Source organism: Paraburkholderia sp. J63 (genome assembly GCF_905220245.1).
GTDB lineage: Bacteria > Pseudomonadota > Gammaproteobacteria > Burkholderiales > Burkholderiaceae > Paraburkholderia.
In genome coordinates this window covers 57,672-115,342 of record NZ_CAJMZF010000003.1, presented here as the reverse complement: position 1 = coordinate 115,342, position 57,671 = coordinate 57,672, and the positions used below count along the sequence as shown (strand labels likewise).

At 65.8% G+C, this 57,671-nt stretch carries 45 protein-coding genes and 3 pseudogenes (2 of these 48 cut by a window edge); 33 read left to right on the top strand and 15 right to left on the bottom strand.

The window, feature by feature from the left end:
- The 6 genes from nirB to U5775_RS04755 form a co-directional block, all read right to left on the bottom strand.
- A protein-coding gene (nirB, locus tag U5775_RS04780; RefSeq protein WP_322057190.1) for a nitrite reductase large subunit NirB crosses the window boundary here: on the bottom strand, positions 1-2,359 show its 5' portion. Its footprint begins 248 nt before the window's first position; only the first 2,359 of its 2,607 coding nucleotides appear in the window; its start codon is at positions 2,357-2,359; its stop codon lies off the left edge, out of view.
- Positions 2,360-2,742: 383 nt separating this feature from the next.
- Positions 2,743-3,525 (bottom strand): alpha/beta hydrolase, encoded by a 783-nt coding sequence (locus tag U5775_RS04775; protein WP_322056968.1) that lies wholly within the window; start codon positions 3,523-3,525, stop codon positions 2,743-2,745.
- On the bottom strand, positions 3,522-4,301 hold the full coding sequence (locus tag U5775_RS04770; protein WP_322056967.1) for a glycosyltransferase family 2 protein: 780 nt from the start codon (positions 4,299-4,301) through the stop codon (positions 3,522-3,524). Before U5775_RS04770 ends, U5775_RS04775 begins: the two co-directional genes overlap by 4 nt.
- A gap of 138 nt (positions 4,302-4,439) precedes the next feature.
- Positions 4,440-5,741 carry an endoribonuclease L-PSP gene (locus U5775_RS04765; RefSeq protein WP_322056966.1) on the bottom strand — a complete coding sequence of 434 codons (1,302 nt, stop codon included), beginning with the start codon at positions 5,739-5,741 and terminating at the stop codon, positions 4,440-4,442.
- A gap of 47 nt (positions 5,742-5,788) precedes the next feature.
- Positions 5,789-6,505 (bottom strand): 3-oxoacyl-ACP reductase FabG, encoded by a 717-nt coding sequence (fabG, locus tag U5775_RS04760; protein ID WP_322056965.1) that lies wholly within the window; start codon positions 6,503-6,505, stop codon positions 5,789-5,791.
- 117 nt (positions 6,506-6,622) lie between these two features.
- Entirely contained in the window at positions 6,623-6,883 is a 261-nt protein-coding gene (locus U5775_RS04755) for a phosphopantetheine-binding protein (protein ID WP_322057189.1), read from the bottom strand.
- A 661-nt stretch (positions 6,884-7,544) separates the two neighbouring features.
- On the opposite strand from U5775_RS04755, the gene U5775_RS04750 reads away from it, so the two are divergent.
- From U5775_RS04750 to U5775_RS04680, 15 genes and pseudogenes are all read left to right on the top strand, one after another.
- Complete coding sequence (locus U5775_RS04750) at positions 7,545-8,285, top strand: hypothetical protein (protein WP_322056964.1); 741 nt, start codon at positions 7,545-7,547, stop codon at positions 8,283-8,285.
- Positions 8,286-8,345: 60 nt separating this feature from the next.
- Positions 8,346-10,271 carry an AMP-binding protein gene (locus tag U5775_RS04745; protein ID WP_322056963.1) on the top strand — a complete coding sequence of 642 codons (1,926 nt, stop codon included), beginning with the start codon at positions 8,346-8,348 and terminating at the stop codon, positions 10,269-10,271.
- Positions 10,268-11,174, top strand: a pseudogene (locus tag U5775_RS04740) (acyl-CoA synthetase); the annotation flags it as partial. The gene U5775_RS04745 and the pseudogene U5775_RS04740, both read left to right, overlap by 4 nt.
- A gap of 268 nt (positions 11,175-11,442) precedes the next feature.
- Positions 11,443-12,177 carry an outer membrane lipoprotein carrier protein LolA gene (locus tag U5775_RS04735; RefSeq protein WP_415913511.1) on the top strand — a complete coding sequence of 245 codons (735 nt, stop codon included), beginning with the start codon at positions 11,443-11,445 and terminating at the stop codon, positions 12,175-12,177.
- A 23-nt stretch (positions 12,178-12,200) separates the two neighbouring features.
- Complete coding sequence (locus U5775_RS04730) at positions 12,201-14,834, top strand: MMPL family transporter (RefSeq protein ID WP_322056961.1); 2,634 nt, start codon at positions 12,201-12,203, stop codon at positions 14,832-14,834.
- 76 nt (positions 14,835-14,910) lie between these two features.
- Positions 14,911-15,948, top strand: a complete 1,038-nt coding sequence (locus U5775_RS04725; protein WP_415913510.1) for a polysaccharide deacetylase family protein — start codon at positions 14,911-14,913, stop codon at positions 15,946-15,948.
- A 76-nt stretch (positions 15,949-16,024) separates the two neighbouring features.
- Entirely contained in the window at positions 16,025-17,248 is a 1,224-nt protein-coding gene (locus U5775_RS04720) for a beta-ketoacyl-[acyl-carrier-protein] synthase family protein (protein ID WP_322056960.1), read from the top strand.
- A gap of 6 nt (positions 17,249-17,254) precedes the next feature.
- Positions 17,255-18,100: a beta-ketoacyl synthase chain length factor gene (locus U5775_RS04715; RefSeq protein ID WP_322056959.1), complete on the top strand. Its 846-nt coding sequence runs from the start codon at positions 17,255-17,257 to the stop codon at positions 18,098-18,100.
- 41 nt (positions 18,101-18,141) lie between these two features.
- Positions 18,142-18,714, top strand: a complete 573-nt coding sequence (locus tag U5775_RS04710; RefSeq protein WP_322057188.1) for a hotdog family protein — start codon at positions 18,142-18,144, stop codon at positions 18,712-18,714.
- A complete protein-coding gene (locus U5775_RS04705) occupies positions 18,711-19,004 on the top strand; it encodes a hypothetical protein (protein WP_322056958.1) in 294 nt (97 codons plus the stop codon). Before U5775_RS04710 ends, U5775_RS04705 begins: the two co-directional genes overlap by 4 nt.
- A 225-nt stretch (positions 19,005-19,229) precedes the next feature.
- The gene (locus U5775_RS04700; protein ID WP_322056957.1) at positions 19,230-20,438 is read left to right on the top strand and encodes an ATP-binding protein; all 1,209 of its coding nucleotides are present in this window, start codon (positions 19,230-19,232) and stop codon (positions 20,436-20,438) included.
- On the top strand, positions 20,435-21,451 hold the full coding sequence (locus tag U5775_RS04695; protein WP_322056956.1) for a ParA family protein: 1,017 nt from the start codon (positions 20,435-20,437) through the stop codon (positions 21,449-21,451). Before U5775_RS04700 ends, U5775_RS04695 begins: the two co-directional genes overlap by 4 nt.
- A gap of 313 nt (positions 21,452-21,764) precedes the next feature.
- On the top strand, positions 21,765-22,367 hold the full coding sequence (locus U5775_RS04690) for a DUF2760 domain-containing protein (protein ID WP_322056955.1): 603 nt from the start codon (positions 21,765-21,767) through the stop codon (positions 22,365-22,367).
- Entirely contained in the window at positions 22,364-24,217 is a 1,854-nt protein-coding gene (locus tag U5775_RS04685; protein WP_322056954.1) for an Hsp70 family protein, read from the top strand. Before U5775_RS04690 ends, U5775_RS04685 begins: the two co-directional genes overlap by 4 nt.
- A 39-nt stretch (positions 24,218-24,256) precedes the next feature.
- Entirely contained in the window at positions 24,257-27,097 is a 2,841-nt protein-coding gene (locus U5775_RS04680; protein ID WP_322056953.1) for an Hsp70 family protein, read from the top strand.
- A gap of 34 nt (positions 27,098-27,131) precedes the next feature.
- Here the strand turns inward: U5775_RS04680 and U5775_RS04675 are convergent, their stop codons facing one another.
- The 4 genes and pseudogenes from U5775_RS04675 to U5775_RS04660 all read right to left on the bottom strand — a co-directional run bounded on the left by U5775_RS04675 (position 27,132) and on the right by U5775_RS04660 (position 30,453).
- Positions 27,132-27,611, bottom strand: a complete 480-nt coding sequence (locus U5775_RS04675) for a flavin reductase family protein (RefSeq protein ID WP_322056952.1) — start codon at positions 27,609-27,611, stop codon at positions 27,132-27,134.
- Positions 27,612-27,741: 130 nt separating this feature from the next.
- Positions 27,742-28,770: a methionine synthase gene (locus U5775_RS04670; protein WP_322056951.1), complete on the bottom strand. Its 1,029-nt coding sequence runs from the start codon at positions 28,768-28,770 to the stop codon at positions 27,742-27,744.
- A 26-nt stretch (positions 28,771-28,796) separates the two neighbouring features.
- Positions 28,797-29,780 (bottom strand): DUF1852 domain-containing protein, encoded by a 984-nt coding sequence (locus U5775_RS04665; RefSeq protein ID WP_322056950.1) that lies wholly within the window; start codon positions 29,778-29,780, stop codon positions 28,797-28,799.
- A 172-nt stretch (positions 29,781-29,952) separates the two neighbouring features.
- Positions 29,953-30,453, bottom strand: a pseudogene (locus U5775_RS04660) (epoxyqueuosine reductase QueH).
- On the opposite strand from U5775_RS04660, the pseudogene U5775_RS39405 reads away from it, so the two are divergent.
- The 3 genes and pseudogenes from U5775_RS39405 to U5775_RS04645 all read left to right on the top strand — a co-directional run.
- Positions 30,347-30,838, top strand: a pseudogene (locus U5775_RS39405) (hypothetical protein); the annotation flags it as partial. The pseudogenes U5775_RS04660 and U5775_RS39405 sit on opposite strands and share 107 nt — an antisense overlap.
- Positions 30,839-31,034: 196 nt before the next feature.
- Entirely contained in the window at positions 31,035-31,943 is a 909-nt protein-coding gene (locus U5775_RS04650; protein WP_322056948.1) for a LysR family transcriptional regulator, read from the top strand.
- Positions 31,944-31,976: 33 nt separating this feature from the next.
- Positions 31,977-32,285 (top strand): hypothetical protein, encoded by a 309-nt coding sequence (locus tag U5775_RS04645; protein ID WP_322056947.1) that lies wholly within the window; start codon positions 31,977-31,979, stop codon positions 32,283-32,285.
- 165 nt (positions 32,286-32,450) lie between these two features.
- Here U5775_RS04645 and argG read toward each other — a convergent pair whose 3' ends face one another.
- The 3 genes from argG to U5775_RS04630 all read right to left on the bottom strand — a co-directional run bounded on the left by argG (position 32,451) and on the right by U5775_RS04630 (position 36,094).
- Complete coding sequence (gene argG, locus U5775_RS04640; protein WP_322056946.1) at positions 32,451-33,788, bottom strand: argininosuccinate synthase; 1,338 nt, start codon at positions 33,786-33,788, stop codon at positions 32,451-32,453.
- Between the two features lie 197 nt (positions 33,789-33,985).
- A complete protein-coding gene (locus U5775_RS04635; RefSeq protein WP_322056945.1) occupies positions 33,986-34,891 on the bottom strand; it encodes a transporter in 906 nt (301 codons plus the stop codon).
- 279 nt (positions 34,892-35,170) lie between these two features.
- Entirely contained in the window at positions 35,171-36,094 is a 924-nt protein-coding gene (locus U5775_RS04630; RefSeq protein ID WP_322056944.1) for a LysR family transcriptional regulator, read from the bottom strand.
- Positions 36,095-36,213: 119 nt separating this feature from the next.
- Here U5775_RS04630 and U5775_RS04625 point away from each other — a divergent pair, with 119 nt between their 5' ends.
- From U5775_RS04625 to U5775_RS04605, 5 genes are all read left to right on the top strand, one after another.
- Entirely contained in the window at positions 36,214-37,098 is an 885-nt protein-coding gene (locus U5775_RS04625; protein WP_322056943.1) for an intradiol ring-cleavage dioxygenase, read from the top strand.
- Positions 37,095-37,400 carry a Dabb family protein gene (locus U5775_RS04620; RefSeq protein ID WP_322056942.1) on the top strand — a complete coding sequence of 102 codons (306 nt, stop codon included), beginning with the start codon at positions 37,095-37,097 and terminating at the stop codon, positions 37,398-37,400. The genes U5775_RS04625 and U5775_RS04620 overlap by 4 nt, the downstream gene beginning before the upstream one ends.
- 19 nt (positions 37,401-37,419) lie before the next feature.
- The gene (locus U5775_RS04615) at positions 37,420-38,481 is read left to right on the top strand and encodes a maleylacetate reductase (protein ID WP_322057187.1); all 1,062 of its coding nucleotides are present in this window, start codon (positions 37,420-37,422) and stop codon (positions 38,479-38,481) included.
- Positions 38,482-38,552: 71 nt separating this feature from the next.
- The gene (locus tag U5775_RS04610) at positions 38,553-40,220 is read left to right on the top strand and encodes a bifunctional 3-(3-hydroxy-phenyl)propionate/3-hydroxycinnamic acid hydroxylase (protein WP_322056941.1); all 1,668 of its coding nucleotides are present in this window, start codon (positions 38,553-38,555) and stop codon (positions 40,218-40,220) included.
- A gap of 14 nt (positions 40,221-40,234) precedes the next feature.
- Complete coding sequence (locus U5775_RS04605; protein WP_322056940.1) at positions 40,235-41,308, top strand: alpha/beta hydrolase family protein; 1,074 nt, start codon at positions 40,235-40,237, stop codon at positions 41,306-41,308.
- A 65-nt stretch (positions 41,309-41,373) separates the two neighbouring features.
- Here U5775_RS04605 and U5775_RS04600 read toward each other — a convergent pair whose 3' ends face one another.
- Entirely contained in the window at positions 41,374-42,768 is a 1,395-nt protein-coding gene (locus U5775_RS04600) for an MFS transporter (RefSeq protein ID WP_322056939.1), read from the bottom strand.
- Between the two features lie 620 nt (positions 42,769-43,388).
- On the opposite strand from U5775_RS04600, the gene U5775_RS04595 reads away from it, so the two are divergent.
- Entirely contained in the window at positions 43,389-43,862 is a 474-nt protein-coding gene (locus tag U5775_RS04595; protein ID WP_322056938.1) for a hypothetical protein, read from the top strand.
- Positions 43,863-44,135: 273 nt separating this feature from the next.
- Complete coding sequence (locus U5775_RS04590) at positions 44,136-47,414, top strand: hypothetical protein (protein ID WP_322056937.1); 3,279 nt, start codon at positions 44,136-44,138, stop codon at positions 47,412-47,414.
- A 54-nt stretch (positions 47,415-47,468) separates the two neighbouring features.
- On the opposite strand, the gene U5775_RS04585 is transcribed toward U5775_RS04590, so the two are convergent.
- Positions 47,469-48,251 carry an NAD(P)H-dependent oxidoreductase gene (locus U5775_RS04585; RefSeq protein WP_322056936.1) on the bottom strand — a complete coding sequence of 261 codons (783 nt, stop codon included), beginning with the start codon at positions 48,249-48,251 and terminating at the stop codon, positions 47,469-47,471.
- A gap of 99 nt (positions 48,252-48,350) precedes the next feature.
- Here U5775_RS04585 and U5775_RS04580 point away from each other — a divergent pair, with 99 nt between their 5' ends.
- The 8 genes from U5775_RS04580 to U5775_RS04545 form a co-directional block, all read left to right on the top strand.
- Positions 48,351-49,244, top strand: a complete 894-nt coding sequence (locus tag U5775_RS04580; protein ID WP_322056935.1) for a LysR family transcriptional regulator — start codon at positions 48,351-48,353, stop codon at positions 49,242-49,244.
- Between the two features lie 426 nt (positions 49,245-49,670).
- Positions 49,671-51,287: a peptide ABC transporter substrate-binding protein gene (locus U5775_RS04575; RefSeq protein WP_322056934.1), complete on the top strand. Its 1,617-nt coding sequence runs from the start codon at positions 49,671-49,673 to the stop codon at positions 51,285-51,287.
- Between the two features lie 9 nt (positions 51,288-51,296).
- On the top strand, positions 51,297-52,235 hold the full coding sequence (locus tag U5775_RS04570) for an ABC transporter permease subunit (RefSeq protein ID WP_322056933.1): 939 nt from the start codon (positions 51,297-51,299) through the stop codon (positions 52,233-52,235).
- 21 nt (positions 52,236-52,256) lie between these two features.
- The gene (locus tag U5775_RS04565; RefSeq protein WP_322056932.1) at positions 52,257-53,141 is read left to right on the top strand and encodes an ABC transporter permease; all 885 of its coding nucleotides are present in this window, start codon (positions 52,257-52,259) and stop codon (positions 53,139-53,141) included.
- A 1-nt stretch (position 53,142) separates the two neighbouring features.
- Positions 53,143-54,177, top strand: a complete 1,035-nt coding sequence (locus tag U5775_RS04560) for an ABC transporter ATP-binding protein (protein WP_322056931.1) — start codon at positions 53,143-53,145, stop codon at positions 54,175-54,177.
- Positions 54,174-55,196: an oligopeptide/dipeptide ABC transporter ATP-binding protein gene (locus U5775_RS04555; RefSeq protein ID WP_322056930.1), complete on the top strand. Its 1,023-nt coding sequence runs from the start codon at positions 54,174-54,176 to the stop codon at positions 55,194-55,196. The genes U5775_RS04560 and U5775_RS04555 overlap by 4 nt, the downstream gene beginning before the upstream one ends.
- 93 nt (positions 55,197-55,289) lie before the next feature.
- Positions 55,290-56,966 carry an OprD family outer membrane porin gene (locus U5775_RS04550; protein ID WP_322056929.1) on the top strand — a complete coding sequence of 559 codons (1,677 nt, stop codon included), beginning with the start codon at positions 55,290-55,292 and terminating at the stop codon, positions 56,964-56,966.
- A 201-nt stretch (positions 56,967-57,167) separates the two neighbouring features.
- Positions 57,168-57,671, top strand: the 5' end (the start) of a protein-coding gene (locus U5775_RS04545; protein WP_322056928.1) for a type VI secretion system Vgr family protein. The gene runs 2,058 nt beyond the window's last position; 504 of the gene's 2,562 nt are visible here — the first part of the coding sequence; its start codon is at positions 57,168-57,170; its stop codon lies off the right edge, out of view.

Here is a 57,671-nt window from a genome sequence, read left to right as displayed (position 1 = left end):
CGGTGGCGAGACCCAGCTTGTCGTGCACGACCACGTCGATCAGATAGTCGAGGCCGCCTTCGAGGTTGTCGCGCCACACGCTCGTGCGCTGCAGGCGTTCCGCCGTGCGCACGTAGAACATCAGGAAGCGGTCGATGTAGCGGATCAGCGTGGCGCGGTCGAGATCGGCCGCGAGCAGTTCGGCGTGGCGCGGTTTCATGCCGCCGTTGCCGCATACGTAGAGATTCCAGCCCCGCTCCGTGGCGATGATGCCGATGTCCTTGCCCTGCGCCTCCGCGCATTCGCGCGTGCAGCCCGAGACGCCGAACTTGATCTTGTGCGGCGCGCGCAGACCCTTGTAGCGGTTCTCCACATCGATCGCGAGCCCGACCGAATCGCCCACGCCGTAACGGCACCACGTCGAGCCCACGCACGACTTCACGGTGCGCACGGCCTTGCCATAGGCGTGCCCCGATTCGAAGCCCGCGTCGATCAGTTCCTCCCAGATGAACGGCAATTGCTCGACGCGCGCACCGAACAGGTCCACGCGCTGGCCGCCCGTGATCTTCGTATAGAGGCCGTATTTCTTCGCGACCATGCCCACGGCGATGAGGCCCTCGGGCGTGACCTCGCCGCCCGGCATGCGCGGCACGACCGAATAGGTACCGTCGCGCTGGATGTTGGCGAGGTAGTAGTCGTTCGAATCCTGGAGGCTCGCGTGCTCTTTCTTGAGCACGAACTCGTTCCAGCACGAAGCCAGAATGCCGGCCACCACGGGCTTGCAGATATCGCAGCCGAGCCCGTGGCCGTGCTGCGCGAGCAGCTCGCCGAAGGTCTTGATGTTCTCCACGCGCACGAGGTGATAGAGCTCCTGGCGCGAATACGGGAAATGCTCGCAGAGGTGATTGTTGACGGCCACGCCCTGGCGCTGCATTTCCGACTTCATGATCTGCGTGACGAGCGGCACGCAGCCGCCGCACGACGCGCCCGCGCAGGTGGCGGCCTTCATCGCGCCGATGCTCGTCGCGCCCTCGCGCACCGCCGCGCAGATCTGCGCCTTCGAGACGTTGTTGCACGAGCAGATCTGCGCGCCCTCGGGCAGCGCCTCCACGCCGAGCGCGGGCTTCGCGTTGCCGGCGGCTTGCGGGAGGATCAGGAATTCGGGCGCCTCCGGCAATTCGATGCGGTTGAGCATCATCTGCAACAGCGTGCCGTATTCGCCCGCGTCGCCCACCATCACGGCGCCTAGCAGATGCTTGCCGCATTCGGAGACCACGATCTTCTTGTAGACCTCGCGGCGTTCGTCGGCGAACCGGTACGCGCGGCTGCCCGGCGTCTTGCCGTGCGCGTCGCCGATGCTCGCCACGTCCACGCCCATCAGCTTGAGCTTGGTGCTCATGTCCGCACCCTCGAAGCGGGCCGCTTCTTCGTGCGCGGCGCACGCAAGCGTCTTCGCAACGACGCGCGCCATGTCGTAGCCCGGCGCTACGAGGCCGAAGATCTGGCCTTGCCAGAGCGCACATTCGCCGATGGCGTAGATGTCGGGGTCGCTCGTGCGGCAGGCGTCGTCGATGACGATGCCGCCGCGCGCGCCCACTTCGAGCCCGCACGCGCGCGCGATCTCGTCGCGCGGACGAATGCCGGCCGAGAACACGATCATGTCGGCTTCGAGGTGCGTGCCGTCGGCGAACACCATGCGGTTGGACGCGCCTTCGCCATCGACGATGGCCGTGGTGTTCTTCTGCGTATGCACCGTGACGCCCAGCGCTTCGATCTTTCCGCGCAGCATGCGGCCGCCGTCTTCGTCGACCTGCACGGCCATCAGGCGCGGCGCAAATTCGACCACGTGCGTGTCGAGCCCCAGATCGCGCAGCGATTTCGCGCATTCGAGCCCCAGCAGGCCGCCGCCCACCACCACGCCCGACTTCGCGCGGGCGCCGCGCGCGCGCATGGCTTCGAGATCCTCGATCGTGCGATAAACGAAGCAGTCCGTACGATCGTTGCCCGCGATGGACGGCACGAACGGCGACGAGCCCGTGGCGATCACGAGCTTGTCGTATGAAAGCGTCTCGCCGTTGGACACGCTCACGGTGCGCGCCGCGCGATCGATCGAGACGGCCTTCGCATCGAGCACGAGGCGCACGCGCTGGCGCACGTCGTCGCGCTCGAAAAAGCCCTCGCTCACGAGCGAGAGATCGTCGGCGGATTTGCCGGCGAAGAACTCGGAGAGATGCACGCGGTCGTAGGCGGGGCGCGGCTCTTCGCAGAGCACCGTCACGCGCACGCTCAGCACGTCGGGCGCGCTTTGCGCGGCATCGGCGAGCACGCACTCCAGAAATTTGTGGCCCACCATGCCGTGACCAATGACCACGATGTCCAGACCGTTCACTGCGAGCGTTGATTGCGTCATGCCTGTACACCCTCTGCCAAATAAAAAGGCGTCCCGCGAATCCAGCTCGCGAGGAGCCGGACTCGGGGGACGCCGTTGCCCTGAGATTCAATCGATTTGCACTGCGATGCGGCCGGATGGCCGGCCGCCGGATCGCCGTTGATCCTGTTCGCGGATCGTTATGCAATCACTGTGCCAATGACGCAGCGAAACGTCGGGAGCCTTATTGGGTGGGGGTTGCGCGAATTTTAGGGCGGCAGGGTCGAGGTGATGGGCCGACGCGTTGCGATGCAGCCGGGCACAAGTTTGGTGCTCCGCAGCACGTTCGCTGTGCGATTGCGGTGCGCCGCCGGTGCGCCCGGCGTTCGCCTTATTTATTTACCCAGCTTGAGCACATTCGAAATCGCCGCCGCCAAACCATCGGGATTATCGTAGGCAATCATATGTTCGGCGTTGGCAACGAGCTCGACCGTACAACCGGCCTGCTCGAATTTCGCGATCTCGTCGCGCGTTGCCGTCTGCGAAAGAATCACGCCTTTGATCGCATTCAGCCTGGCCAGATCGTCGAGCCAGGGGCTCGAATTATCGTCGATGGCCGAGCGCGCCCATTGATGGATGGCATGAGGCGAGGCTACCGAAAAAGGCCCCAGCCAGGCATCGTTACCGCCTTGAGCCTTCAATTGCGCGAGAAACTGCGAAAAGCCGCCGTTCACGAATTCCGCTTCGGTCTGCGAAGTAATCGCCGACAACATGGCGACACCGTAATCGGTCAGTCCAGGCTCGCAGAGAATGAGCGTGCCGACAGGAATCGGCAATTGCTGCGCCAGTTTCAGCACGATGAACGCGCCTGCGCTATGGCCGAACAGATTCACGTTCGAATAGCCCTGGCTGACAATGAAGTTCGACAGCACCGCCGCCTGAGCATCGGAAATGTATTTCCCGTCCTGCGGTTTAGCGCTAAAGCCCGAACCCATGAGATCGACCAGCAACGATCTGCATTTCGAATACGAGTCGGCGGTCACGACCGGCGGATAATCGCTGCTGGAAGCGCAGCCCAGGCCGTGAATATAGAGGAGCGGATTAAAGGCACCTGCGGAGGAATACAGGTCGAAGTAGCGAAGAATATTTTCTCGATCGTCAACGGCGAATGTATTCATATCCCATCCTCGCGCCCCAGCACACGCCTTGCGGCCAGCAACGGGAACCGCACGCCAAATCCGGCCACGAGCCGCAGATGCATCCACGAAAGCAGCAGGTTGTCGCGCGCGTAATTGAAATGCGAAACGCCGCCCTCATGCGCACGGAAATAGCGCACCGGCGCCTCGATCTGGATCGGCCGCACGCCGGCCCAGCACAGGCGCACAGCGGCCTCGGGATCGAAGTCGAAGCGGCGCATCCAGGACTGGCGATGCATGATCGCCCGGAGCGGCCCGATCGGATAGACGCGAAAGCCATAGAGCGAATCGCCAATGCCGGCCCACAGCGTCTCGATGTCCGCGAACAGGTTCGACAGGCGCCGCCCTTGCACGCGAATCTGCGGCGCGCTCGCATCGAATTTCGGCAGGCCCAGCACCATCGCGTCGGGCTGCGCCAGCGAGGCCTCCATGAAGCGCGGAATCAGTTCGGCGGGATGCTGGCCGTCGGAGTCCATCGTCAGCACGTGCGTGAAGCCGCGCGCCGCTGCGGCCTCGATGCCCGCGAGCACCGCCCCGCCCTTGCCGCGATTGGTGGGCAGCAAGATCACGTGCAGCCCCGGATCGTTCGCGGCCATTGCCTGCAGGCGCTCGGCGCTGCCGTCCGTGCTGCCGTCCACGACCACCCACACGGGGTTCCATTGCGCCCGTGCGGCGCGCACGGTTTCGTCGACCTTGAGGCCCGGGTTGTAGCTCGGGATCAGGACGAGGTGCGTGGACGAGGCGGTTGGCGTGGACATGGATGGAGCCGATTGCATGAAACGGGATACTGACAAAATTTTATGACTCGCCGACGACCCTGCACATGCCGTTTCGACATCGTGCCTGCGCGGCGGCGGCAATGACAACGTAACGCCTGTTTACAGCGCTCTCGCGCATCAAGCGAGGCTCGCGACGGCGTGACCCGCGCTCGCCTCGATCTCGATCAGCAGATCCGGGCGGCACACGTCGGCGTGGAGATAGAGCGCGAGCACCTCGGGGCCCGCGGCCTCGCGCAGCAGGCCGTCGATGGCGGCGAGCGCGGCCGCATCGGCGCCGTCGCGCACGTAGACCTTGAACGCGAGGTCCGCGAGCGCGAAGCGTCCGTGGCCTTGCCGCGCGGCCTCGTCGAGCACGGCGCCCAGATTCGCGAGCGTCTCGCGCGTTTGCGCGAGCACGTCTCCGGCGTGCACGGTGCGATGCCCGACGATGCTCGCCGTGCCCGAAATGAACAGCACCGGCGCAGCGCATGCCTCGGGTGCGCCCGGCCACACGGCCGCGCGCGCGAACGTCGGGGCGCGCGCGCCGTATTGCGCCGGGTAATGGAAGGCGCTGACCTGGCGTGGATTCTCGATGGCGTCGGCGCGCGTGCGGCTCGCGAGGAAATACACCGCGAGCGGTTCGCCGGGCACGCCCTGCGCCGATAGCGGCCCGACCGAGCCGAGCGCGCACGCGGCCGGCACGCTGCCCGTGAGCGCGCGGCGGCACGCTTCGAAAGCGTGCTGGCGTCCCGCATTGAACTGACGATAGCGCTCGTCGCCATGCTGCTCCACGTTGATCGCGGGCACGGTATTCCAGATGCGCAGCGGATGCGCCATGTCGAGCGCGTCGAGCAAGTCGAACAACAGGCGATAGGCCGCCTCGGTCGCGCGTTCGAGCGGCGCCTGCTGTTCGGTCGGCGCGGCGAAATCGGCTTCATTCAGCACGATGCTGCCGAACACGAGCCCCGCCGCCTCGCTATAGCGGTAATGCAATGCGCCGCGCCGCACGCTGCGCAGATCGTCGGCGGCGCATTGCCAGATTTCGTAGCAGGCGGCGTCGTGCTCCGCGGTATGCGTTCCCTGCGCGACTTGAGCGTGGGCGTGCCGCGGCGCGAGGCGCGTCATGTGCACCGGCGCGAGCGGCAAGTCGGGCGCGATTTCGGCGAGCAGCGGCCGGTGCGCGGCCGCGTCAACAGAGGTCAAACCAACGCAGGCCGCACCAAAGCACGCCGCGCCAATCGCGCCCGGAAACGCGCGTTCGAACGCCGCTGCGCCGCTTTCATCGCCGGCAGCGGACGCGCCGTTCAGCAACGCAGCGAGGCGCGCATGATCGATCTGCACGAGCCGCAGCGCGTGTTGCGGCGCGCGGCCCAGCGGCGCCACGGGCGCAGACGTCATCGATTGCGAACGCCAGCCGGCGTCGACAGTTTGCACAGACACTCGAAATTCCTCTGGAAGCCACCCTATACGCGGCAACAGCCGCGCGCCTACGCGAGCCCGCCGTTGATCGACAGAACTTGCCCGCTCACGTACGCGGCCGCATCGGACACGAGATACGCGACCATGCCCGCCACTTCCTCGGGCTGGCCGGCGCGTTGCGCGGGCACGAGCTGCTTGATGCGCTCGGCGGGAAACGCGCGCTCGGCCATGGCCGATGCGATGACGCCGGGCGCGATCGCGTTCACCGTGATGCCACGCGAGGCCACTTCGAGCGAGAGCGCCTTGGTCGCGCCGATCAAGCCCGCCTTCGCGGCCGAATAGTTGACCTGCCCGCGATTGCCCATGACGCCCGCGAGCGACGCGATATTGACGATGCGTCCGTGGCGCGTGCGGATCATCGGCAGCAGCAGCGGGTGCGTGACGTTGAAGAAGCCATTGAGCGAGACGTCGATCACGCTGCGCCACTGCTCGCGCGTCATGCCGGCGAGCGGCGCGTCGTTGTGAATGCCCGCGTTGTTCACGAGGATCTGCACCGGCGCGTCTTCGATCAGACGCTCGAGCGCGGCCTGGGCGGCATCGGCGTCGGTCACGTCGAAGGCGATCGCGTGCGCGGCGCCTCCCGCATCCGCGATGCGCCGCGCGACGTCCTCGGCCGCATCGAGATGGCGGTTCGCGTGCACCCACACTTCGTGGCCCGCCTCGGCCAGCGCCACGCAGATGGCTTGCCCGAGCGCGCCGCTGCCGCCTGTCACGAGCGCCCGCATCGGCTTTCTCCTTTCATTCGCGCTTTCCTCTCGCTTGATCGCGACGATTGGCGCGGCGCCGTCGCTATCGAAGCACGCCACGTCACGTCGGTCATCGCATCGCACCCCGCGCGCGCCTCAGCGCACGCGATGCGCTTCCACGTAGGCGGCCAGCGCGCCCAGTGTCGCGAAGATCTGTTCGTTATCCGGATTGTCGGAGCGCAGCTCGAAGCCGTACTTCTTCGAGATCAGCAGCGCGATCTCCAGAATGTCGATGGAGTCGAGTCCGAAGCCCTCGCCATAGAGGGGGGTATCGGCGCTCACGTCGTCGAGCGAGACGTCTTCGAGATTCAGTTCGCCGACGATCAGCGCGGCAAGCTCTTTTTCCAATGCGTTCATCATGCGTGCCTGGCAGGTGGCGCGAAGGCGGCGCGCGACCGGCGATATGGCGCACGCATCGCGCGTGTGCCCCGCCGTCCCTCCCGGCGCTTGGCCCCGCTGCCCCACCTGATTTTGGGGTTCGTTTAGTAAAAGTTACGCGGATTCTAGACGATGGGTATCGGTGCGTATACGGTGGCCGCGACCGAATGGTTACAAGGGGTCGGGCCCACGGCGCCCGTATTTCGGGACCCGAACGCGCGAGACGCTTGCACGGCATTGGGCCTGATGACTTCGAATGGCCTTCGAATGCCCGCCCAGTCCCGCCCGGTGGCATACAAACGGTTACAAACCGGCTGCGCGCCATTCCGGCGATGCTCCGTCGCCATCTTAAAATACGCCTGCGCAATTCCGCAGCCCGCCATTCGTATGACCTATGTCTTACGACAGGGGCCTGAAGCGGCGGCGCCGCGCCATGAAAGCCGCCTGAAAACTTCCCGGCCTTCCCGACCAACGGAGCCCAACTCGACGTGCCTTATCCGCCCATTCACCTTCGCCCTGTGCCGGACTGCGCTCCGGTACGATTGCCGGCCCGCTTCGCGGCCCACGGCACGACCGGCGCGCGGGGCGGGCAAGGTAGATGCGGGACAGACGGCATGTCTCGCTCGCCCGGAGGACTGCGATGAGCACGCTCGCCGGCTTCGCACGCGCGGCGCTGGTGGTCGCGGCAATCGTCGCGTACCAGTTGCTCGCCCATCACGCCGTGGCCACGCCCGGCGAACATGGCCTTGGACTCGCCATGGCGCTGGTGCCGCCGCTGGCCATCGCGCTGGCCGCGGCGGCGCGTTCGCCGCGCCGGGGCTGGCTGCTGCCGCTCTGGGCGCTCGCGGCCGGCGCGCTGTGGGCCGCGCGCACGCCGCTTGCTCGTCATTTCGAATGGGGCCTGTACCTCGAACATGTGAGCTTCAACCTCGGGATGGCGCTGCTGTTCGGCCGCACGCTCGTGGAGAAGCGCGTGCCGCTCTGCACACAGTTCGCGACGACGATCCACGGCTCGCTGACGCCGGCCGTCGCGCGCTACACGCGGCAGATCACGGTGGCGTGGACGGCGTTCTTCGTCGCCATCGCCGCGGTTTCGACGCTGCTGTTCGCCGCCGCGCCGATCGTCGCCTGGGCGACCTTCGCCAATTACCTGGCGCTGCCGATGGTGGGGGCGATGTTCGTCGCCGAGCACGTGTGCCGCCGCGTTGCGCTGCGCCACGAGCGGCGCTCCGGGATGCTCGACGCGATCCGCGCGTACCGGCAGTCGTCGGCGCAGGGCCATGCGGATCTGGCTGGCCGCGCGAACCAGACGCGCGCACCGGCGACCCCGGGCCCGAACGTGAGCCGTGCCGCGAGCCGGACAGTCAACTCCATGCCGTGAATAAATAAACGGCCGGTGGCGCGCTGCATCGCCGGCCCCTGTTTCCGATTCAACTGATTTATGCCGACTCATCCGCTGCTTTTTCACGCTTCGCCCCGCCAGGTCATCGCCTGGCGCGATGGCTCGCCAGTCACGGTGCACGCGTTCCTCGCCGACGTCGCGCGGGTGGCGGCCGCGCTGCCGCCGGGTGGCCACGTGTTCAACGTCTGCCGCGACCGCTACCGCTTTGCCGTGAGCCTGTGCGCGGCGCTCGTCGCGGGTCGCATCAGCCTCTTGCCGTCCACGCATACGCCGGAGATGGTCCGCCAGCTCGCCTCGTTCGCCCCCGACGCGTTCTGCCTGCACGACATGGCCGACTGCACGATCGACCTGCCGCGCTTTCGCTATCCCGAGGCCACGCCGGCCATCGCCTCGAATGACCTGGACGATGCGCCGTTCGAGGTCCCGCAGATCGACGCGGCGCGCATCATGGCCTATGTCTTCACGTCGGGCTCGACCGGCGCGCCGGTGCCGCATCGCAAGACCTGGGGCTTCCTCGTGGCCAACGTGCGCGCGGCGGCGGAGCGGCTTGGATTGCTCGATGCGTCGGCCAGCACCCACGCGCCGCACACCCTGATCGGCACCGTGCCCGCGCAGCACATGTACGGCTTCGAATCGACGGTGCTGCTCGCGCTGATCGGCGGCCTCGCGTTCAGCAACCGCCAGCCGTTCTATCCCGTCGATATCCGCGCCGAGCTGGAGGCCGTACCGCAGCCGCGCGTGCTCGTGACCTCGCCCATCCACCTGCGCGCGCTGCTCGCGACCGAAGCGGCGCTGCCGGGCGCGGCGCTCGTGCTCTGCGCGACCGCGCCGCTCGCCGAAAAGCTCGCGAGCGAGGCCGAGGCGCGTCTGGGCGCGCCGCTCGTGGAGATCTACGGCAGTACCGAAACCGGCCAGATCGCGACGCGCCGCACGGCGCGGGGCGCGACCTGGGAGCTGTTTCCGCGCATCCGCATGGAGGCGCGCGCAGCCGCCCAAAACGGTAGCGCGGACGCCAGCGACGAAGGGCCGACGGTCTGGGTCTCGGGCGGCCACGTGGAAGAGCCCGTGCCGATGGGCGATGCGCTCGAACTGCTCGACGCGCAGCGCTTCCTGCTGCACGGGCGCAAGGCGGACCTCATCAACATCGCGGGCAAGCGGACTTCGCTTTCGTACCTCAATCATCAGCTCAATGCGATTCCGGGCGTGACCGATGGCGTGTTCTTCATGCCCGGCGAAGCCGCGCATGCGAGCGAAAGCGGGCGTCATGCAGATAACGCGAGCGCGGTGGGCGTCACGCGCCTCGTCGCGCTCGTGGTCGCGCCCACGCTCACGGCGGCCAGCCTGCAGCGCGCGCTGCGCGAGCGCATCGACGCCGCGTTCCTGCCGCGTCCGCTCGTGTTCGTCGACTCGCTGCCGCGCAACGAGACCGGCAAGCTGCCGCACGAAGTGCTCGCGGCGCTGGTCGCACAGCATACGCAAGCTCCGGCTGAGGCAGCGGCGCGAGCGAGTGGCGCAAGCGGTACAAGCGCAGCGGGCATCAAGGACGCAGCAAGCACAAACACAGCAAGCACCACGGCCGCCAAAGCCACCCCAGGCACACCCCCCAACGCATCGGCGCTCTCCTTCACGATTCCCGCCGATCACCCCGCGCTGCCCGGCCACTTCCCGGGCCATCCGGTCGTGCCCGGCGTCGTCCTGCTCGACCACGCCATCGACGCCATCGGCGCGGCCCTGAACCGCCCGCTGCTAGCCTGGCGCCTCTCCGCCGCGAAATTCCTGAGCCCGGCCCAGCCCGGCGAGACGCTCGATCTCGCGTTCGACGCGGCGGCCAGCGGCGCGATCCGTTTCACCGTGCGCGCGGGCGGCCGCGACGTCGCGAGCGGCACGCTGTCGATGGCGCCGCCTCCACCCAGTGCGCCGGCGTCGTCCGCGCGCGCATCCTCGCAGGAGGGGCCGCAATCATGACGAAGCGCACCGACTGGGCCCAGCGCCAGGAGCGCGGCAGCGCGCTGCTGCTGCGCCTCATGACCTGGCTCTCGCTACGCCTCGGCCGCCCCGCCGCGCGCGGCCTGCTGCATCTGATCGCGCTCTACTATGTGCTGCTCTCGCCACGGGCGCGGGCCGCCTCGCGCGACTATCTGCGCCGCGTGCTGGACCGGCCCGTGGGCTGGCGCGACATCTACCGGCACGTGTTCACCTTCGCGACGACGATTCACGACCGCATCTATTTGATGAACGAGCGCTTCGACCTGTTCGACATCCGCCCGCAGGGGCAGACGCTCGTCGATGCCGCGCTCGCGAACGGGCGCGGCGCGTTCCTGATGGGCGGCCACCTGGGCAGCTTCGAGGTGGTGCGCGCGCTGGGCCGCACGCGGCCCGACATGCGCGTGGTCGTGACGATGTTCGACGAGAACGCGCGCAAGATCAACGCGACGATCGCCGCCGTGAACCCGGCCGCGCAGCCCGAAGTGATCCCGCTCGGCCAGGTCGATTCGATGCTGCGCGTGAACGAGCGGCTCGACGAGAACTGCATGGTCGGCATGCTCGCCGACCGCACGCTGCTCGCCGACGCCGCCAGCTCGATGCGCCGCATGGCCTTTCTCGGCGAGCCCGCGGCGTTCCCGCTCGGGCCGCTCTACATGGCCGCGATGCTCAAGCGTCCCGTGATCTTCATGACGGGTCTTTATCGCGGCGGCAACCGCTACGACGTGCACTTCGAGATGCTCGCCGACTTCACGCACACGTCGCGCGAGTCGCGCCAGTGCGCGATCGACGCGGCGCTCGCGCGCTATGTCGCGCTGCTCGACCGGCATTGCCGCGCGGCGCCGTATAACTGGTTCAACTACTTCGACTTCTGGCAGAGCGCGCAGGCGCAGCAGGCTGCACAAGCGGCACCGGCGACAAACGTGGCACAAGCGGCGCCCGAGACAGAGGCAGCGCATGCGTCGACGAGGCACGCGGACATTGCCGAGCGCATCGCGAGGAACGCCTATGCGACGAGCCGCGCCGATAGCGCCACCCATGCCAACAGTGCCGTCAATGCCGATCACGCCGATCGCACGCAAAAGCGCCGCGACAAGCCGCGCCGCAGCGAAACGGCGCACGCGAGCCTGGCCACCCGGGAGACCTTCGACGCATGAGCGCCACTCGCCGTTTCGCTTTCCCTGACCGTTCGCTGGGCGCGCGGGGTGCCCCGCGCGCCCAGCGTGCATTAGCGGGCACCGCTGCAGCGCTGGCACTGCTGGGCATGAGCGCCCTCTGTGTGCTCGCGCCCGCGCCCGCCGCCGCGGCACAAGCCACCGACGCCGCCAAAGCCGCTGAAACCGCCCCCGCCGCCGCCTGGACGCTCGACCGCCTCATGGCCACGCTCGCCCAGCACAAGTCGGGCCGCGCCGCGTTCACGGAAACCAAGTACCTCGCGATCGCCTCGCAGCCCATCGAGTCGTCGGGCGAGCTCGTGTTCGTCGCGCCCGATCATCTGGAGAAGAACACGCTCAAGCCCAAACCCGAGCACCTCGTGGTCGACGGCGACATGCTCACGGTCGAGCGCAACAACCACAAGTACACGCTCGCGCTCGCGCGCTATCCGGAGCTGGGCGCGTTCATCGAGAGCATCCGCGCGACGCTCACAGGCAACCGGCTCGCGCTCGAACAGACGTATCAGGTCGCGCTCGCCGGCAGCGGCGAAAACTGGACGCTCACGCTCACGCCGCGCGATTCGCGCATGCTCAAAACGGTGAGCACGATCACGCTCGAAGGCAGCGGCGACGCATTGCACAGCGTGGCGATCCAGCAGGCGGGCGGCGATCATTCGCTGATGCGCCTGCGCCCGCTGGCCGCGTCGGCGTCGGCGTCGGCGTCGGCGAATTGAGCCTCTCCCGCGGGTAGCAGCGCATGGACGACCCGACCCGGCCCAACACCAGGCCCACTGCCAGGAACACTGCGCAGCAAGCCCGAGGCTTGCGCGCCCTCGCCCAGGCGCTGCAGCGGCGCGCGGTGCTCGTGTGGCTCGTGTTCCTGCTCGCGTGCGCGGGCGCCATCGCGCGCGCCCATTTCAGCACCGACCTTTCCGCGTTCCTGCCGCGCTCGCCGAGCGCAGGTCAGCGCGTGCTCGTCGATCAGCTACGCGACGGCCTCGTCTCGCGATTGATCCTCGTCGCCATCGACGGAGGCGATCCGTCCACGCGCGCCCAACTCTCGCGGCAAGTCGCGGCGACCCTGCGCGCCGATCCGCAGTTCGCCGCTGTCCACAACGGCGAAGCTGTGAACGACGCGCGCGACCAGCAATTCGTGTTCGCGCATCGCTATGCGCTGAGCCCGGCCGTCACGCCGCAACGCTTCACGGCCGCCGGCCTGCACGAGGCGCTGGGCGAGAGCCTCGACTTGCTTTCGTCGTCGGCGGGCCTCGTCGCCAAGGACTTGCTGCCGCACGATCCGACCGGCGAAGTCGCCGCGCTCGTGGGCGAGCTCGACAGCGCCGCGCAGCCGCAGAGCCTCGACGGCGTCTGGACCTCGCGCGACGGCACGCGCGCGGTGCTGGTCGCGCAGACGGCCGCCGCGGGCTCCGACACCGACGCGCAGGCGCGCGCCATCGACGCCATCCGTCATGCGTTCGATGCCGCTGCGCGCGCGCAACCGAACAACGCCGCGTGGGCGTCGGCCTCGCCGTATCGGCTCGAAATGACGGGCCCCGGCGTGTTCTCCGTCGATACGCGCGACGCGATCCGTCACGACGTCGAGCGCATCTCGGCCTTGAGCCTCGTCCTGATCGTCGCGTTGCTGCTCACGCTCTACCGCTCGCCGCGCACGCTCGCGCTCGGCCTCGTGCCCGTGCTCTCGGGCGTGGCCGCGGGCATCGCCGCGGTGAGTCTCGCGTTCGGCACGGTCCAGGGGCTCACGCTCGGCTTCGGCACCACGCTGATCGGCGAGGCCGTCGATTACTCGATCTATCTGTTCGTGCAGTCGGGCCAGGCGGCTCAAGCTCGCCCCTACCCGCATGCGCCCAATGCGTCCGACAGCTTGCGCGCCTGGATCGCCGCTTACTGGCCGACGATCCGCCTCGGCGTGCTCACCTCGGTGTGCGGGTTTGCGTCGATGCTGTTCTCGGGCTTTCCGGGTCTCGTGCAACTGGGCGCCTATTCGATCGCGGGCCTCGTGACGGCGGCGCTCGTCACGCGCTTCGTGCTGCCGCGCCTGCAAGGCGGCGCCGTGGCGATCCGCGACGTCTCGCGCGTCGGCGCCTGGCTCGCCAGCGCCGCGCAAGCCGCGCCGCGCCTGCGCTGGCCGCTCGCGGTGCTGACGCTGGCCGCCGTCGCGGTCCTCGCGCTGCATCGGGACGATCTCTGGAGCCACGAACTGGCCTCGCTGAGCCCAGTCCCGGCGGCGAGCCAGGCGCTCGACGCGCGGCTGCGCGCCGACGTGGGCGCGCCCGACGTGCGCTATCTGGTGGAGATTCCGGCCGCGAGCGAGCAGGCCGCGCTCGAAGGCGCCGAGAAGATCGGCGCGCAACTGCAGCCGCTCGTCGACCAAGGCGTGCTCGCGGGCTTCGAAAGCCCGGCGCGCTATCTACCGAGCGACGCCGCGCAGCGCGCGCGCCTCGCGAGCCTGCCCGACGCCGCCACGCTCACCGCGCGCATGCGCGAGGCCGTGGCCGATCAGCCCATCGGCATCAAGCCCGAGGTGTTCGCGCCGTTCATCGCCGATGTCGAGGCCGCGCGCAAGGCGCCCTTGATCACGCGCGCGGACTTGCGTGGCACCTCGATGGCGCTGGCCGTCGATGCCCTGCTGACGAAGCGGGACGGCCGCTGGAGCGCGATGCTTGCGCTGCGCGCGCCGGATAGCGCGGCGAAAAGCGCGACCAACCGCTCAGCCCAAGCCGCCACCGCCCCCGGCCCGAGCCTGAACACCGCGCCGATCGCCGCCGCCGTCGCGCGCGCGGACGTGCCCGGCGCGCTGTTCGTCGACCTGAAGGCCGAAGCCGACCGCCTCTACGTGAACTACGTCCACGAGGACATCCGCCTCTCGCTCGCGGGATTCGCGGCCATCGTCGTGCTGCTGACGGTTGCGCTGCGCTCGCCGCTGCGCGCGGCGCGCGCGCTCGCGCCGCTGGTCGCGGCGGTGCTGGTGGTGGCCGCGGGCTTCGCGCTCGCGGGCGTGCCGATGACGATCCTGCATCTCGTGGGGATGCTGCTGATCGTGGCGGTGGGTTCGAACTATGCGCTGTTCTTCTGCAAGCCCGAGGGCGGCAGTGCGGGCGATAAAGCGGGCGCGCCCAGGGCCGCGCCCCACGTCACGCCGCAAACGCTCGTCTCGCTGCTGGTCGCCAATCTGGCCACGGTCGCGGGCTTCGGGCTGCTCGCGCTCTCGCACGTGCCGCTGCTCGAAACCTTCGGCCTCACGGTTGGGCCCGGCGCGATGCTCGCGCTCGCCTTCGCCGCGATTCTCGCGCCGCAGGCACCGCGCGCCGCGCATGCCGATGCCCACGCCGCCGATGCCGCGCTGCCCCGGCGCGAGGGAGGGCGCGTATGAACACGCCATCGCTGCGCGGGTCGCGGGCAAACACTTCGCCGGACGCAGCGCCGCCGGGCCGCAAGGGAGGAAGCCTGTGAACACGCCCTCACCGCTTGCATCGCAAACGGGCGCCGCGCGCCGCTGGAGGCCCACGCCGCTGATTTCGGGCACGGCGGCCTTGCACGCGGGCGCGGCGGCGGCGCTGCTGGCGCAGCCATCGATCTGGCCGTGGGCGGCGGGCGGCGTGATCGCCTCGCATCTCGCGCTGACGGCGGCGGGACTCTGGCCGAAGAGCGCGCTGCTCGGCCCCAACTGGACGCGGCTGCCGGAACTCCGCGAACTCACGCGCGAACCGGCGAATGCGCCCCAGCCCGCGCACGATCAAGCAGAACGCCGCATCGCCCTCACCATCGACGACGGCCCCGACCCGGACGTCACCCCGCGCGTGCTCGACCTGCTCGACCACTACGGCGCGCGCGCGACATTCTTCTGCATCGGCGATCTCGCGCGGCGGCATCCGCAATGCGTCGAGGCGATCGTCGCGCGCGGCCACGCCGTCGAAAACCACAGCCAGCGGCACCGGCATACCTTTTCGCTCTCCGGGCCGGGCGCACTGCGGCGCGAGATCGAAGCCGCGCAGCGCACGCTCACCGAAATCAGCGGCATGCGCCCGCTCTTTTTCCGCGCCCCGGCGGGCCTGCGCAATCCGTTTCTCGAACCGGTGCTGTGCGGGCTCGGCCTGCGGCTCGCGAGCTGGACGCGGCGCGGCTTCGACACGCGCAAGCGCGACCCATGCCAGGTCGCGCAACGCTTGCTGCACGGCCTGGCGCCGCGCGACATCCTGCTCGTGCACGACGGCCACGCGGCGCGCGCGGCGAACGGCCAGCCCGTGGTGCTGGAGGTGCTGCCCGAGGTGCTGCGCGCCGCCGCGAACGCGCAATTGCGCTGGACGACGCTGCGCGAGGCGCTCGATCCTGCACCTGATTCGTCCGCCGATCCGGCCCTAAGCACGACGAGCATGTCCGCCGCCGCCGACGCCCGCCTCGCGCGTCAGGCCGAAGCCGCGGGCCAGCCAGCCGGAGCGCTCCCCGGCCCGAATGGGGCCGGCCATCCCCCATTTGATAAAATTTGATGAGGATCAATGCACCGCCAGGCCGCCGTTTGCGCTCCCCTGGCAGCGCGCGCTTCAGTCACCGGATTCGACCTTCGTGAAACCTCTACTGCTCTCGCACTTCACCGCCACCAGCTGCCTCGGGCGCGGGCTCGACGCGATGCTCGACGCGCTGCGCCATCAGCGCGGCGGCCTCACGCCGTGCGATTTCGAGCGCGCGGAGCTCGACACCTGGATCGGCGCGGTGGAGGACGTCGAAGCCGAGCCGCTGCGCGCCGATCTAGCCGCTTACGCGTGCCGCAACAACCGGCTCGCGCAGCTCGGTCTCACGCAGGATGGCTTCGCCGCGCACGTCGAGGCGGCGATCGCGCGCCATGGAGCCGAGCGCGTGGGCGTATTCATCGGCACGAGCACGAGCGGAATTCTCGAAACCGAGCAAGCCTACCGCCGGCGCGATCCGCAGACCGGCGCGCTGCCCGCGGGGTTCCACTACGCCGAAACGCACAACCCCTATTCCGTGGCCGCGTTCGTGCGCGCGTACTTTGCCCTGCGCGGGCCGGCCGTGGCGATCTCGTCGGCGTGCTCGTCGGGCGCGAAGGTGTTCGGCTCGGCGCGCCGCATGATCGAGGCGGGACTCATCGACGCCGCGCTCGTGGGCGGCGTCGATTCGCTGTGCCTCACCACGCTGTACGGCTTCAACTCGCTCGAACTGCTTTCGCGCACGCCGTGCCGCCCGTTCGACGTGGCGCGCGACGGCATCTCGATTGGCGAGGCAGCGGCATTCGCGTTCGTCGAGCGGGTGCCCGAAGCGCCGGAAACACTCGATGAAAATGCCGTGCTGCTGCTCGGCGTGGGCGAATCGAGCGACGCGCATCATATGTCCTCGCCGCATCCGGAAGGGCTCGGCGCGCGCGCGGCCATCGAGCAGGCGCTCGCCACGGCGGGCGTCGCGCCCGACGAGATCGGCTACATCAATCTGCACGGCACCGCGACGCCGAGCAACGACGCCGCGGAAAGCCGCGCGGTGCGCGCCCTCTTCGGCGCCACGCCCTGCAGCTCGACCAAGGGCGCGACCGGCCACACGCTGGGCGCGGCGGGCGCGCTGGAGGCCGTGGCCGCCGCGCTCGCGCTGCGCCATCGCTTCGTGCCCGCGGGCGTGAACACGACGCAGCCCGATCCGGCGCTGGGCCTCGACTACGTGTTGCAGAGCCGCGACGCCGACTTGCACACCGTTCTGAGCAATTCGTTCGGCTTCGGCGGCACGAATTGCAGCCTGATTCTTGGCCGCGCGGACCACGCGCTGCGCGAACCGCGAGCGTGAACCGTCATGAAATTGCACGCCTCCATTGAAAGCATCGGCCTGATCGGGCCCGGCCTCGCCGACTGGCCGCAGGCCGCCGAAATCCTCGCGGGCCATGCGCCGTGGGCGAGCGCGCGCACGGCACTGCCGCCGCCCGCGGGCCTGCCGAGCGCCGAGCGCCGCCGCACCAGCCCGGTCGTTAAAACGGCGCTGGCCGTGGGCCACGAAGCCGTGGCCGCGAGCGGCCGCGACGCCACGACGCTCGCGACCGTATTCGCGGCGTCGGGCGGCGACGGCCAGAACTGCCACGCGATCTGCGAAATGCTCGCCGGCGACGACCGCCAGATCTCGCCCACGCGCTTTCACAACTCGGTGCACAACGCGGCGGCGGGCTACTGGAGCATCGCGGCGCGCGCGCGGGCGACGTCGAACGTGCTCTGCGCGCACGACGGCAGCTTTGCCGCAGGGCTGCTGGAGAGCCTGTGCCAGGTGGCCGTGGACGGCGTGCCGAGCCTCCTGATCGCCTACGACACCGACTATCCCGAGCCAATGCATGCGGTGCGCCCGATCGACGATGCGTTCGGCGTGGCGCTCGTGCTCGCGCCCGTCACTGCGGCCGACGACGCCGGCGCGCCGACGCCGGCGAAAGCGCTGGCGCGCATCGAGGTGAAGCTCACCGACGCGCCCGCCACGACGCTCGCCTCGCCCGAGCTCGAAGCGCTGCGCGCCGACAACCCCGCCGCACGCGTGTTGCCGCTGCTCGAAGCGATCGCGGCAGGGCGCGCGGCGAGCGTGGTGATCGACTATCTGCCCGAGACGCGCGTGCGCATCGACGTGACGCCGACGGGCACGCATGCGGAGGGCTCGCCATGACGCAAGACGTTTTGCACGGCGCGCCGATTGCCGGTTCGTCCATGACTTCGTCGAGCGCTTCGTCGACCGCGTCGCCCCGGACGCCTTCGACACCCCCGGCACCCGGCGCCGCGCCGCTCGGGCGCGCGTGGATCGCCGCGCACATCCCGCACAGCGGCGCGATGTGCCTGCTCGACACCGTCGACGCATGGGACGACACCCGCATCCGCTGCACGGCGACGAGCCACCGCGACGCCCGCAACCCGCTGCGCTCGCAGGGGCGGCTCGCGTCGGTCTGCGGCATCGAGTACGCGGCGCAGGCGATGGCCGTGCACGGCGCGCTCGCCGGCATGCGCGAAGGCGCCCGGCAACCGGCAACGGCGAGCCGTCCGCGCGTGGGCTATCTCGCGAGCGTGCGCAACGTGGAAGCGCGCGTCGCACGCCTCGATACGTTCGAGGCGCCGCTCAGCGTGGCAGCCGAGCGCATGGGCGGCGACGGCAACACCGTCCTCTACGGCTTCACGGTTCGCTGCGGCGACGAGGTGCTGCTCTGCGGGCGCGCCGCCGTGATGCTCGACGCGTCCGGCGCGCTGGCCCGGACCACCGATAACCATTCCAAGGGAGAACTCGCATGAAAACACGTCAATTCGTTCTGACCGCGCTGCTGCTCGGCGTAATGAGCTCGGCCGCCCATGCCGACCTCCACGAGGTGAAAGAGAACATCAAGCACGACTCGAAAGAGGCGGCGGTGAAGACCGGCCACGCGGCGCGCGACTTCGGCCACGCGACCGCGAATGCGGCCCGCTCGGTCGGGCACGGCATCGCGCACGTTTCGCGCGAAGGCTGGGAGGGGACCAAGCGCGCCACGAAGCGCGTGTTCCATAAGGACGAAAGCAGCGAGCAAGCGCGCAAGACCGAGGCGTGATGCGATGAGACGGGGTTGGCGCGGTCCGGGGCACGCGGGGTCCGACGTATCGCAAATTCCTTGCAAAGTCCTGTGTCAGACAGTGAACTGGGCCGAACCGTCCTCGGCAAGCTAAAATCGACCACTTGACCAAGAGTCGACAGGCCCTTTGAGTTCAGTAACCGTCAAGGCCTGGCGAGATCCTCGCAAACGAGGTTGGGTTGATTGCATTGTTGAGGATCGGACATGAGACTGACAGATGAGCAATTGCTGACGCTGCTGGCTGACATCGAATCAGATCGTGCGGAACGCAAAGAGAGCTTTAAAGGCGAAGCTCCTGAGAAGGTCCGCCAGGCCGTCTGCGCCTTCGCCAACGACTTGCCAGGACATGGACAGGCTGGTGTAGTTTTTATTGGCGCCAAAGACAAGGATGGTGAACCTGGTGGATTGGACGTCACCGACGACCTGCTGCGCGCTCTCGCAGATATTCGCTCGGACGGCAATATTCTGCCTTTCCCGAGCATGACCGTCGAAAAGCGAAATCTTCGTGGAAAAGATGTGGCGGTTATCACCGTCATGCCTGCCGATGCACCTCCAGTGAAATATCGAGGGCGCATCTGGATTCGCACGGGACCGCGTCGCGATATCGCCAACGCACAGGATGAACGTGTTCTCAACGAGAGGCGCCGTTATGGCAATCTGCCATTCGACCTGCAACCCATATCGTTTGCCACGCTGGCAGACCTGAACCGGGGAACATTCGAATCAGAATATCTTCCGGGAGCTTTCTCCGCCGACGTACTGGAAGCCAACCATCGCAGCTACGAGGAGCGCCTTAGCGCCTGCCGCATGATCGAGTCCGTGGCGTCGCCCTCGCCGACCGTCCTGGGCGCAATGGTTGTCGGCAACCAGCCTCGTGATCTGATCCCCTGTGATTATGTTCAGTTCCTGCGCATAGATGGATCTGAACTGGATGCACCAATCATCGATGAAGCCGTTATCGACGGACGTCTTGGCGAAATCCTGAATCGCCTCGACGACAAGATCAAGGCACATATTTCCACACGCATCGACTTGACCTCTGGCGATGTGGAGAAGCGCGTCGTCGATTATCCTTTGGCCGCCCTCCAGCAGTTAGTGCGCAATGCTGTGATGCATCGCACTTACGAGGCGACCAATGCCCCAGTCCGTATTACGTGGTTCAATGACCGAGTCGAAATTATTAGTCCAGGCGGCCCTTACGGGGTGGTCAATTCGGGCAATTTTGGCCGGCCCGGTATTACGGACTACCGCAACCCTCATCTCGCCGAAGCGTTGAAGGTGTTAGGCTTTGTACAACGTTTTGGTGTGGGTATTGCCACCGCGCGCAAATTGCTCGCCGACAACGGCAATCCGCCACCCGAATTCGATACCGGTGCCAACCATGTTTTGGTTACCGTTCGGAGAACCCGATGACGATTCCTGTCCTCACTTTTTTCAATAACAAGGGCGGTGTCGGCAAAACCTCACTGGTGTACCACCTGTCCTCCATGTTTGCCGCGCTAGGTGTGCGGGTATTGGCCGTGGACCTGGACCCGCAGGCCAATTTAACAGCCGCGTTTCTGGACGAGGATCAGTTGGAGGAGATTTGGGAAGATGAAACAACCACTTCCACTATCTTTGACAGCATCAAGCCATTGCTGGACGTCGGTGATTTTGCACCGGTGGACTACCAGATCATTAACTCAAGGCTCGCGCTAATTCCGGGCGATCTTGCGCTTTCGAGCTTTGAAGACCAACTTTCTGGCACATGGACGGATGTCTTGAGTGAGACAAACAAGGCTCGCCCATTCCGCATCCTGACTGCATTCTGGCGCAGTGCCCAAGAAGCGGCGACCCGCTTTGGGGCAGATCTGGTTGTTATCGATGTCGGCCCGAACCTGGGTGCAATCAACCGCGCCGCTCTACTGAGCAGTAACCACGTAATCGTTCCCTTAGGCGCTGATTTATTTTCTTTGCAAGGCCTGCGTAACCTCGGCCCTACCTTGCGGAACTGGCGGGAAGGCTGGGAAAAGCGTCGCAGTAGCTGGACACAACCGACGTTTGATTTGCCTGACGGCGACATGACCCCCGTCGGCTATATCGCCATGCGCCGCGGTGTTCGCTTGACGAGGCCAGTAAAGGCATATACACGCTGGCTCGACCAGATTCCGAAGGAGTTTCGTCAGAGCGTCCTTGACCAAAAAGTGGACCCCAAAACGCTGCCAAGTATTGGAACGGATCCCTATTGCCTTGCGATGTTGAAGAATTACAACAGCCTGATGCCACTGGCACAAGAAGCCCGAAAACCCATTTTCTTTTTGAGGGCGGCCGACGGAGCCATTGGCTCTCACGCAAACGCTGTACAAAAGGCATATAGCGACTTCAAGACGGTTGCCCTGGAGATCGCTCAGCGGATCGATCTCACATTGCCCGAAAGCTTTTTGTGAGTACGTGACACGAACTGGGTCTCACCCGAACTAGCTGGAAGCTGGCGATCGAAACCCTGCCCGATGCCTTCGTTCGCAAATTAATTTCCCTCCCCCGAACGGCCAATTTACCCGTGTTGCGCCCGCGACAAGGCAAAATACGGGTTTTGAGCCCGCGCCGGGCTCATGTTTTTCCTGCCGGCTGCCGCCTGGCGGGGGCTGCCATGCCCCCGCCGTCACACGCTGGACGTCCCGAAGACGTACCGTGAGCGCCTCGACGCGAGGCCGGCCGGACCGCTCGCCCCAGGCGTGCGAGCCCACTGGAGCTGTTTTGATGACCGAACCCAAGATTTCTTTCGCGGGCAGGCTCTCGCTTGCCTTCGGATCGTTCTTCGCCATCCTCGGCAATGCCGAGCTGGCCGCCGGCGTGCGCCGCCTGCGCAACGGCGAGACCATCGCGCCCGCTGCCGCGCCGCAAGCAAGACCCGCTGCGCCGGCTCCGGCCGCCGCGCCCGTCGCCAAACCCGCGCCCGTACCAGCGGCCGCCATCGAGGAACCCAGCCCGCAATCGGCGCTGCAACTGCTGGGTCTGCTCCAGCGCAACGCCCGCTTCGTGGATTTCGTCGAGGAAGACATCGCCAATTACGGCGACGCCGATATCGGCGCCGCGGCGCGCCTCGTGCACGAAGGCTGCCGCGCGACGCTGCGCGAGCACTTCACGATCCGCCCGGTGCGCACGGAGGCCGAGGGCAGCCGCGTGACCATCGCCGAAGGCTTCGACGCCACGGCCATCCGCCTGACCGGCAACGTGGTCGGCGCGGCGCCTTATAACGGCACGATCAGCCATCGCGGCTGGCGCGTCGAGGACGTCAAGCTGCCCAAGCTCGTGAAGTCGAACGACGCCAAGGTCCTCGCACCGGCAGAGGTGGAACTGTGAGCGAACCGCGTTATTCCATCGGCGTCGACCTCGGCACGACGCATTGCGCCCTGTCCTTCGTCGACCTCGCCGGCAGTGACGGCGAAAAGGCCACCCAGGGCGTGCTGCCCGTCACGCAATTGACGGCCCCAGGCGCGATCGAGTCGCCCGAGCTGCTGCCCTCGTTCCTCTATCTGCCCAATGCGGGCGAGCTCACGCCGGGCGACCTCACGCTGCCCTGGACCACGACGCGCGAGTACGCCGTGGGCGAAATGGCGCGCAGCCGCGGCGCTGGCACGCCCATCCGTCTCGTGTCGAGCGCCAAGAGCTGGCTTTGCCATCCGGGCGTGGACCGCCGCGCCGCGATCCTGCCCAACGACGCGCCGCCCGAAGTCGCACGCGTCTCGCCGCTCGAAAGCTCGATCCGCTACCTCACGCACCTGCGCGAGGCATGGGACTACGCGAACCCCGACGCGCCGTTCGCCGAGCAGGACGTCACCGTCACGATTCCGGCCTCGTTCGATCCGGCCGCGCGCGAACTCACGGCCGAGGCCGCGCAGGCCGCCGGCTACACGCGCATGACGCTGCTCGAAGAACCCCAGGCCGCGCTCTATAGCTGGATCCAGAAGAGCGGCGGCGCGTGGCGCAAGGAAGTCAAGGTCGGCGACATCATCCTCGTGGTGGACGTGGGCGGCGGCACGACCGACCTCTCGCTGATCGCCGTGGTCGAGCGCGAAGGCAATCTGGAGCTGCACCGCGTGGCCGTGGGCGAGCACATCCTGCTCGGCGGCGACAACATGGATCTCGCGCTCGCCCACGTGGTCGCGCGCAAGCTCGCGGCGCAAGGCACCCAGGCCGATCCGTGGCAGTTGCGCGCGCTCACCTACGCGTGCCGTTCGGCCAAGGAAACGCTGCTCTCCGACCCGAGCGTGGAAACCGTGCCGCTCGTGGTGCCGAGCCGCGGCTCGAAGCTGATTGGCGGCTCGATCCGCACCGAGCTCACGCGCACGGAACTCACGCAGATCATCCTCGAAGGCTTCTTCCCGCAGGTGGACGCCGCGGCGCGCCCGGTCACGCGCGCCCGCGCCGGCCTCACGCAGCTCGGCCTGCCCTACGCGCAGGATGCGGGCGTGACGCGCCATCTCGCGGCCTTCCTCGGCCGCCAGGTGGGCGCGCTCGCGGAGCTCGAAGGCTTCGGCGCGCCCGCGGCGAGCGCCGAAGGCGCGAGCTTCCTGCATCCCACGGCGGTGCTGTTCAACGGCGGCGTGTTCAAGTCGCCGCTGCTTGCCGGGCGCGTGCTCGACATTCTCAACGGCTGGCTAGCGGCCGAAGGCGCGCCCGCCGCGCGCCTCCTGGGCGGCGCGGACCTCGACCTCGCGGTCGCGCGCGGCGCGGCGTACTACGGCTACGTGAAGCGCGGCAAGGGCGTGCGCATCCGCGGCGGCACGGCGCGCGCGTACTACGTGGCGATCGAATCGGCCATGCCCGCGGTGCCGGGGCTCGAGCCGCCGGTCTCGGCGCTGTGCGTCGCGCCCTTCGGCATGGAGGAAGGCACCGACGCGGCGCTGCCGCCGCAGGAATTCGGCCTCGTGGTGGGCGAGCCGGTGCACTTTCGTTTCTTCGGCTCGTCGGTGCGGCGCCAGGATCAGGTAGGCACCCTGCTCGACTACTGGTCGCCGGAAGAGCTTCAGGAGCTCGAAGAGATCCAGGCCACGCTGCCCTCCGAAGGCCGCACGCCCGGCGAAGTCGTGCCGGTCAAACTGCATGCGCGCGTGACCGAAGCGGGCACGCTCGAACTCGAAGCGGTGCCGGGCGGCAGCGCCGAGCGCTGGAAGGTCGAATTCGACGTGCGCGGCGGCGCGGGCGCCTGAAGCCGCGTTCGAAACCCCGCATTCGAACCCTTGAGCACGATGAAGCGATACGTCGTAGGCATCGACCTCGGCACGAGCAACACGGTCGTTGCCTACGCGCAAAGCGGCGCGGACGAGATCCGCGTCTTCGATATCGAGCAGCTCACCACGCCCGGCGAGGTGGGCGCGCAACCGCTCCTGCCTTCGGCACGCTATCACCCGGCGCCGGGCGAGCTCGCGCCCGATGCCCTGCAACTGCCGTGGAGCGCGCCCCAGGGCACGCCCGCCGATGCAAGCGGCGCCGCGCCCGTCGTCGGCCGTCTTGCGCGCACGCTCGGCGCGCAGGTGCCGGGCCGGCTCGTCGCCAGCGCCAAGAGTTGGCTTTCGCACGCCTCGGTGGACCGGCTCGCGCCGATCCTGCCGTGGGGCGCGCCCGACGACGTCGGCAAGGTCTCGCCCGTGGACGCGAGCGCGAGCTATCTCGCGCACGTGCGCGCCGCGTGGAACCACCGCTTCCCGCACGCGCCGCTCGAAGAGCAGGACGTGGTGCTCACCGTGCCCGCCTCGTTCGACGACGGCGCGCGCGCGCTCACGCTCGAAGCGGCGCGGCGCGCGCGGCTGCCCGCGCTGCGCCTGCTTGAAGAGCCGCAGGCCGCGTTCTACGACTGGCTGTTCCACCATCGCGAATCGCTGCAGGCCGAGCTCGCGCAAACGCGCCTCGTGCTCGTCTGCGACGTGGGCGGCGGCACGACCGACCTCACGCTCATCAAGGTCCACATCGAGGACGGTGAACCGAAACTGAGCCGCATCGGCGTGGGCAACCACCTGATGCTGGGCGGCGACAACATGGACCTCGCGCTCGCGCATCTGGCCGAAAGCCGGCTCGCGGGCGAGAACGCGCGCCTCTCCGCCGCAAGCCTCTCGCAGCTCGTCGAGCGCTGCCGCGTCGCGAAAGAGCAATTGCTGGGCGACGCCGCGCCCGAGGCCGTCGGCGTGACGCTGCTCGGTGCGGGCGCGCGGCTGATCGGCGGGGCGCGCACGACACAGCTCAGCCGCGACGAAGCCGAGCGCATCGTCGTGGACGGCTTTTTCCCCGCCGGCGGCCCCGGCGACCTGCCGCGCCGCTCGCGCGCGGCGATCGTCGAATTCGGCCTGCCCTACGCCGCCGACGCCGCGATCACGCGGCATATCGCGGCCTTCCTGCAGCGCTTCGCCGCGCAGTCGCGCGAGGCGCTGGATGTCGCCGACGGCGGCGCGCAAACGCCCCTGCCCGTACCCGATACGCTGCTGCTCAACGGCGGCGTGTTCCGCGCGAAGGCGCTCGCCGGGCGGCTGTGCGAGACGCTCGATGCGTGGCGCCAGCAGCCGCTCACCGTGCTGCAAAACGACCAGCCCGACGTGGCCGTCGCGCGCGGCGCGGTGGCCTTCGCGCTGGCGCGTTCGGGGCGCGCGCCGCGCATCGGCGGCGGGTCGCCGCGCAGCTACTTCCTCGTGCTCGACGAAGAAAGCGGCAAGAGCATGAGCACGGGCGCGGACGGCAGCGCGACGACGCGCGGCGTCTGCCTGCTGCCACGCGGCACCGAGGAAGGCCACGAAGTACGCCTCGACGAGCGCGTGTTCGCGCTGCGTCTGGGCCATCCCGTGCAATTCCACCTGGTCTCGACGGTCGCCGATACGGCCTGGCAGCCCGGTGAGATCGCCGATGTTTCGTCGGCGGACTTCGTGCGGCTGCCGCCGCTCTCCACGGTGGTGCAGCGCCAGGATGCCCACGGCGCTCAAGGCGCGCGCGCAGAGCAGGAGCGCCCAGTGCGGCTCACTGCGCAGCTCACCGAAGTGGGCACGCTGGAAGTGCGCTGCATCGCCACCGAGGACGACGCGCAGCGCTGGCTGCTCGAATTCCAGCTCCGTCGCGACGAGGCCTCAGGCGCGCAGGCGAATCAGGGCGCGCGCCACGCCGGGCTCGACGAAGCCATCGCGCTGATCGACCGCGTGTTCGGCCCGAAGTCGGCGAAAGTCGATCACAAGGAAGTCAAGCGCCTGCGCGCGCAGCTCGAACACGTGCTCGGGCCGCGCCAGAACTGGGACGGCCCGCTGCTGCGCGAACTGTTCGGCGCGCTGTGGGAGCGCGCGGGACGGCGCCGCCGCTCGCCCGACCACGAGCGCCTGTGGCTGAACCTCGCGGGCTTCTGCATGCGGCCGGGCTTCGGCTATCCGCTCGACGAGTGGCGCGTCGAGCAGCTCTGGACTCTCTTCGACGACGGCATCCAGCACGTCAACGAAAGCCAGGTGTGGTCCGAATGGTGGACGCTGTGGCGGCGCACGGCGGGCGGGCTCGGCGAAGCGGAACAGGAGCAGGTGCTGGAGGCGATGCGCTGGCTCGACGAAGCGGCGAGCGCGAAAAAGCACAAGCTGCCGTTCGATCCCGCGAAGCTCGGTCACGCCGACATGGTGCGGCTCTACGCTTCGCTCGAACGCATCGCGGCCGAGCGCAAAGTCGAGATCGGCGAGCAGCTTTTGACGCGCTTGCAGAAGCCTTCGGAGAATCATCAGAGCTGGTGGGCCGTGGGGCGCATTGGCGCGCGGTTGCCGTTTTATGGCAGCGCGCACGGCGTCGTGGCGCCCGAGGTGGCCACGCGCTGGCTCGACGCGATCCTCGCGCTCGACTGGAAGAAGGTCGAGCCTGCCATGTTCGCCGCCGCGCAGATCGCGCGTATGACCGGCGACAGATCGCGCGATCTGGAGCCTGCGGTGCGGGAGGCGGTGCTGCGGCGGCTCGAAGGCGCGAACGCCCCGCATACGTGGATCGAGATGGTGCGCGAAGTCGTGACGCTCGATAACGCCGATACGGGGCGCGTGTTTGGGGAGGCGCTGCCGGCGGGGTTGAAGTTGATGGGAAGCTGAGAAGGTCGTAGCGGTTTTCTGCGGAGGGAAGTGCTCAAACCGCGCCATGCGCGGCGATGTTACGATATTGGCCTTTGAAATACAGCAATGGTTGCGTGGCAGCCGTTTCTTGCAGGTCTAACGCTTTCACTTCACCAATCACGATCAGGTGATCACCTGCGGCGTGTTCGGCGTAAATTTCGCAATCCAGCCAGTGAAGGCTGCCGACAATGACCGGATTACCCAGCGGCGATTCCTGCCATTCGACGCCGTGCCACTTGTCCGCGCCTCGCCGGGCGAACTGGTTGGAAATCTCGACTTGCTCATCGGACAGGATATTGACTGCGAATCGACCTGCCTGGCGAATCCTGGGATAGCTGGCCGAACTGGACATGACGCTGAACGACACCAGCGGCGGATTCATCGACACGCTATAGAACGACTGGCAAGTGAAGCCAATCGGCTCGCCATCGACGGGCGATGTAATGACCGTGATACCGGATGCGTAGTGCCCGAGCGCTTCGCGAAAGCTCAATGGCTCGATAGCGGTACTGGAAAGTGACATAGTAGGGACTAGATACTGGGTGCAGTTCGAAAGGGTTAAGGAAGGCCCTCCGCGTCTGGCCGTCGCGAGCCGCTCACGACGGCCATTTTCCGCCTCAGAATTAGTTCGAGAGTTCGCTTCGGACGATTTCCGCGCCTGCACTCAAGGCTTCCAGCTTGCCTTTCGCTATTGCGCGAGACAGGGGAGCCATGCCGCAGTTGGTGCAAGGATAGAGTTTGTCGGCATCGACAAACTGGAGTGCTTTTCGCAGCGTATTGGCGACTTCCTCGGGCGTTTCAATGGTATTGCTCGCCACGTCAATGGCCCCCACCATCACTTTCTTGCCGCGAATAAGCTCGATGAGCTCCATCGGAACGTGAGAGTTGTGGCACTCCAGCGAGACCATGCCGATACTGGACTTTTGCAGCTTGGGGAAAGCCTCTTCATACTGCCGCCACTCCGACCCGAGCGTCTTCTTCCAGTCCGTATTGGCCTGGATGCCATAGCCATAGCAAATATGGACGGCCGTTTCGCACTTAAGCCCTTCGATAGCCCTTTCCAGCGTGGCAACGCCCCACTCATTCACCTCGTCAAAGAACACATTGAATGCGGGTTCGTCGAACTGAATAATATCGACCCCGGCAGCTTCCAGCTCTCTCGCTTCCTGATTCAGGATTTTGGCGAATTCCCAGGCCAGTTTTTCGCGGCTTTTATAGTGATCGTCATAGAGCGTATCGATCATCGTCATCGGGCCGGGCAGCGCCCATTTGATGGGTTGCTTCGTTTGCCGACGCAAGAACCTGGCATCTTCGACAAAGACCGGCTTTTGGCGGGCAACGGCACCCACGACCGTCGGTACGCTTGCGTCATAGCGATCGCGGATTCTGACGGTCTTGCGGTTCTCGAAATCGACGCCGTCCAGGTGCTCGATAAACGTGGTCACAAAATGCTGGCGCGTTTGCTCGCCATCGCTGACGATATCAATGCCGGCGTGTTGCTGTTCTTGCAGCGACAGACGCAACGCATCTTGTTTGCCTTCGAGCAATCCCTCATCCTGCAGTTTCCACGGCGACCAAAGTTTCTCGGGTTCGGCGAGCCAGGAGGGCTTAGGCAAGCTGCCAGCAGTTGAAGTGGGTAGCAATTTTTTCACAATAGATGACCTTGCGTTTTGATTAGTCAAAGAGCGTAGTTAGCAGACCACTGCTCAAGAACAGCCTGGTAGGGTTTGATAAACTGCTCTTCAACAAACTTTCCCTGTTCAATAGCCAGCCGGCTACGTTCTTCTCGATCGTAGACAATTCGAGTCAGCGAAAAATCCTGGTGCTTCAAACTGGGCTGATAGGATTTTCCTGCTGCCGAATTCGCATTGTAAATTTCCGGCCGGTAAATCTTCTGGAAGGTATCCATCGTGCTGATGGTGCTGATCAGCTCAAGATTGGTGTAATCACCCAGCAGATCGCCGGAAAAATAAAAAGCCAAAGGCGCAGCACTATTCGGAGGCATGAAGTAGCGAACCTTCAGCCCCATTTTCTTGAAATATTCATCGGTTAACGAATATTCATCTTGCTCGTATTCAACGCCCAATACAGGATGCTGATTTTCCGTCCGACGATAGGTCTTGCTACTCGAAACACTGAGGCATATGACGGGCGGTTTCTTGAAATTATCCGTGTAGGCGCTTGAATTCACGAAGCACTTGAACAGCTTTCCGTGCAGGTCGCCAAAGTTATCTGGGGTGCTGAACCCAGGCTGATTCTTGTTGTGCTCCAGCAATAGCACGCTAAAATCATAATCCCGCACGTAAGAGGAGAAATTATTCCCTGCAATGCCCTCAATGCTCTCGCCAGTTTTTCGATCAAAAATATTCGTTTTCAATATTTCGATCAAGGGAAGTGCGTTACCACTGCCTTCACCATCAATATTCATCTCGACGGAAATTATTTCAAGCTTGACGGTATAACGATCGCCTTCAGGGTTATCCCAATGCGCCAACGCATTGAAACGATTGTCGATCATCCTGAAGGTGTTGCGCAAATTCTCCTGGCGACTCGTTCCTCTAGCCAGGTTAGCAAAATTGGTCGTTATACGCGTATTGTCTGAAGGACGATAGTCTTCATCGAAACCAATGCTCTTGATAGCGAATGTGAAATCTTTACTCATTGTGATCTGGCAACCTGAATTCTGATGTAGAAGCTGCAGTTACTTCGTGCATTTTCAGAATTTTATGCCAGGCCATTCATGAATAAAAATGAATTGATTTCATGCAACCATTAGCCATTTTCATGGTTTGCTAGCGGCGAGCAAGTCACATGTAGCCCGCGCCATGGCAAGCTCACGATTGGACTGTGGAGTCGTCGTGGCCGTAGAACTTCACGCCCAGCTGAATGCGCTCCCGGCCGCTTTCCAGGCGATGCTGATTGGTGTCGCGTAGCGAGTAGACGCAGCCGCAATACTCTTGCTGATAGAAGTTTTCTCGCTTGCTAATCTCGCTCGAAGCGCATGTCGAAGCACATGGTGCAGCGGATGCCCCGCTCCGGCTCGTTCTCCATCCCGCGTGCGCGTTCGAACCAGTTAAGCAGTTATCGCGGTCGTAATCGGCATCGACGAAGAGAATGCCGAACTTTTCGGCAAAGCGGATGTTTTCATCCTTGCGCAGTTCGTATTCCTTGCGCGGATGAATATTGGGGTTATAAAAAAAGATCGTGAAGTCGATGCCCGACGCCACCATGGCTTCCATGACTTCGCCGGAGCACGGCGCGCAGCATGAGTGCAGCAGCACCTTGCTTTGGCCGCCAGGCAGTGGGAGGGGCTTACGGTTATCGGTTGATGTCATGACGCGGCTCGAACGTTGTGGCATTGCCAGTGCGACCGCACTCGCCCAGCGGACCAGCGGGCGAAACTTGCTGAAACGCGGATATGTGGTTTCGGGGCGCAGCGTGCCGGCCGGCCTGAGGACGGAATGGGTCGCCCGGTATCACTCGTCAGCCAGCACGCGTGCGCACCTCGAAGCTGAACTGGCCGGTCAACTGGGGCTCGATTTCGCTGACGTCGTGGTCTACTGTCCGGCGCTCACGATGATGAAGGAAGCGACGGCGCCCGTCGAAACGATTCGCGGCGTTGAACTGCTGAATGACCGGGAAAATGAAGCGTCCGGAGAAATCGGCGCATTGCAGGATCACTACGCCGATCTCTGGCGATTTTACGTTTTCGTACCGGAACAGGCTGTCGTGCGCGCTGCCGCGGTGGCCGCTGAAATGTTGGACCTTCCCTCAGAACTCCGGCCAAAGCAAGAACCGCCCAATGGTCGGTCCACGCTCCCTGGCAGTGCGATCCCAGCGCTCCCAGGCCTTATCGTCGATGAAGAAAAATGGCATTATCCCATCCGTCCATTAGTTTCCTTCATTATCCTTTTCCATGCTCGAGCGCGTTCATCTCGTCATCGTTCGCGAAGTGGCCCGTCAGGGCTCACTCACCGCGGCCGCGGAGTCGCTTTTCCTCACGCAATCGGCGTTGAGCCACACGGTCAAAAAAATCGAGCAGCAGCTCGGCACCCCGATCTGGCACCGCGAGGGGCGCAGCCTGCGGCCTACGCAGGCCGGCCAGTATCTGCTCTCGCTCGCCGAGCGGCTTCTGCCCCAGTTCGAACTCGCCGAGGAGCGCATGAAGCAGTACGCGGCGGGCGAGCGCGGCACGCTGCGCATCGGCATGGAATGCGCGCCGTGCTATCAGTGGCTGCTCAAGGTCGTTTCGCCGTATCTGGCGCGCTTTCCCGATGTGGATGTGGATGTGAAGCAGCGCTTCCAGTTCGGCGGGATCGGCGCGCTGATCGGCTACGACATCGACGTGCTGGTGACGCCCGATCCGCTCAACCGCCCCGGCCTGCGTTTCGAGCCGGTGTTCGACTACGAGCAGGTGCTCGTGGTCGCGGAAAATCATCGGCTGGCAGGCGAGCGCTATGTGAAACCGGAACAACTGGTCGACGAAACGCTCATTACTTATCCCGTGGAAACCGACCGGCTCGACATCTACAACCAGTTTCTGCGCCCCGCCGGCATCGTTCCGCGGCGGCACAAAACGATCGAGACGACGGACATCATGCTGCAGATGGTCGCGAGCCATCGTGGCGTGGCGGCGCTGCCCAAATGGCTCGCGGAAGAATACGCGGACCGCATGCCGCTCGCCATCGTCAAGCTCGGCAAACAGGGCATCGCCAAGCAGATTTTCCTCGGCACGCGCGAGGACGATGCCGTGGTCGATTACCTGAATGCATTCGTGGAATTCGCGCGGGAGTCGAACTGGCAAACGCCGCGCGTAGGGCGCTGACTCCCGTTTCTCCATTCTTTGGCAGGACTAACCATGAGCTTCGTTGCGATCTTTTTCGCGGGCGCCTTCCTGTGCAACGCGATGCCCCATCTCACCGCGGGGCTGCGCGGCGAGGTGTTCCCTTCTCCGTTCTCGACGCCGCACGGCAAGGGGCCATCGTCGCCGCTGGTCAATTTCCTGTGGGGCTTGCTGAACGCATTGATCGGTCTCGCGCTGCTGGTCCACTATCCGTTCGCGCCGGGCGTGAACGCCGATAGCGCGGCGCTGCTCGTCGGCGTGCTCGTGATGGGGGTTTTCACCTCGGTCCATTTCGGCCGCGTGCGTCGCGAAGGTCTGTTTTGAGCGCGACGCAACGCGATCCGCTCGATCCGCCTCTCCGCAAAATTCCCCCAAAAACAAAAAATCCCCGCGCTCCCAACCGTTCATCATGAACGGCCGGCAACGCGGGGATTCACCACTCGCAGACCGCAACGGCCCAGCAAAAGGCCGCGCAATCCACCAGTCGATTTACTTCTTCTCTTCGCCCTTGATCTGCGGCAGCGCCGAAGCCTCACCCGGCGTGAGCAGCCCGACTTGCGCATACACACGCAGCTTGTCGCGCGTGTCGGTGATGTCGAGATTGCGCATCGTCAGCTGGCCGATCCGGTCGCGCGGCGAGAACGTCGAAACAACCTTCTCCATCGAGAGGCGTTCCGGCTGATACGTCAGGTTCGGCGACTTCGTGCTCAGAATCGAGTAGTCGTTGCCGCGGCGCAGTTCGAGCGTCACCTCGCCCGTGATCGCGCGCGCGACCCAGCGCTGCGCCGTTTCGCGCAGCATGATCGCCTGCGGATCGAACCAGCGGCCCTGGTACAGCAGACGGCCGAGGCGGCGGCCGTTCTCGCGGTACTGCTCGATGGTGTCTTCGTTGTGGATGCCGGTGACGAGGCGCTCATAGGCGATGTGCAGCAGCGCCATGCCCGGAGCTTCGTAGATGCCGCGGCTCTTCGCCTCGATAATGCGGTTCTCGATCTGGTCGCTCATGCCCAGACCGTGACGGCCGCCGATGCGGTTCGCTTCGAGCAGCAGCTCGACCGGGTCCGTGAAGGTCTTGCCGTTGAGCGCGACCGGCTGGCCTTCCTCGAAGCGCACCGTGACTTCTTCGCGGTCGACCTTGACGTCGTCGCGCCAGAACGCCACGCCCATGATCGGGTTGACGATCTTGATGCCCGATTCGAGGCTTTCCAGATCCTTGGCCTCGTGCGTCGCGCCGAGCAGGTTCGAGTCCGTCGAGTAGGCCTTTTCCGCCGACATCTTGTACGCGAAGCCCGACTGGCGCATGAACTCCGACATTTCCGCGCGGCCGCCCAGTTCGTCGATGAAGAGCTGGTCGAGCCACGGCTTGTAGATCTTCAGATCGGGGTTGACGAGCAGGCCGTAGCGGTAGAAGCGCTCGATGTCGTTGCCCTTGTAGGTCGAGCCGTCGCCCCAGATGTTGACGCCGTCTTCCTTCATCGCGGCGACGAGCATCGTGCCCGTCACGGCGCGCCCGAGCGGCGTGGTGTTGAAGTAGGTGACGCCGCCCGTCGAGACATGGAACGCGCTGCTTTGCAGCGCCGCGATGCCTTCGGCCACGAGCTGGGCGCGGCAGTCGATCAGGCGGGCGCCTTCGGCGCCGTATTCCGTCGCGCGGCGCGGGATCGAATCGTAGTCGTCCTCGTCGGGCTGGCCGAGATTGGCGGTGTAGGCGTACGGCACGGCGCCCTTCTTGCGCATCCAGTGCAGCGCGGCGCTGGTATCGAGACCACCCGAGAACGCAATACCTACTTTTTGACCGACCGGAACACTTTCAAGAATCGTACTCATCGACAAAACCCGTTGAATGGAGGACATAGACCAGGCGCATAGTTTATCCGATGCGCAGGGCCCGGCCCCCTGGGTCCGACAGAAATCGTGTCTGGAAATCGGTTTTGGGCTGCGTTTTGGGGCGAATCCGGCCCGGTTTGGCCCCTCCGGGCCGGGCCTCTGTCGATCGCACCCCAAATTCCGCGATGCCGCTCCCCCTACAGCGGAAAGCTGAACTGCACCCAGAGCTTGTTGCCTTGCGGACGATTGCGCACCGCGAACTCGCGCTGATACTTCACGACGATCCCCGATGCCGGCCCCCACATGTAGCGCAATTGCGGCCCGATCGCGACCGACTGGCCGCGGAACCCATCGGCCACCTCGACGCCGTCTTGCGTGTCGTCCGTGAACTGTTTGAGCAGCGTGCCCTGCACGCCGACCTGCAGCCGCTGATTCAACGAGTAACCGATCAAATAGTCGAGAACCGCGACGGCGCCCGAGTGGTATTGCGTCGCGTGATTCGGCGAGTTCATTTCGAGCAAGGCCGTCGTGGAAATCTCCCAGTCGTGCTGCGGGAACCACGTCACGCTCAAATACGGCAGGAACGCATAGGTGTTGAGCCCCGTATTGGCGATCCGGTTGACCGAATAAGCGCCAGTGGGAACCGCGAACGATGGCGAGAAGAACGCGAACAGGGTTTTGGACGGATTCGCGTAGCCCAGCATCAAGGGCTCGAGAATGACATCGCCGAGCGCCGTTCTGTTACCCGTGCCGCCCGGCGTCGAGAGATGCAGATACAACATGGGCACGATCGCACTGCTCGAGATCGTGAACGGCCCGGCTGTCGCTCCCCACGTATGCACCACGCGCGGCGTTTCCGCGACCACGCTCGAATGGAAGCCGGGCACGCTGCTGTTGCCGTCCGCGCCGGCAAACTTGTTGGCCGAATAATAAAGCGAGTAGTTGAAATACTGCGTCGCGCCCGGTGGCGGAAGCAGGCCGTTCAGCACGGTATTGACGCCGAGCGGGTAGCTGATCTGTCCATTTTCGGTGGCGTGCGTAGGCGCCGCGATCGCGCACGCGACGAGGCCTGCGCCGAGCAGGCGCGGGAAGGAATAGGTCATGAGTCTCCAGGCCGGGTAGTCGTTGGTCTTGTGTTTGTCGGTCGCCAGGCATCAGCGCCTGGTAGTCCTGACTGACTTCATCGGAACGTTTTTAAACCGTTCGATGCCGACGCAATGTAAAGCGAGCGCCATGGAGGAAAAAGCTTCTGCGGGAAGAACAGTTCTCCGCTCAGGTCAGGAATGCGGGGGGAGTCAGTCGCCTAAAGTGCGCGGGGGGGAGGCGCGGGGTATGCGCGGCGACCTCGATGGCGGTCGCCGCCCCTGCATCACATCTGGCCGCTATGGCGCGATTTCATTCCACTTGCGCGCGAGCCCGAGTTGCTCGAAGCGCTGAATCAGAAACTCCGTGAAAACGCGGATTTTCGCGGGCTGATGGCGGCGGCTCTGGTAGGCGATGTTGATCGTGAGCGCGGGCAGACGCCAGTCGGAGAGAATGGGCACGAGCTTGCCCGCGACGATGTCGCCATGAATGATGTACAGCGGCTGGATCAGTATGCCGAGGCCGGCTAGCGCGGCCGCTCGGATCACCTGCCCTTCGTTCGCGTCGAGCACGCTCTTGACGGCGACCGACTGTTTCTTCGCGTCGCGCCGGAAGTGCAGCACGTAGGGATCGTTGGCGAGGTTGTACACGAGCAGGTCGTGGTCGCACAGCGCATCGGGCGTGGCGGGGATGCCGCGCTTTGCCAGGTAGCCCGGCGCCGCGGCCAGCACGCGGCGCGTCTCGGCCAGCTTGCGGACCGTGATGCTGGAATCGGCCTCGTGCTCGCGCGTGCGGATCGCCACGTCGATGCCGGCCTCGATAAAGTCCGGATAGCGGTTCGCCGCGACGATCTGCACGCTCAGGTCCGGATAGCGCTTGTGGAATTCGGGCAGCGCGGGCGCGATATAGAGCGACGCGAACGACACCGACGCGGTCACCCGCAGCGTCCCGCTCGGATTAATGGCGGCTTCGTTGACTGCGGCATCGGCCTCGGCCATTTCGGCCATGATCGCCACGCAGCGGCGGTGGTACTCGCGCCCGGCATCGGTCAGCCACAGCCGCCGCGTGGTCCGCTCGACGAGCCGCACGGCCAGCCGGTCCTCGAGCGCATTGAGGCAGCGGCTCGCCGCCGCGCTCGACATGTCGAGCCGCTCCGCCGCTTTCGACAGGCTGCCCAGCTCGGCGACCTGTATGAAGAATTCAATCTGGGTCCACTTGTCCATAACCTTCTATTTCTCCACCTGGCGGAGAACAGAACTTCACTTTTCCGGGTTTCTTCCACTGCAAGAGGGAATTAATCTTACCCGAACGCATCTTGAAACGACATCCCGGAGACAAGCGCATGCGCAACCTTAACGAAGACACGATCACGCAGGCCGTGATTGCGTCGCTTTGCGAGTGCCGCAACGAGCGACTGCAGATGGTGATCACGAGCCTCGTGCAGCATCTGCACTCGTTCGCGCGCGAAACGAAGCTGACGGAAGCCGAATGGGAGGCCGCGATTACGTTCCTGACCGCGGTCGGCCATATCACCGACGACAAGCGCCAGGAGTTCATCCTCTTGTCCGATGTGCTCGGCCTCTCCACGCTCGTGACCGCGCAGAATCACGCCAAGCCCGACGGCTGCACCGAGGCGACCGTATTCGGCCCCTTCTATGTCAAGGACAGTCCGGAGTTCGGGCACTGGGACGACATCGCGAACGGCGCGAGTGGCGAGCCGTGCTTCGTCAGCGGACAGGTGCGCTCGATCGACGGCGCGCCGGTCGCGAACGCCCTGCTCGAAGTGTGGCAGGCCGACGAGGACGGCCATTACGACGTGCAGATGGCGCCCGATGAGGACGGCGCCCTTGCCCATCGCGCGCGCGGCAAGCTGCGCACCGACGCCAACGGCCGTTTCGGGTTTCGCTCGATCCTAGCCGAGCCGTATCCGATTCCTCACGATGGCCCGGTGGGCGCGCTGCTCGATGCGCTCGGCCGCCACCCGTGGCGCCCCGCTCACCTGCACTTCATGGTTCAGGCGCCGGGCCATGAGACGCTGATCACGCATGTGTTCCGCGACGGCGACCGCTATCTCGACTCCGACGCGGTCTTCGGCGTTCGCTCGACGCTGGTGGCGCAATGGGTTCGGCACGCGCCCGGCACGGCGCCGGACGGGTCGCGCATCGACACGCCGTATTACACGCTCGACTATGACTTCGTGCTGAATCCCGAAGGGAACAGCCGATGATCCGGCACATCGTCATGTGGCGGGTCGCGGGCGAGACCGAGCAGCAACGTGCCGACACGCGCTTGCGCGTGAAGGCCGCTTTCGAAGGATTGCGCGCGCGCATTCCCGGCATGACTGGCCTCGAGATCGGCGTCGATATCAGCCGCGTCGACTATGCCTGCGATCTCGTGCTGGTCGCCGAATTCCAGTCGCGCGAGGCGCTCGACGCCTACGCGACGCATCCGGCGCATGCTGAGGTGCGCGAAGCGCTCGACGGCTTGCGGATCGCGCGTCACCAGGTCGATTACGTCATCGAATGCTGAAGAGTTCATGAGAGCCATGATGGAATTTGTCTACAAGGCGCGTCCTGCCCGCGTCATTTTCGGCGCGGGCAGCCTGCGCCATCTCGAACGCGAAGTGCTGGAGCTGGGCGCCAATCGCGCGCTGGTGCTCTGCACACCTGAGCAACGCGCGCTTGCCCAGTCGGTGGCGGACCGGGTCGGCGCACGGGCGGTCGGACTCTACGACCAGGCCGCGATGCATGTGCCGATCGAGGTGGCCCGCGACGCGCGCGAATTCGCCCAAGCGTGCGGCGCCGATTGCGCCATCGCGGTGGGCGGCGGTTCGACGATCGGGCTCGGCAAGGCGATCGCGCTTGAAAGCCACCTGCCGATCCTCGCGATTCCGACCACCTACGCGGGCAGCGAGATGACGCCGATCTACGGCGTCACCGAAGCGGGCCTCAAGCGCACCGGCACCGATGCGCGCGTGCTGCCGAAGACGGTGATCTACGACCCCGAGCTGACCGTCACGCTGCCCGCGGAATTGTCCGTCACGAGCGGCATCAACGCCATCGCTCACGCGGCCGAGGGGCTCTATGCGCACGACGCGAATCCGGTGATGAGCCTGATCGCCGAGGAAGGCATACGCGCGCTCGCGCAAGGCCTGCCCGGCGTGCGGCGCGACGCGGCGGACCTCGGTGCGCGCAGCGACGCGCTCTATGGCGCGTGGCTGTGTGGAACGGTGCTTGGCAACGTCGGCATGTCGCTGCATCACAAGCTGTGTCACACGCTCGGCGGCAGCTTCAATCTTCCGCACGCGCAGACGCACACCGTCGTGCTGCCCCACGCGCTCGCCTACAACGCCGCGCACGCGCCCGATGCGATGGAGCGGATCGCGCGCGCCATCGGAGCCGACGACGCCGCGCGCGGCCTCTACGATCTCGCGCGCGAAAACGGCGCGCCCGTCGCGCTGAAGTCGATCGGCATGGCGGAAGCCGACCTGGACCGCGCCGCCGATATCGCTGTTGCGAATCCATACTGGAACCCGCGGCCCATCGAGCGCCCCGCGCTGCGCGCGCTGTTGCAGGACGCCTTCGATGGCGTGCCGCCGCGCCGTCACTGAAATAACGCTGCGCCGCACAGGTGCAATGAACAAACAGCCGAACAAACAACCGATAGCGAAGGAGACACTCAATGAAGCCGGAATCGAATCTGAACCAGGGCGGCGAGCGCGCCGCCGAGCACTACGACGTGGCCGTGATCGGCTATGGCCCGACCGGCCTCGTCGCGGCATCCATGCTCGGGCGCGCCGGCTACCGGGTCGTGGTCATCGAGCGCTGGCCCACGCCTTACGGGCTGCCGCGCCTCACGCACATCGACGGCGAGACCGCGCGCATCGTGCAGGCGAGCAGCGACGTCGAGCAGGCATTGCGCAACGCGATGCCCGTCGACAGCTATCACTACCGCGACGCCGCCGGCGATCTGCTGCTCGAACTGAACTGGACCGGGCGCGCTTGCGGCTACCCCGCGCACATCTCGATCTATCAGCCCGATATCGAAGACGCGATCGACGCGCGCGCGAGCGGCTACCGGAACGTGACCGTGCTGCGCGGCTGGGAGGTCGAGACGCTGAAGCAGACGGGCGACGGCGTGGTGCTCTCGGCGCATCCGTGGCGCGGCGCACAGGACGCGCAATGGACCGAACCGCCGCGCACCTTCCACGTTAGCTACGCCATCGGCGCGGACGGCGCGAACAGCGTGGTGCGCCGCACGCTCGGCATCGAGCGCAACGATTTCGGCTATAACGAGCGCTGGCTCAATCTCGACTCCGAGAACCTGGCCGACCTGGGCTCCGCGTGCGCGACCACGACGATCTTTTGCGATCCGGCGCGCGCCTATATGCACATGCCGATCGGCACGAAGCGCACGCGCTTCGAACTGCGCGTGCTGCCCGGCGAAGCGACGTCCGACTGGGAAGCCGAGGAAGCGGGCTGGCAATGGCTGCACGAGCGCTATGGATACGGGCCGGCGCATCTGAAGATGCTGCGCCACGTCGTCTATACGTTCGAGACACGCATGGCGGAGCGCTGGCGCGACGAGCGCGTGCTGCTTGCCGCCGACGCCGCGCACACGATGATGCCGTACATGGGGCAAGGCGCGTGCTCGGGCATGCGCGACGGGATCAATCTCGCGTGGAAGCTCGATCTGGTGTTGAGCGGGCGCGCGGCGCCGGCATTGCTCGACACCTACGAGGCCGAACGCAAGCCGCACGTGAACGCGATCATGCAGATGTCGCTGTTTCTCGGCCAGGTGGTCAACGAAGACGACCCGCAGAAGGTCGCCGAGCGCGACGCGGCGTTTCGCACGGGCAAGGTGCCGCCCATGCCGCCGTTCCCGAAGGTCGAGCACGGTATCGTGCATCGCGAGGCCGACGGCACGCTGCTGCCGGCAACGGGCATTCCCGCGCCTCAGGGACGGGTGCGCCAGGGCGCGGCGGAAGGCCGGCTCGACGATGTTGTCGGCTATGGCTTCCAGATCGTCGCGCGCGAGCATCCGGCGCGCCATCTCGATGCAGGCCAGCTAGCATTCATCGCGCAGCTCGGTGGTCATTTCGCAGTCCTGTCCGACAATCCGAACGGGCGCGATGCCATTGTCGACCTCGAAGGCGATCAGCAGGCGTTCATGGACGCGCACGGCGTGGCGGCCTACATCAGCCGGCCGGATTTCGTCGTGTTCGGCGCGGTCGCCGATATGCGGGAACTCGGTGCGCTCGTCGACGATCTGCGCGAGAAGCTGCATTGGCTGCCCAAGGCGGCCAACGCCAACGCCGAATCCGGCGTTGCCGGCGTGCGGGCCTCGTGAGCGAGGACAGAACGATGACGACTGAGCAATCTCCTTTCATGTCGGCGCTGCAACGGGCGATGCCGCTCACGCGCCTGCTCGACTGCGGCATGGACTATGCGGATGCCACGGCGCTCCATGCGCGCACCATGGCGGGCGAGCCATGGGACACGGCCGCCGAGGCACTGGCCGACGCGCAGTTCGCGCGCGCCTCCCGCGCGGCCGAGGCGGGCCACCTCGTCACGGCCGCCGGCGCGCAGGCGTCGGGGATCGCCGGCCTGCTCTTCGCCCAGATGGCGTTCAACGACGACGTGCCCCGCAAGCGCCAGCTCTATGCGCGCCTGCGCGAGGCCGCACGACGTCTCGCGAGCTGGTCGGAACAGAAGATCGAGCGCGTGGAGCTGCCGTTTTCGGGCGCGCATCTGATCGGCTGGCTCGTGCGGCCACCGGCGCATGCCGTGCGTGGCACGGTCATCGTCTTTGGCGGCCAAAGCGGCTGGGGCTTCGCCTATTGGCCGATCGCGCGCGAACTCGCGGCGCGCGGCATCGCCACCTTGCTCGCCGAAGGCCCGGGCCAGGGGGAGACACGGCTCGAACAAGGGATCTACGTCGATGTCGACCTCGACGCCGCCTACCGGCGTTTTGTCGATCATGTTGCGGGCGATCCGTCGCTGGGCCCGGTGGGGATCTGGGGAAACAGCGTCGGCGGGTTGTGGGCCGCTTCAACGGCCGCCTCGGATTCGCGCATCGCCGCGTGCTGCGTAAACGGCGCACTGGCCGCGCCGACGCTCCTGCCGTTCCGCACCTTTGTCGAGCAGGCCGCCGCGATGCTGGGCAACAAGGACCCCGAAGCGATTAGCGCCAATTTCGCGCGCATGCGATTCGACGCGCAGCGCCAACGGATCGATTGCCCGCTACTGGTGCTGCATGGCGGCGCGGATCCGCTGATCCGGATGGAAGACCAGCAGCCTTTTCTCGATGCGGCGACGTCCTCTGAAGCCAGGCTAGAGATCTGGCCGGACGGCGAGCACACGATCTACAACCATTCTGCAGAACGAACTTCATTGGTGTGCGACTGGTTCGTTGAACGATTGACCCAACGCGCGTAACCGAGCTTCCACAGGCGCCCCGGCCAGTCCGCCGGGGCACGCCAATCACATCGACAACGCCGCGCTCAATTCCCCGCGCGCGCCTCCACGGCCTGCACAGCCGGATGCGCGACGGCGCTCTCCTGCGGCAGCGCCCATTCGAGCCAGCGCGCGCGATGCGCGAGCACCAGCATGAACGCCAACGCCGCGAGCGCGCCGAAGGTCGCGAAGCCCATCTGATAGCTGCCCGTGCTTTCCCTGGCGATGCCCATGATCACCGGCAGATAGAACCCGCCGATGCCGCCCGCCGCGCCCACGATGCCCGACATCAGGCCCGTGCGGCCATGCCAGCGGCGCGGCACGAGCTGAAACGTCGCGCCGTTGCCGAGGCCGAAGCACACGTAGGTGAGCGCGAGCAGCGCGATGCCGGCGTCAAGCGGCGGCATCCACGCGGCGAACGCGAAGTCGCACAGCGAGATGGCCGCGAGCAGCAGCACGAGCGCGCGCACACCGGAAATGCGATCGGCGATCAGTCCGCCGACCGGGCGCACCATCGCCCCCGTGAACGCGAGCAGCGACATGATCACGCCGGCCTCGAGCTTGGGCACGCCATAGAGCGAGACGAGCAGCGTGCTCACATACGACGACATGCCCACGAAACCGCCGAACGTGATGCTGTAGACGAGCATGACGACCCAGGTGTCGCCTTCCGCGAGCACGCCGCGATAGTGGCGCGGCAGCACCGCAATCGCGAGCAGCGCGCCCATTACAGGCAGCAGCAGCACGCCGGCCCTGCCCGCGCCGAACACGCCCGCATGCACGGCGAGCACGAGCGCGATCAGACCCGCGAGCGTGATGCTGAACGCGCGCAGCGCCCGCGGCGCGCTGCCCGACTTCTGGCCGAGATCGCGGGCCCAGAAGCATACGGCCGTCGCAGCGAGGCCGAGCAGCGGCAGCGCCGCGCCCGTCGCATGAGTCCAGCCGTAGCGGTTGGCGAGGCCCGGGAACAGGAAGCCGTCGAGCACCGCGCCGATGTTGCCGGCGGCGGCGAGCCCGAGCACGAGGCCCTGCACTTTCGGCGCATAGTTGCTGCCCGCCATCGGCAGCGCCACCGCGAAGCTCGCGCCGCCCACGCCCAGCAGCACGCCGAGCACGAGCAGCAGCGTATAGGACGGCGCGCCCGGCATCAGCAGCAGCACCAGCGCGGGAAGCGCCGAAAGCGCGATGCCCATCAGCGCGACCTTGCGACCGTCGCAGGCCTGATAGAGGTTGCCGAGCGTCACGCGCAGAATCGCCGCGCCCAGCACCGGCACCGCGACGAGCAGGCCCAGTTCGGCCGGCGTCGTCGTAATGTCCTTCTGAATGAACGGCGCCAGCGGCCCGAACATCACCCACACCGTGAAGCCGGTGTCGAAGTACAGAAAGCACGCGACCAACGCGCGCCAGTTGCCGCTCTTCAGTGAGCTCAAAAGATCTTTCACGAGGCTCCCTCCAGGTAGTGAGTCTCGGCGCGCCATCGGCGTCCGGATTCGGTTAGTTAGCATTCCGATGTTTCAATCGGCGTTCGCGTCGAAAACGGCGCCGTGTCGCGAAACACGACCGCCGGTGAACGCATCGGCGGGAGCACAAACGAAAAAGCGCCCCGAAGCGCATCCCATGGAAGCCGTTGTGCTCCATGGGATGCCGCTTCGGGACGCCGTTGTCCCGCCTTATCTGTTCTGTTGCAATCGTCCCGCCCTGCGTGACGAGCTGAAATCGCCGAGGCCGTCATTGGCCTCGCGGCGTATCAAGCAATACGTATGCCAAGGATTGAGGAAGGGTCGACGCGATGGCCGCAGTGACTTGCAATACGGGCCGTCCAAAGGTGGCTCCGTTTTCATGGCAGCGTTTCCGGCGCATTCATGGCGCCGGGCCATCCACCATTCGTGTGCGATTCATGAAAGCCGCTGGTGCACCGCAGCGTAGCTGCGCACCATAGCCGGGCGCGTGGCCCAAGTCGGCCTATTATTATTGAATCGATGGTAGGTCTGGTCGACCGTCAAGCATGGGGCCCGAGCAAGCGGCTCGGCACTCGCTCCAGTCGACAGTGAGGAGGCGCATCATGAAACCCGCCGGATGGATCCTGCTCGGCACGCTGGCCTTTGTCGCTTTCGCCGTGTGGTCGGAAAGCGTCGCAGCGAACACCGCGAAACCCGCCGCGGCTTCGATTGCGCCGGTCACGCCGATCGCACAAACCGCGGCAACACCGACCATCGCCATCGTTGCCGGCACGTGGGGCGCCAATTGCGGCGCGCGGCGCGGCAACGCCACGCGCGATCTCGCGCGGCACTGCAATGGCCTGCCCACCTGCGGATACGTGCTTGGCGCCCCCGCGACGGGCGCCCCATCGCCTCAGGCTCCAGCCCCGCTTTCATCGGGGCGCAAGATGACTTCGTCCGCGGCCTGTCGCGTCGACTATCGCGCGCAATGGCGATGCGGTAACCGCGAGTTTCACGACGCGGCGCTCAGCGCGGGCGCGTCGCCAGGCGATACGCTCGTTCTGAGCTGCGTGCATGAGAATGGGCCGGGGCATTGAGGTCCCCCTCCCCGGCTCTTTCATATCGCACCGCACACGCAACGCCCACCGCTTGTCACGGAAGGACACACCGGGCCCCCAGCGTGGCCGGCATCTCACCGCCTGCGCCGCGCGCCGCTGCGTAATTCAACCGCACCGTGAAGCGCATGGACACAACGCTGTACCACCTTCCGGCTCGCACGCAATGATTCAATGAGTCGTCGACCGTGTCTTCCCGGAGACTCTGGCGACATGATCTCATCGGCATGAATCATTTGTTCAGTGGAGCTAAATATGGGCGTTTCCGAAACCGGTGCAACTTCCTCGACCTACACGAACGACGATCAGTACACGTCGACGAACCAGCCCGATCCCCAGGATGCCGATACGGGCGGCGGCCAACCCAGTCCGGACAGTGCTCCGACTTCAGACCCGGCCGGTAGCTCGAGCACGGGGGGAGCCGCCGCCGAGGGCGATGAAAGCACCGGCGGCGATGGGACACCCCCATCGGGCGCGACGAACACGCAGACCACGGAGGATTCGGGGGGCCCGACTTCGCAACAGAACACGACACCGTACACGGCAGCGCCCCAAAACGATGACATAACGGCCGGTCCAGCCAGCGCAGGCGGTTCCCAAGACCCGAATCGTCCGGAAAATCCGCCGAATCCCAAGGGATCCAATGCCCAGCAAGCCGGTGGTGAGCCCACGCCCGGCAGCACGCAAAACGACCATGGAGCCACAGGCTCGTCGGATTCGACCCATGTCGGCGAGCAACGGCCCGCAACCGCAGAAACCATCTCGAATCACAACACCGGCACCTCAGCGCCACCCAAGTCGGCGCGTGAAGCGCGGGACGACCACAACAACGCATCGGCACCGGTTGCACGGCCCACTGCCACGCAAGGCGCCAGCAACGGGTCAACGCAAGCCATATCCACCATGAGCAAGTTGGCCACGCCCCAACCCGCCAATGCCGGTGCGCAACAACCTGCCACCCCGGGCGCACGGCAATCCCCGCCTCCCGATGCGCCGCCCCGGAAGGCCGCTCTCTTGACATCGTCGCCCGCGGGGCCGCATGGCGTCCAGCAAGGCAATGGCCCCGCCGGCTCACCGCCGATCGGCACCGCCGGCGTACCTCAGGCGAGGGCGAACGATCCTGATCCCTCCTCAGGCGAGACGAAAGCGCCCTTTGCCACTGGACAGACTGTGCCCCCCAACCGAGGCGGCTCCGTCGCCCCCGCCGAAAGCCCGCCGCCGATGGCCGCGCCAGCCAGGAAAAACACGCCGGTTCTAAACGGCGCCACGCAAAGCGAACTCACGGGCCTGCTCACGAAGTACGACACCGAAAACGACGGCCAAACCCAGGACTCGCGCAACCGCGTGAACGACGCCGTTACGGCCGGCAAGATCCAGCAGGCGAACGAACTCGACTACACTGGCTATCCACCGGACGTTCAAGCCTTCGAAGACCGGATGGCCGCCAGCCAGGCCCAGTTGGCGGCGCTTCCGCAGGCAATGCGCGATTACTACACCGGGCAGTTGGCCGCGATGGACGTCACCTATCGCAACATGACTTCACCCGAAGCACGGGCAGCAGTGAATCAAAACGCCATCCAGTTGCAAAACGATATCCTCGCGGAATACAACCATTCGATCAATGATCCACTGGACCGCACTACCGCGATCTTCAATCATCCGGTCGGCGCAGGCTATCTGGACGAGCAGCACCAGGCACAGTTGAAACAGCTCGACCAGCTTCGCGAGGATTTCCTGAACGCACCCGATGCCGCCAGCCGCGAGGCGATCTTCAAGAAGGCGGAAACACTCAAAACGGGGCTTCAGGTCGCGGCTGCGAATGGTGTTGACGCCTACCTCACGAAAGACCGCGCAGCATGGGAAGACGCCAACCACTACGTCGACCAGCTCGTCGCCGACGCGGGAAAAATCCAGGATCCGTCCAAACGCTACAAGTCCATCGGCGACGGTCTCTTCTCGCTCAATACCGGCATGGGCGAAGACGACGTCGCGGACCGGCGCGTACTGGCATTCACCCAGCATCTCATGGACGACCCCGAGCTACGCACCAGGCTGGACCAGTGGCAAGGCGAGGCCGGCTTGCCGCTCAACGCGCAAGGTGCATCCGCCGCGCCGCCCTATTCGCAGATCGTCAACAACCTTCCGGCCGCCGGGCCGGATTATGTCCGCGACCTCGCCGACCAGTACACCGCCGTCATCAAAGGCCAGACCAAAGGCGAACGAGATGCCGCGTTCAATCAGGCCAAGCCCTATTTGCAGGCCGCCGAAGGTTTTGCTCGCTTCATGCTGGGTATAACACCGCTCGCACCGCTAAACTCCGCGCTCGACGGCGCCTCCGTGCTCTCGCAGCCCGCGCGCATGGGCATAGACATAGCCAGTACGTTGGCTGGCGTCGCCACGGCCCCCTTCATTGGCGGTGTTTCGGCCGAGGCCAGGGCCGCCAGCAGCTTCGTTTCAGATTTGCGCACCGAATCCGCTATCGCCAACGAATCGGCCCAGGATCTGAAACTGGGTATGCAGGAAGGAAAACTCGCTTTGACCACGGAGAATGGCGACTTGCAGGCTGCGGAGAACGCCGGCAAAGCGGGAACCGCGCCGACGCAACTGCTCGAGCCCGAGCTGCAGGCAGCAGCCCAGGAAGGCGGGGCCGCGCAAACCGGCTACAAGCCTGCCGAGATAGGGCCGTCACTCGACCCGCGCATGCTGGACGCGCGCGCCCGCATCGAGTCGAACCCGATGGCCGTGCCGTCCCGTTATGCGGCCGAGGTCAACGGAAATGCGCTCAAGCCCGATGAAAACGCGGCAGGCGTGCTCAACGACGCCAACAATCAGCACTATATCCGGAGCGGCAACGAGTACTTCAAGGTCAAATACGATTCGGATAACGAAACGTGGCGTGCGGTGAATCCGGAATCGCCAAACAGCTTCAGCTATCCGGTCCGATACAACCCGCAGGACGGCACCTGGTCGCTCCACGGCGATGTCGGCATACCGGGCGGCGGCCCGCTTTCGCGACTCGTGTCGCTCGGAAAGTACGCGAAGGGCGATCCGCGCATCGCCAGTCTGATCAACTCAAAAGTCCTGAAGCCGCAGGATCCGCAAACCTGCTTCCTCGATCACGGCAGAATCGCGCAACAGGCGGCAGGGGTACCCGACGGCAGGCTCAGGCCCATTTCCATGGGACCGCTCAACGCGAATCAGTTGCAAACCGAGCTCGGCAAGGGCCCGATCGTGCTGAGCGCCCGCAACATCGCACGTCCCGACTCCAACTATTCAGGAATGCACACCGTTGTGCTACTCAAGACCATCAAAGAGGACGGCAAGAACTATGTGCTCGGTATCGATCTCGACGATACGATCGGGCGTAACGGCCACGCGCAGAATCTCGAAACGGGAGACTTCGGCGGCGTCAAGTACGACCTCGACCAGTTGGTCAAGCAAGCGGCGCCTTACGTGGACGAGGATACCGGCACGCCACTGGAGATGTACCTGCGCCCGCAAGAAAAGAAGGGCATCTGGAGCTGGTTCAGCTAGCCAGGCATCGCCGCCTCGCGTACGGCCCGGCATGGGCGGCCCGCACGCGACCCACTAGTTCCCGCAGACGTGTGCCGCAAAACCGGTGCTCCCCGGCGCGATCTCGTCGCGTAGCGTGAGCGCCGGAATCTCATACGCCCCTGCATTCTGCGGACGAAACGCAATCGGCGCAGTGCTCCAGAGCGTATCGAGCCGTTCTCCCAATGCCTCGCGCGTGGCCGCGAAGCGCGCTTCGTCCATGCGTCCCGTGCGATACACGAGGAAGGGCGGCAGGACGTCGAAACCCGGGTAGTAGAGCACGCCGTGATGGATCGGGAAGAGGATGTCGTCGATCGGCCCGTTGACGCCGCGCGCGCCGTAATGCGATTCCCAGCCGCCTGCCGTCACCACCAGCATCGCGCGCTTGCCCGCGAGCGTGCCCTCGCCATAGCGCTTGCCCCAGCGCCGGTCGGAATGTTCGCCCACGCCATACGCGAAGCCGTATGCGTAGACGCGTTCGATCCAGCCTTTGAGAATCGCGGGCATGGAAAACCACCAGAGCGGAAACTGCAGAATGACGGCGTCGGCCCAGAGCAGTTTGTCCTGCTCGCGCGCGATGTCCGCGCTTTGCGTGCCGCTCTCGAAGGCCTGCTTCGAATCGAGCGACGGCTGGAACGGCGTGGCGGCATCGCGCCCTGGCGCGTCCCGCGCATCGAGCACGGCCTTCCAGTTCATGGCGTAAAGGTCCGAGACCTGCACCGCGTGCCCCGCCTGCGTGAGACGCTCGACCGCGAAATCCTTGAGCGCCCCGTTGAGCGAGCGCGGCTCGGGATGGGCGTAGACGACAAGTACGTTCATGCTGAAGCTCCGCTGGTTGAATCGATTAAATGGATGGCTCTCAGCATAGGGACCCGTCTGCTATATTGGAAATGAATATCGGCAATAACAGGTATTACCGTGAATAATCTGCGCCGCCTCGATCTCAATCTGCTGGTCACACTCGACGTCCTGCTCGCCGAGCTCAACGTCACGCGCGCCGCCGAGCGCCTGAACTTCTCGCAGCCCGCGGTGAGCGTGCATCTGGCGAAGCTGCGCGAACTGCTCGGGGACCCGCTCCTGCTGCCGGGTCCGCGCGGCATGCGGCCCACGACGCGCGCGCAGGCATTGCGCGAGCCCTTGCGCGAAGCGCTCGAAGCGCTGGAGCGCGCGGTGGCGCCCGCAAGTCCGTTCGATCCGTCCGTCGCGCAGCACACCTGGCGCGTGGCCGCCACCGACTATGGCGAATCGACCATCGCCCTGCCCGCGCTACGCGCCATGCGCGCGGCGGCGCCGCATACGCGCCTCGCGATCATCGGGCTCGTGCCGCCGCGTATCGCCAAAGCGGCGGAGCAAGGCGAGATCGACCTCGCGTTCCATATCACGAGCGATGCGCCCGAGGGCCTGCGCCAGCGCGTGCTGTTCAAGGAGCGCTACGTGCTCGCGGGACGAACGGGGCATCCGCGGCTCAAGCGTCGTCCCAACGTGAAGCAGTTCTGCGAACTCGAGCACGTGATCGTTTCGCCGGACGGCGGCGGCTTTCGCGGCGTGACGGACGAAGCGCTCGCCGAGGCAGGGCTCGCGCGCCGCGTCGTGCTCTCGGTGCCGCATTTTCTTTTCGTGATCTCGGCGCTCGCGCAGACCGATCTCGTGGCGATGCTGCCGTGGCGGCTCGTGCGCGAGAACGCCGCGCTGAAGGTCGTTGAAGCGCCGGTCGACGTGCCGGGCTATGAAATGTGCATGCTGTGGCACGAGCGCATGCATCGCGACCCAGCGCACCAGTGGCTGCGCGAGCGGATTGCTGGGGCGGTTTGAGCGAACGGACGCGCGTTTGCGCCGACGGGGGAGTTCAAAAGAAGATCAATCGCCGGGCCCCGTGTGGCACCTGAACGCATGGAAAGCGCGCGAGTAGGCGGGCTCGGTGCTTGACCACGCGCAATCGCAAGCCACGGGGTGGAACGTTTCTCCGGACGCTGTGATATCGAACGACTTTCGCGCGCATTTCCACCGGCAAAGCGTTCGCAAATAAAAACTTCAATATCAAAGGCTTACGTCAGCACAGCCAAATCGCTCGTTCGCCTTTGGCGCATAACCATCAGATAACTCTGATTTTTTCCGCACATCTGCCCTGATTGACAAGCGCGCAAGCCGATTCCGATAATCGCCTCCGCTCGCCAGATCAAGCTATTCGCAAGCGCTCCGCAAACTGGCCTGCAGCGAAAATTTTAATCAGGAGACCCAATGAGAAAAAATTTCATTGCCGCCGCCGTGCTGGCCGCATGCTCCCTTGCGTATATCGACCCTTCGCACGCCATCACTATTCCAGCGGGAACCGCGCTCGCCGCCAGGCAGGAAATCACGCGGCAAATTACGGCCGAGGTGGAATCGCTCGACCCCGCCTATATCGAATCGGTCTCGGCCCAACTGGTCGGCATCGATCTGTTCGAAGGTCTCACGCGCATCGACGCGGCGGGCAATGTCGTACCCGGTGTAGCTCAATCGTGGTCGCGGCCCTCGCCTGACCTGTGGGTCTTCAAGCTGCGCCATGACGCGAAGTGGAGCGACGGCCGCCCGGTCACCGCCGCCGATTTCGTCTATGCGTGGCAGCGCGTTGCCGATCCGAAGACGGCTTCGCCCTACACCATCGCCATCGAATTCGTGAAGAACGCCAAGGCCGTGATCGCGGGCAAGCAGCCGGCTTCCACTCTCGGCGTGCGCGCGATCGATCCGTACACGCTCGAAGTCAAGACCGAGACGCCGACGCCCTTCTTCCCCGAGCTTGCGGAAGGCTCCACGCTGGCCCCCGTCGATCGCGCGACGGTCACGAAGCTCGGCAGAACCTGGACGCGGCCTGGCAATCTGGTGGGCAACGGCCCCTATGTGCTCGCCGACTGGCAGCCGAACAATCGCATCGTTCTCACGAAGAATCCCCACTACTGGAACGCCGCAAACGTCGCCATCACCAGGGCCACCTGGCTGCCCATCGAAAGCGACGAAACCGCCATGCGCATGTATCAGGCCGGGCAGATCGACATGACGTTCCAGTTGCCATCAGGTCAATACGCCCAGCTATCGAAGCAGTTCGGGCGCGACCTCAAGGCCGGCACGCAGATCGGTACGTACTACTATTCACTCAATAATGGAGACGCTGCGCTGCACGACGCCCGCGTACGCCAGGCGCTGTCCATGGTCCTCGACCGCAATCTGCTTACCGGGAAGATCACGCAGAACGGTGAGCGGCCCGTCTACGGACTCATCGTCACGGGCACGAAGGGCGCGCAGCCATTCACGCCGGAGTGGGCCGCATGGCCGATGGCGAAGCGCGTAGAAGCGGCCCGCGGTCTGCTCAAAGACGCCGGCTATTCAGATGCCAGGCCGCTTGCGTTCAAGCTCACCTACAACACAAACGAGCTGCACAAGAAAGTCGCGCTATTCGCATCGAGTGAATGGCGTTCGAAGCTCGGCGTCAACGTCACGATCGAGAACCTCGAGTTCAAGGTGCTGCTCAAGCAGCGTCACGACGGTGCATACCAGATCGCGCGCAACGGCTGGTACGCCGATTACAACGACGCCATGACGTTTTATGCGCTCGTGCAATGCGACAGCCCGCAAAACGACCAGCGCAGTTGCAACGCGAAGGCCGACGCCGAGGCCAACGAAGCCAACCGCCAGCTCGACGATGCGAAACGCAACACAATGCTCACGCAGGCATTCTCGCTCGCCATGAACGACTATCCGATGGTGCCGCTCTTCCAGTATGCCAACGCGCGCCTCGTGAAACCCTGGGTCGCCGGCTACTCGCTCAGCAACTCCATCGACCAGCGCGCGACGCAGGACATGTACATCCTCAAGCACTGATCGACCGCCATGCTCGCCTATACCCTGCGCCGCGTGCTCTGGTCGGTGCCCACCGTGCTCGCCGTCGTGACGGCCTGCTTCCTGCTGCTGCACCTCACGCCGGGCGGCCCGTTCGATACGGACCGCGCGCGCTCCGCAGCGGCGCTGGCCAATCTGAATGCTCGCTATCACCTCGATGAGCCGCTATGGCAGCAGTATCTGCGCTACCTCGGCGCGCTCATGCACGGCGATCTCGGCAGCTCGTTCCGCTACGCCGACTGGAGCGTCAACGAACTGGTGAAGAAGGCGCTGCCCGTGAGCCTCGGCATCGGCGGGATCTCGATTCCGCTCGCGGTGCTGCTGGGCGTCGCGCTCGGCGCCATTGCCGCCGTACGCCGCAACGGCCCTATCGATCATGCGGTCATGCTGCTCGGCAACCTCGGCAATGTGGTGCCGCCGTTCGTGCTCGGCCCGGTGCTCGTACTGGTGTTCGCCGTGCTGCTCGGGACACAGGACGGCAGCGGCTGGCTGCCCGCAGGCGGCTGGGGCGAAGGCGACTGGCGTCACCGGGTGTTGCCCGTCGCGCTGCTCGTCATCATCAACATGGCGGCCATCGCGCGCGTCATGCGCGGCAGCCTCATCGAGGTGCTGTCGGGCAACTTCATCCGCACCGCGCGCGCCAAAGGCTTGCCCGACCGCACCATCGTGCTGCGCCACGCATTGCGACCCGCGCTCATGCCCGTCATCTCGCTGCTCGGTCCGGTGTGCATTTCGTCGATCACGGCCGCCGTGGTGACCGAATCGGTGTTCGCGCTGCCGGGCCTCGGACAGCTCGTCGTGAACGGCGCGGTCAATCGCGACTACACCCTCGTGCTCGGCCTCGTGGTGCTCACCACGGTCACCGCCGTGCTGTTCAACCTGCTCGTCGACCTCGCCTATGCGTGGCTCGATCCACGCATCCGCTACTGAGCCGAGTTCGCTCCTCACGCCATGAACGTCCTGTCCTCCACACCGGCGCCGGCCGCCGCTCCCACGTGCAATACCTCGCCCGCGCTCGCGCGCTTCATGCGCCATCGCGCGGCGCTCGTGAGCCTCGCGTTGCTCGTGCTGATCGCCCTTGCCTGTTTCATCGGCCCGCTCGTGCTGCCCAATTCCCCGCTCGACAACGACTGGAGCGCAATCAGCCTCGCGCCCACGCTGCAAGGCGGTCACTGGTTCGGCACCGACGAGCTGGGCCGCGACCTGCTCGCACGCACGCTCGTGGGCGGACGCGTCTCGCTCGAAGTGGGGTTGCTCGGCACGCTCATTTCCGCTTGCGTGGGCGTGGCGTACGGCGCGAGCGCCGGCTATCTGGGCGGCCGCACGGACGCCATGCTGATGCGCATCGTCGACATGATGTATGCGATCCCGTACATGCTGATCGCGATCCTGATGGTCACGCTGTTCGGCCGCGCATTTTCTCTCGTTATCCTGACTATTAGCGCATTCTCGTGGCTCGACATGGCGCGTGTCGTGCGTGGCCAGACGCTCTCGCTGCGCACGCGCGAGTTCGTCGACGCCGCGCGCGCCATCGGCGTGCGGCCCGCCTTCATCGTCGCGCGCCACATCGTGCCCAACCTGGCCGGCATCGTGGCCGTGTACGCGACCGTCACCGTGCCCGGCATCGTCCTGACCGAGTCGGTGCTGTCCTTCCTCGGCCTGGGCGTTCAGGAGCCCATGACGAGCTGGGGCGTGCTGATCCAGGACGGCGCGCAGAAACTCGACACCATGCCGTGGCTGCTGCTGTGCCCCGCCACGCTGCTGTGCACGACGCTCTATTGCGTGAACTTCGTCGGCGATGGCCTGCGCGACGCATTCGATCCTCGGGAGCATTGAGATGGCGCTGCTCGATGTCGAAAACCTTGGCGTGCGCTACGAGCGCCGCGATGCGCCGCCCGTCACCGTCGTCCATGACGTCTCGTTCACGCTCGAAGCGGGCGGCACGCTCGGGATCGTCGGCGAATCCGGGTCCGGCAAGAGTCAGACGGTCACGGCTCTGCTCGGCCTGCTTGCCGCAAACGGACGCGCACATGGCCGCGCATGCCTGCGCGGCGAGGACCTGCTTGCGATGAGCCCAGCCGTGTTGAACCGCATACGCGGCGACCGCATCGCCATGATTTTCCAGGACCCGATGACTTCGCTGAATCCGTTCCTCACGATCGAACGGCAAATGACCGAAGGCCTTCAACTGCATCGCAACGTGACGCGCCGCGACGCGCGCCGGCGCGCGATCGAGGCGCTCGAGCGCGTGCGCATTCCCGACGCCGCACGCCGCATCGCGATGTATCCGCACGAATTCTCGGGCGGTATGCGCCAGCGCGTGCTGATCGCGGCGGCGCTGATGATGGAGCCCGACGTGCTGATCGCCGACGAGCCCACCACCGCGCTCGACGTCACGGTCCAGGCGCAGATCATGGCGCTTCTCTCCGAGATGAACCGCGAGCGCGGTACCGCCATTCTCCTCATCACGCACGACATGGGCGTGGTGGCCGAACTCTGCGAAGACGTCATGGTGATGTACGCGGGGCGTGCCGTCGAAAAGGCGCCGGCCAGTGCATTGTTCGCGCAGCCGCGGCATCCGTACACCGGTGGATTGCTCGGCGCTTTGCCGCGTCTCGACACGCCGCGCGGCGCACGCTTGCGCACGATCGCCGGCAACCCGCCGCTGCCCGGCGGCGAGGGACCCGGCTGCGCGTTCGCACCGCGCTGTGCATTCGCCTTCGAGCGCTGCCGCACCCATACGCCCCCATTCCACGCTGATGGCATGCGCTCGCACGCATGCCATCTGACAACGCTGCCCGCTCAGCCGGATCGGCCCATTCAGCCAGGCGATGCCGAAATACCGCTGCCTTCGTCAGGAGCACGTGCATGAACGCCGGTTCGACACCAACCGAAGTACTCCTGAGCGTTCGCGATCTCGCCGTGAATTTCCGCGTCGCGTGCGGCGCCTGGCCCTGGCAGAAGGCCACATTGCGCGCCGTCGACGGCATCTCGTTCGATGTGCGTCGCGGCGAAACGCTCGGGCTCGTGGGCGAATCCGGCTGCGGCAAGTCCACGCTCGCGCGCGCCGTGATAGGTCTCGCGCCGGTGGCCTCGGGAAGCGTGAAATGGCGCGGCGAGCAAACCGTCCTCGGTACGCGCCGCACGCTCGACACGCTGCGCCGCGACGTGCAAATGATCTTCCAGGACCCGCTCGCCTCGCTCGATCCGCGCATGTCGATAGGCGAAATCGTGGCTGAACCGCTCAAGACCCATGCGCCGCAGATGGGGCGTCAGGAGATCGAGCGCCGCGTGCTGACCCTGCTCGAGCGCGTCGGCTTGAACGCCCATCACGCGGCGCGGCGCGCGCACGAATTCTCCGGCGGCCAGTGCCAGCGCGTGGGCATCGCGCGCGCATTGATCGGCGGGCCGGGGCTCGTGATCTGCGACGAGCCGGTTTCGGCGCTCGATGTTTCCATTCAGGCGCAGATCGTCAACCTGTTGCGCGACTTGCAGCGCGAACTCGCGCTCTCGCTGCTGTTTGTGGCGCACGACCTCGCCGTCGTGAAAACCATCAGCCATCGCGTGATGGTCATGTATCTGGGCCGCGTGATGGAGCTCGGCACCTGCGAGGCTGTCTATGGCGGCGCACTGCACCCCTATACGCAGGCGCTGCTGGACGCCGTGCCGATACCCGACCCGGCGCTCTCCCGCGCGCGCCGCGTGCGGCCGCTCACCGGAGAAGTTCCCTCGCCCCTCAACCCGCCCTCGGGCTGCGCTTTTCGCACGCGTTGCCCGGCCGCCTCTCAGATATGCGCCAGCGCGGCGCCGGCTTTGCACGCGGACCCCGCCGGGCAGTCGATTGCGGCCTGCTGGCACCCGCGTAACGCCGGCGGATCGCCGCCGGCCTGAATCCTTCGCCGGGCGATACGTCCGATCGCCGCAACCGATTTGCAATCCTTATCGATTGCTGGATTTCAACGACAACAATATCAGGGATAAACAATGAAACGAGACCTCAGTATCAGGAGAAACGCAGCGGCACTCGCGGCGCTCACCCTGGCCGCGTCGTTGGGCGCATCGGCGGCGCGTGCTGCCGATAACGCACAAACGACGACCGTGACCACCACGAACGCAGCGGCAAATGCGCCAGCGAATACCCGCGCAAATGCCGCCACGAATTCGACCGCGACCTCGGCATCGAAGCCCACTGCCCGGCAAACGCACAAGAGCAAGCGCAAAGCCGCGCGCAAGCGATCCTCGCAGGCAGCACAGCAATCCATGCAGCAAAGCGCGCCTCCAACCGCCAGCAATCATCAGGCGCAGAGCGTCGAGCCGCTGCTCGCCCCCAACGCCCCCGAGATACTCGCCTCGGCGTCGCCCGCGCAGAGCGCTAACGAAACCGTGCGCGCCGACAATCCGCCTCGCGCGCAATCGAGCCAGGCCGCGAGCAAAGGCTTTGTCGACGACGGCCACCTGACGCTCAATCTGCGTAACTACGCCGACATGCTCGACGTCGAAGGCGGCCCGCACCGCCACGCCTGGGTACAGGGCGCGATGCTCGACTACACCTCGGGCTTCACACAAGGCCCGATCGGGCTGGGCGTGGACGCCTCGCTCTACGGCGCATTCAAGCTCGACGGCGGCCAGGGTGCCGGCAACATGGTGCACGTCGCCAAGGGCGGCGGCGGCTCGAATCAGCTTGCGTGGGCGTATCCGGGCATCTACGACGTGAAGGCGCGCGTCTCCGATACGGTGGTCAAGTACGGTCTGCAGGTGGTCGACGACAACCCGTTCTTCGAGCCGCACGACAACCGGGCGCTGCCGCCCACCTTCCTCGGCGTTTCACTGGTGAGCAAGGACATCGCGAACGTCGTGCTGCAAGGCGGCAGCTTCACCAAGGTGGACGCGCGCGGCCACACGAACCTCACCGATCTCACGACCTCGTACGGCGGCGTCTCGTTCAAGCGCTTCAGCTACGCGGGCGGCCGCTGGGACTACAGTCCGAATGGCAGCCTTTCGCTTTTCGCCAACCAGGCCGATGGCGTATGGCGCCAATACTACGGCTCATTGCAGCAGAGCATCGGCGATCCTTCGACGCTCAAGTGGACCGGCTTCGCCAACATCTACTCCACGCATAGCGTGGGCGGCGGCGCCGAAGGGCCTATCGACAACAATGCGTATAGCGTCTCGCTGGCCGCGCAACATGGCGCACATTCGCTGCTATTCGGCTTCCAGCAGATACTCGGCGATCAGTTCTTCGACTACGTGAACGAGACCAACGGCATCTACCTCGTCAATTCGATGGACGTGGACTACAACGCGCCGCACGAGAAGTCGTTCCAGGTGCGCTATGGCTTCGACGGCAAGTACGCCGGCCTGCCAGGCGCGAAGGCGATGCTCTGGTACGCGCTGGGCTGGGGCGCCGACGCCTCGGCGGGCGCGGCGGCAAACGCGTCGCCCAATAGCGCGCTGTATGGTCTCTACTGGAGAAACGGCCAGCCCGTGCATGGCACGCATCACGAATTCGGCTTCATCCCCTCGTACACCGTGCAAAGCGGTCGTTTCAAGGACACGAAGATCTCGTTCATCGCCATGTGGCACCATGGCTCGCAATACTACTCGGACCCGAGCAACATGGAATACCGGCTCGTCGTGGGGATGCCGCTGAAGCTGTTTTGAGCGACGCGACGGGGGCGTGCGTGGCGACGCACGCCCCCGGGCAGCGCAAGACTCGCCCAGGCTGAAACGAGAAGTCCCTATATCGCCAATGCGAGTCGCATAGACTGACCTTTCAAATATTGTCAGAAAACCCGCGTATTTCAGTTTAGAAAATGTAGAATAACGCCGCCGTTTTAGAAAACGACCATATAGGGACAGAAAATGGGGGCGCAGGATCTGATTGCGGCCATTACCGGGGGCCTCGTACAAACTGACCGGCTGCTCAAACTCGATACGCCGCTCGGCAATAATGTCCTGCTGCCGCAACGCGTAATTGGCCATTCACGCATTGGCCGCGATTATGGCTTTACGCTCGACGCCGTTTCCACCGACGGCCATATCGAGCTGAAGACGCTCATCGCCCAGCCGGTCACGCTCTGGCTCCAGCAGACCGGCCAGTCGTATCTCCCGCACCACGGCTATGTCCATACGGCGCGGCGGCTGGGCGCGGACGGCGGTTTGACGAGCTACCAGCTCCAATTCGCCTCGTGGCTGCACTTCCTGAAGTTCCGCAAGGACGCCCGCATCTGGCAGGATAAAACCGCCGACGCCATTCTCACCGATGTCTTCAACGCGCATCCCCAGGCCCAGGGTGCATTCCGCTTCGCCATTCAGAATGCATTGCCGTCACGCTCGTTTTGCATGCAATACGAAGACGACTGGAGT

What these genes read in the sequence shown, in the direction of transcription:
- U5775_RS04665 (WP_322056950.1), bottom strand. Translation starts at nt 29,780, where the DNA reads ATGAGTAAAGATTTCACATTCGCTATCAAGAGCATTGGTTTCGATGAA.
- U5775_RS04695 (WP_322056956.1), top strand. Translation starts at nt 20,435, where the DNA reads ATGACGATTCCTGTCCTCACTTTTTTCAATAACAAGGGCGGTGTCGGC.
- U5775_RS04585 (WP_322056936.1), bottom strand. Translation starts at nt 48,251, where the DNA reads ATGAACGTACTTGTCGTCTACGCCCATCCCGAGCCGCGCTCGCTCAAC.
- U5775_RS04690 (WP_322056955.1), top strand. Translation starts at nt 21,765, where the DNA reads ATGACCGAACCCAAGATTTCTTTCGCGGGCAGGCTCTCGCTTGCCTTC.
- U5775_RS04555 (WP_322056930.1), top strand. Translation starts at nt 54,174, where the DNA reads ATGAACGCCGGTTCGACACCAACCGAAGTACTCCTGAGCGTTCGCGAT.
- U5775_RS04565 (WP_322056932.1), top strand. Translation starts at nt 52,257, where the DNA reads ATGAACGTCCTGTCCTCCACACCGGCGCCGGCCGCCGCTCCCACGTGC.
- U5775_RS04595 (WP_322056938.1), top strand. Translation starts at nt 43,389, where the DNA reads ATGAAACCCGCCGGATGGATCCTGCTCGGCACGCTGGCCTTTGTCGCT.
- U5775_RS04590 (WP_322056937.1), top strand. Translation starts at nt 44,136, where the DNA reads ATGGGCGTTTCCGAAACCGGTGCAACTTCCTCGACCTACACGAACGAC.
- U5775_RS04705 (WP_322056958.1), top strand. Translation starts at nt 18,711, where the DNA reads ATGAAAACACGTCAATTCGTTCTGACCGCGCTGCTGCTCGGCGTAATG.
- U5775_RS04680 (WP_322056953.1), top strand. Translation starts at nt 24,257, where the DNA reads ATGAAGCGATACGTCGTAGGCATCGACCTCGGCACGAGCAACACGGTC.
- U5775_RS04755 (WP_322057189.1), bottom strand. Translation starts at nt 6,883, where the DNA reads ATGAACGCATTGGAAAAAGAGCTTGCCGCGCTGATCGTCGGCGAACTG.
- U5775_RS04575 (WP_322056934.1), top strand. Translation starts at nt 49,671, where the DNA reads ATGAGAAAAAATTTCATTGCCGCCGCCGTGCTGGCCGCATGCTCCCTT.
- U5775_RS04715 (WP_322056959.1), top strand. Translation starts at nt 17,255, where the DNA reads ATGAAATTGCACGCCTCCATTGAAAGCATCGGCCTGATCGGGCCCGGC.
- U5775_RS04615 (WP_322057187.1), top strand. Translation starts at nt 37,420, where the DNA reads ATGGAATTTGTCTACAAGGCGCGTCCTGCCCGCGTCATTTTCGGCGCG.
- U5775_RS04745 (WP_322056963.1), top strand. Translation starts at nt 8,346, where the DNA reads ATGCCGACTCATCCGCTGCTTTTTCACGCTTCGCCCCGCCAGGTCATC.
- U5775_RS04550 (WP_322056929.1), top strand. Translation starts at nt 55,290, where the DNA reads ATGAAACGAGACCTCAGTATCAGGAGAAACGCAGCGGCACTCGCGGCG.
- U5775_RS04645 (WP_322056947.1), top strand. Translation starts at nt 31,977, where the DNA reads ATGAGCTTCGTTGCGATCTTTTTCGCGGGCGCCTTCCTGTGCAACGCG.
- U5775_RS04630 (WP_322056944.1), bottom strand. Translation starts at nt 36,094, where the DNA reads ATGGACAAGTGGACCCAGATTGAATTCTTCATACAGGTCGCCGAGCTG.
- U5775_RS04570 (WP_322056933.1), top strand. Translation starts at nt 51,297, where the DNA reads ATGCTCGCCTATACCCTGCGCCGCGTGCTCTGGTCGGTGCCCACCGTG.
- U5775_RS04775 (WP_322056968.1), bottom strand. Translation starts at nt 3,525, where the DNA reads ATGAATACATTCGCCGTTGACGATCGAGAAAATATTCTTCGCTACTTC.
- U5775_RS04650 (WP_322056948.1), top strand. Translation starts at nt 31,035, where the DNA reads ATGCTCGAGCGCGTTCATCTCGTCATCGTTCGCGAAGTGGCCCGTCAG.
- U5775_RS04560 (WP_322056931.1), top strand. Translation starts at nt 53,143, where the DNA reads ATGGCGCTGCTCGATGTCGAAAACCTTGGCGTGCGCTACGAGCGCCGC.
- U5775_RS04710 (WP_322057188.1), top strand. Translation starts at nt 18,142, where the DNA reads ATGACTTCGTCGAGCGCTTCGTCGACCGCGTCGCCCCGGACGCCTTCG.
- fabG (WP_322056965.1), bottom strand. Translation starts at nt 6,505, where the DNA reads ATGCGGGCGCTCGTGACAGGCGGCAGCGGCGCGCTCGGGCAAGCCATC.
- U5775_RS04735 (WP_415913511.1), top strand. Translation starts at nt 11,443, where the DNA reads ATGAGCGCCACTCGCCGTTTCGCTTTCCCTGACCGTTCGCTGGGCGCG.
- U5775_RS04750 (WP_322056964.1), top strand. Translation starts at nt 7,545, where the DNA reads ATGAGCACGCTCGCCGGCTTCGCACGCGCGGCGCTGGTGGTCGCGGCA.
- U5775_RS04700 (WP_322056957.1), top strand. Translation starts at nt 19,230, where the DNA reads ATGAGACTGACAGATGAGCAATTGCTGACGCTGCTGGCTGACATCGAA.
- U5775_RS04620 (WP_322056942.1), top strand. Translation starts at nt 37,095, where the DNA reads ATGATCCGGCACATCGTCATGTGGCGGGTCGCGGGCGAGACCGAGCAG.
- U5775_RS04625 (WP_322056943.1), top strand. Translation starts at nt 36,214, where the DNA reads ATGCGCAACCTTAACGAAGACACGATCACGCAGGCCGTGATTGCGTCG.
- U5775_RS04770 (WP_322056967.1), bottom strand. Translation starts at nt 4,301, where the DNA reads ATGTCCACGCCAACCGCCTCGTCCACGCACCTCGTCCTGATCCCGAGC.
- U5775_RS04635 (WP_322056945.1), bottom strand. Translation starts at nt 34,891, where the DNA reads ATGACCTATTCCTTCCCGCGCCTGCTCGGCGCAGGCCTCGTCGCGTGC.
- U5775_RS04605 (WP_322056940.1), top strand. Translation starts at nt 40,235, where the DNA reads ATGACGACTGAGCAATCTCCTTTCATGTCGGCGCTGCAACGGGCGATG.
- U5775_RS04610 (WP_322056941.1), top strand. Translation starts at nt 38,553, where the DNA reads ATGAAGCCGGAATCGAATCTGAACCAGGGCGGCGAGCGCGCCGCCGAG.
- argG (WP_322056946.1), bottom strand. Translation starts at nt 33,788, where the DNA reads ATGAGTACGATTCTTGAAAGTGTTCCGGTCGGTCAAAAAGTAGGTATT.
- U5775_RS04730 (WP_322056961.1), top strand. Translation starts at nt 12,201, where the DNA reads ATGGACGACCCGACCCGGCCCAACACCAGGCCCACTGCCAGGAACACT.